Here is a 56,953-nt window from a genome sequence, read left to right as displayed (position 1 = left end):
TCTCCACCGGCATCCCCTTTGCCATCCTCTGGGGTGTCCTGATGTGGCTGATCCTGTGGCAGAGCCAGAACATAGAAACAGGCATGGCCTTTGCGGCAGGATTGATTGCCGGAGCCATTTTCGGCATCTTCATGTCGCTCTATTATCGTTGGTCTTTCAATCGCAACGAACTGACCCGGTGGGACAAGCTTGTTCCCGCTGAAATCAAGCCGGAATCATCACGACAAGATACGCCAGACTTAGACCAAGATGGCGAGCATTAGACTCCCTCCCGGGCTTTAGATAATTCGGCCATCTTTTCAGTATCGTCTGGCATTGTCCATGAGGTCGCGAAGCAGGATCGTGGCTGTGCCAAGCACCAACATGGCCCCTGCCTGATGGATGGAAGCCAGCACGATCGGCACCGACCACAACAGGGTCGCAATGCCCACCACGATTTGCAGCAGCACCAGAGCGCCAAGAATATTGGCGCCCCGTTTGCCTGCACCGGCATAGGGATCCCTCAGCATCCGATACCAGAACAACAGGCAGAGTAAGGCCACCAGATAGGCCATCATCCGGTGGTTGAACTGGATGGTTGTGTGATCCTCGAAGGGTGACAACCAAATCGGGCTGGTGTCATAGATCTGATCGGGAATGAAGCTGCCCTCCATCAGCGGCCAGCTGTTGTAGATGAGCCCAGAGTGGGTACCAGCGACCAGTGCTCCAAGAAAGATCTGGAACAGGATCGCAACTGTCAGCACCGCCATCAGCCAGACATGGCGATCTGCACTGACACATTCCGGGATCCGATCTGCCCGTCGGTAGCCCCGAGCCACCCAGAGCAGCGCCACGAAGATGACCGAAGCCAGAATCAGATGGGTTGCGAGCCGGTACTGGCTGACATCGACACGATCCACCAGCCCGGAGGCGACCATCCACCAACCGACAGCCCCCTGCAACGCCCCAAGCCCGAGCAGCAGAATCAGCCGTGGCTTCAGCTGGTCTGCGATGCGCTTGCTAAGCCAGAAATAGAGCATCGGCAGGAAGAAGACGACGCCGATGAAGCGGCCCAGCTGCCGGTGCCCCCATTCCCACCAGAAAATGGCCTTGAACTCCTCAAGGCTCATGCCCTTGTTGACCCGCTCATACTCAGGAATTTGCTGGTATTTCTGAAATTCCTCCTGCCACTCGGAGAGGGAAAGCGGCGGAATGGCGCCGTGGATCGGCTTCCACTCGGTGATCGACAGGCCTGAATCCGTGAGCCGCGTAATGCCGCCGACGACCACCATCAGAAACACCAGAAAGGCGACCGTATAGAGCCAGAATCGCACCAGATGGCGCGACCGCTCAGCCTTGTCGCTGACCGGCTCGACGTAATAGATAGCCCGTTCCAAAGCGGCTTCGTTCCTCACCATTCTCGTCCCCTGCTCTTTTCTGGCTCGACTGTCCCGGCGCACCTGTCCCGGCGCTCCGGTGCAATCGCATGGCTTTTCATGATGCAGCATCCCTGCTCGCTGGCGTCGGGTCAAGCCGTTGCAGCGGCAAAGCCTGTGATACTCTAGAAGAATAGAGGCGGATAAGGATCACAGAGGGTAGTGTTCATCACTAAGTCGGAACAATCCGATGGCATTTGACCTTTTCAGCGCGGGCCATCTGGGGTATCACCCCATTTTGGGCAATTCCAACCACCGGAGACACAATGAAAGAGCGCACTCGCAAGTTTTTCGGCATGCTCATGCTTGTTGGCTGGGTCGTTTTCTACGCGGCCGTTGGCATGACGATCGGCGCCGCCGTGGTGGCAAATGCCGGTGCTCTGGCCCAGATCCTGTTTTTCCTGATCACCGGGTTGATCTGGATTGTTCCGGCCGGGCTCATCATCCGCTGGATGGAAAAGCCCAAGGCCTAGACCTTCCCTATTCTGCCGCCTGCAGAAGGTCCTGATTCGCGACTTGCGCCATCTCTTCTGCCATCATGTCGGTTATGATCAGGCTATCGGAGAAGCCAAGCATCTGAAGCGCGTCGTGCAGCAGGGTGACGTCATTGGGATCGATTTTGGGCACATGGATGAAAGCCCACGCATCATTGGCAGACGCAAGGCTCCTGATGGCCTTTTCATTGTCGAAATTCGCCCCAAGATCAATCAGAACCAGATCATAAGCCGCCTCAAGCGCGATCAGCAGCAACAGGAATTTCGGTGACTGGAAATCTTCGGTCTCAAGCGAACGGTCGCCTGCGCCGACGACATTGACCAAACCGGTCCAGTCCTCGTCAATCAGATCGCCAAAACCCGCCCTGCCGTCGAGAAAATCAGTAACACCCCAGTCCTTGACGTTCATCTTGCCCCGTGGCGCTTGCCTGTCAGCCTGCAGCTCATCAAGGCACAGATAGGCAACCGAATGCTGGCGCATCAGATGCTCGGCGAGCGGCATGCCATGCGCGCCCCAGTTCGCCCCCTGCGCCATCAACACAATGCGGGCGTGGGAGACATCATCAAGCGCAGCCTCGACACAATCGAACAACCCTGCAACAGGATTGCTTTCCTCCGGATAGGGCACCTCTTCTGTCCGGATCGCGGGTAGCCCCACATTGGCGCTTGGCATGACGGGCAGTACAACCGGCAACGGATAAGCCATGCGAATTTCGCTCGGCATTCTGATCGTCTCTGAGGCAGGCAACTCCCCCTCCTTACCGGCTTTGCGTCGCAAGAAGGCCCCAGCCAATGGAGCAAAGAGGCACAGACCGAGCACCAGAAGCGCTGTCGCCAATGCCCATTGCGCCGGAGCCCGGTCCACAGGCGCGGCAGAGGCGATGGCGCGCCCCAACATCCTTGCTGCTGGCGGGATTAGATCGAGCGACGCAAGGGTCTTCAGTTCCGCCTCCTTGATGCGGAGATTTTCGAGCATCTGTCGTTTGCCCGCTTCCTGAGCCCGGATCATGGCCGAATGTCCAAAGTCCGCTTTGGGAGCGGCATCTTGCAGCAGTTGACCCTGAACGTTGGCACCAGTCTCTTCCCCAGCCGTTTCCAGTTGCGAGGACAGCGCCTCCACCTCGCTTGCAAGCGCCTTGACAGACTGCGAGAAGTCGCTCTTCCGGCTTTCCGCCAGCAACGCCAGATAGGATTTGGCCAACTCGTTGGCGATCTGCCTTGCTTGTTCGGCTTCTGGTGCAACAGTACTGATCGAAATGACCTGACGGTCATCAATCCGCTCTATTTCTGTCCAGTCAGAGAGGCGATCCATTGCCAGGTCAGTTGGTGACGCATTGAGTGTCCTGTGCCTGACCATGGCGACCATGGTTTGCCATATGCTGTCAGCGGCATAGGCCTTGTCATTGGAAAGACCGAGCTTGCTGACGATGGCGCGCAGGCTATCGCCGCTTTGCAACTGGCTCAACACGGCATCCGCCCTTGCTGTCTGGCGGACGGGCGTTTGAGCGCTGTTGCCCTGAACAGTGACCTGAGTGGCAGTGGGAACATATTGTTGCGGCGGCGCCAGAAGCAACAGTCTGGCTTCTGACCGATATTGGTCTGGTGCAGTGGCTCTGAGGCCATAAACGAGCGAGCCTGCGCAAACGGCCAGAACCAGCGCAGCGGCAAGGCGAGAGCCTCTGCCTCGGAGCTGCCAGCTCTTGGCATCCGGTTCCGCCATAGAGACAATAGATTGTCCATTCTGCCCAATGTGAATACGCATCAGCTCACTCCTCGTTACCATCCCATTGGGCCAAATTATGGTAACCAGTCCCTTAACACGGGCGCATTTTCACGTTGCCGAGCTAAAATCCATGCAAAACGCTCTATATTGCAGCTGTTGCGCCTCATGTTTACTAGGCATTAACCACGATGACGGTTATCTGGAGTAGGTTTAGTCAGACGAGTCGGCCATGTTTCGCATATTCATTCTTATAGCACTCGCCCTCGGGATCAGCAGCTGTTCCAGCTACCGTCCGGCGCAGGATGATTTTCACAAATCGCTCGTCGGTCCATATGTGCTGGACTCCGGCGACCGGATCCGCCTGATCGTGTTCAATCAGGAAGAGCTGAACAAGGAATACACCGTCGATCAGTCGGGCTATATTTCGGTGCCGCTGATCGGCAGTGTTGCAGCACGAGGCAAGCAGACGAGCGAGCTGAGCAAGATGATCGCCCAAATGCTGAGCAATGGCTATGTCCGCAATCCCGATGTTTCTGTTGAGATTGCCCAGTATCGCCCCTTCTTCATCATGGGTGAAGTTACCACAGCTGGTCAGTATTCCTATGTCACCGGCATGACGGTGCAGACGGCAGTGGCAATCGCGGGCGGGTTCACCCCACGCGCCCAGCAACAGACTGTCGACATTACCCGTCAGTTGAATGGAAAGATCCTCACCGGTCATGTAAGCCTGACGAGCCCGGTGCGGCCGGGTGATACCATCTACGTTCGGGAACGCCTGTTTTAGCCCGTAAAACGCTGAACAGATTGGACGATCTTGCAATCCGCACTCACCTCAGAGTTGCGAGTGATACTTCCTTAACGATAATGTCCAAAATGTCTTTGCTTCATTCTTCCTGAAGCCATCCATTAAAACTTGGTCAGACTTTGCCTGCTATGTCTGGGTCAGGGATAATAATTACATATGTGGGTAACCAATAATGCAGGCTCTTGATCCGAGAACAGCTTTCTCTTCACGTGCCGTAATGAATGCGAGTGCGCCGTCTGCAGATGAGACACGGCAAGCTCAGATTACGGATCTGGCACGGGAAGTTGCAGCCGAGTTCTCCGAGACAACCTACGCACCGGGGATTGTACGTGGGCTCATCCAGTTTTCCGACTTCATCTTTCTGTCCATTCTGGGCATCATTTCATGGTCCCTGATGGGAGGCGCCGTATTGGCCGGAATGGAAATGCCCATCCTGCTGTCGATTGCCGGTGCCCTTTTGTTCATGCTTTTCACCCAGTCGGTGGATGGCTACTCTGTTCATGACATGAGCAGCCTGTCCCCACAGATCGGCAGGATCATCGGGGCTTGGACCATGGTGATCGTGCTGTTCCTTCTGGTCTGCTACCTCTCGGAGACGCCGATTGTCGATAACAGAAGCTGGCTTGGCCTCTGGTTCGTGCTGGGCATTGTGGTGATCACCATTGTCCGGGCAATCGAATCCTTCCTGATCCACCATTGGCAGGCAGATGGTCGCCTCGAACGACGCGCGGTCATCGTCGGTGGTGGCACACCTGCGGCCGAGATCATCACGACTCTGGAAGCACAAGAAAACAACGACATCCGCATCTGCGGCATTTTTGACGATCGGGATGACGACCGGTCGCCGCCGATTGTTGCCGGCTATCCCAAGCTTGGCAATGTCGATGATCTCGTTGAATTCTCACGCCTCTGCAAGATCGACATGCTGATCGTGACGATCCCGGTTTCGGCTGAAAAGCGCGTTCTTCAGATGTTGCACAAGCTCTGGATCCTGCCGCTCGACATCCACCTCAGCGCCCACATGAACAAGATGCAGTTTCGCCGCAGGACCTATTCCTATGTGGGCAATCTGCCGACGGTTCCGGTGTTCGCAAAGCCGATTGCCAACTGGGGCGGCCTTTTGAAACGGGTCTTCGACATTTTCGTGGCTTCGCTGTCGATCATCCTGTTTTCGCCGATCCTGATCGCCACGGCGATCGCCATCAAGCTCGACAGCGACGGTCCGATCATCTTTCGCCAGAAGCGCCTCGGCTTCAACAATGAAGAAGTCATGGTCTTCAAATTCCGGTCTCTCTATCACAACCAGAGCGACCAGGCCGCCAAGAAGTCCGTTACCAGGAATGACAGCCGCGTCACCCGGGTCGGACGGATCATCCGCAAAACCTCGATTGACGAACTGCCGCAGCTCTTCAACGTACTGTTTGGCACCCTGTCACTGGTCGGCCCGAGGCCTCATGTGGTGGCACAGCAGACCAACAACCGGCTGTTTGAAGAAGTGGCCGACGGTTACATGGCGCGCCACAAGGTCAAACCGGGCATTACCGGCTGGGCCCAGATCCATGGCTGGCGCGGTGAAATCGATGACGATGAAAAGCTGAAACAGCGCGTTCAGCACGATATCTACTATATCGAAAACTGGTCGCTGGCGCTGGACCTCTACATCCTGATCGCAACACCGTTCAAGCTGTTCAATCAGGACGGCGCCTACTAGGAGCCTCACAAGCAGCGAACCTGGGGTCTCGCATGGTAGCCTCCGATGAGCGGCCACCCATTGGCCTTGCCGCAACAATGATGATGTGCCGCCAACAGTTTACCCGACGCAATCAACGGGCAACCTGTTGGCGGCACATTTTATTTCGTGAAAGCTTGAGGATAATTGCAATCTGACGCTCACAAACATTGCAACACGATGACATAGACATTATAAAGCCCTCGTGTCGGAGCGTAGCGCAGTCTGGTAGCGCACTTCGCTGGGGGTGAAGGGGTCGTAGGTTCGAATCCTATCGCTCCGACCATTATCTTCCCCCCGCTTTTCCTTAAATTGCCAAAAGACAGATGTCTGCCTTCCCGCTGCGCAGTCTTGCTTTTCTTTGCGGTTTGGCAGGGCAACTGCGCTCTGGCGACTCCGAAAAGCCACTTCCTGCAGCCTGTCATATTCGTGCAACAGAGCCCTTATATCCATGAGAACAGCATGAAGAGGGATTCGCGTGACGCCACGCAGCCACAGCTGAGCCCTCGCCCAGATTTACACCAGAACGTCGTAGGACCTGACCGTTCATGACGTCTTTGATGGCCCTGTCGGATGGCGGGGCCATTTTTTTGGCAAGCTCCAGCGGGCAATCATTAAGATTTTAACGAAAACGGTAGCAGCTTCTTAAATGGCGACTGATAAAGTCACCTTATGATTTCAGCTTTATCCATCTCGACGGCAGGCATGTTGGCGGCGTCAGACCGCCTTGAGGACATCGCGGTTGGCATAGCCAATCCGGTGCCGGACAATGCTGTGCAGCCCGCAAGTGGCGTGCAAAGAAACATCCGTCCCGAAGATCCGCTGGCACCGGCGGCATCGTTGCCGAACCTTGACCCAAAACGACTGGTAGAGCTCATAGAGACAGAAGCGGCCTTCAAGGCCAGCGCGCTGGCAACCAAGTCCATCGTCAGTGCATCTCAGGAACTAATGGAAGCCCTGCGCTAGGTCTCTGCAAATTCAGAACAAATTCAGAGGAAGGTATAGGATCAGTCCGAGCGGGCCTGATCCAGAATGCGTTTGCATTCCAATAGCTCAAACAGCGTTGACTGCAGACGGCGCACTTCATCTCGGGAAAGCCTTTGCTGCTCAGTGACAGCAGCCTCTCCCGCCTCGGAGCGGCTTCCGATGATTCTGGAAAAGAAGCCCGAACGCTGTTCCTCTTCAAGCGCCCGACTGCGCGCGGCCTCGATGGTTACACTGGCATCGCCGCCGTACAAAAACTCCGGATCTCCGGTTCGTAGATCTGCCGGCAAGGGACCAGCCTCCCCGAAGTCGCGCCTGCGCTGTTCCTCTTCGGTCCGCGGAACGGCGCCAATTGCCTCAACCGGCCCCTGCTGCGGATACTGGGCATGGCGCACCCGCGCTCCGGCGGGCGCTGGTCCAGACGGCGCGGGAGCGGTGAAGGCCTTTGTCGTTGGAATGACATGTGGCGGATAGGGCTGATGAGGCTGTGGCCCCTGCTCCGAACGCTTTGGATGCGTCCGAAAATCTATCATGTTCGATTGTTCAGGAGTGCCTTCGCTGCGCAGTCCGTCGTCCACTTGCGCGACAGGGCTCTGCTCATGCGGATGCGTCATCTGCGGAGCTGTCGTCTGCGGAGCAGTCGGCTGGCGCACCATACCGGGCGTCGGCACAGTATGAACCGGTTGGTGGGCCGGTTCCACCTGAGGTACAGAGCTGACGGAATGCGGCTCTGGCTGTCTCTCAGCTGTGTGGACAGGCGTGTTTGACACCTCAGCCCGAATGACGGGCTGTGCTGGAGCCGGGTTCAGGGCCCGATGCACCGGACCACCTTCTTCAATGACATGCCTGGCTGCCGGATAGGCATCCGAGATCTGTCTGGCATCAGAGGGCGACTGCCCTTCGGCGTCACGGCCCTCGCCTTCAGGATCGGCAGCGTCGATGACCTGCCGGATGCCCTGTTCCTTGAGGATCTTCTGGACACCCTTTATGGTGTAGCCCTGATCGTAGAGTAAATGGCGAATTCCGCGCAAAAGATCGATGTCGTCGGGACGATAGTACCGGCGACCACCACCTCTTTTCATCGGTTTGATCTGTGAGAAACGCGTTTCCCAAAAGCGCAGTACGTGCTGCGGAAGATCGAGGTCTTCCGCAACTTCGCTTATTGTTCTGAATGCATCAGGACTCTTTCGCAAGATACCCACCTGTCAATCATTATCGCCCCCACACAGCCCATAGTACGAAAAGACTCCTCCGCCCGAGGTCATGAGACCACAAGCATCCTCCGAAATCTCCGTGTAGAGACCCAATAATCCGCTATAAAATCCTGCTCCTGATTGGACCGAAACGCCTAGTCAGCTTCTTCCGGCGCCAAAGAGTCATTGATTTTCTTTTTCAGAACATTGGATGGCTTGAACACCATCACCCGCCGGGGAGAAATGGGAACCTCCTGCCCGGTCTTTGGATTTCGACCAATACGCTCGTTCTTGTCTCTGACGAAAAACGTGCCGAAAGAGGAGAGCTTTACCTGCTGCCCTTCAACAAGGCAGTTGCTCATTTCATCCAACACCATCTCGACAAGCTCTGCGGATTCAGTACGCGACAGACCTACCTTCTGATAGACTGCTTCGCACAAATCTGCCCGGGTTACCGTTTTGCCCCCCATGTCGCAAACCTCACTCTGAAAAGGATTTATGTGACTCATCTCGTTGGAGCAGAGTATTTCCGTTATTGACTCACGTCAACTGCAAGACTGCGTATAAAACAAGGCAATTCGTTGATGAAATAGACACATATGCGCATTAAAAAATCAAAAGCCGGTAGAGTTTTCAATAGCGAGTAGAATTGATACAAGTGAGGCAGTTTTGGACTGCCAAAACTGCCTCACAAATAGACTAGTGATCCTGAAAATGGCTAATATTTTGTTGTGTTGTCACTTCTGCTGGCAAAATCCGGCTCTGCAACACAATCAGGCAACAGCCAAACTTCCACAAGCATTACGAACACCCGGGTCTTCTTTGCCGCACAACGATTTTTATCGCCCGAGGCTACCAACGCAGCAGAATCGATCCCCAGGTAAACCCGCCGCCCATGGCTTCGAACAGAACCAGATCGCCCTTCTTGATGCGACCGTCCTTGACTGCCGTATCGAGAGCCAGCGGAATGGAGGCGGCTGAGGTGTTGCCGTGCAGGTTGACCGTCGTCACGACCTTCTCCGGCGCAATGTTCAGCTTCTTTGCGCTGGCATCGATGATGCGCTTGTTGGCCTGATGCGGTACGAACCAGTCCAGATCATTGGCGTCAAGGCCTGTCTCGTTGAAAGCATCGATAATCACATCGGTGATCATCCCAACCGCGTGCTTGAAGACTTCCTTGCCTTCCATGCGCAGATGACCGGTTGTCTGGGTGGTAGACGGACCACCATCAACATACAGCTTCTCCTTGTGCCGGCCGTCCGAACGCAGATGGCTTGTCAGAATGCCACGATCGGAAACCTCGCCGGTTCCTTCCTCGGCGCGCAGCACTACGGCCCCGGCACCATCGCCGAACAGCACGCAGGTGGTGCGGTCTTCAAAATCAAGGATGCGGGAGAAGGTTTCTGCACCGATCACCAGCGCGGTCTTGGCCTTGCCACAGCGCAGATACATGTCGGCAGTCGACAGGGCAAAGACGAAACCGGAGCAGACGGCCTGCAGATCGAAGGCCGCGCCGTGATGAATGCCGAGCATGTTCTGAATGGCAACGGAGGTTGCCGGGAAGGTATTGTCCGGCGTCGCTGTGCCGCAGATAATCAGATCGATTTCCTGCGCGTCGATTCCGGCGCTCTTGATCGCTTCAAGGGCAGCCTTGTAACCCAGTTCAGAGGTAAACTCGCCCTCCGCGGCGAAGTGGCGCTGCTCAATGCCTGTTCTCTGCCGGATCCATTCGTCAGACGTGTCGACGAATTTGGCCAGATCTTCGTTTGTAACAATTTTCTTCGGCAAATAGGATCCGGATCCTACGATAACAGACCTTGTCACGCTCACTTATGCGTTCTCCTCGTCAGACACATTACGGTTCTTATGATATACAGACAGATCCTGTTCGATCTTCTCGGTCAGACCATTCTTGACCATGTCATAGCCAAGACTGATGGCAGAGGCGAACCCTTCCCCGTCAGTTCCACCATGGCTTTTGATGACGATGCCGTTAAGCCCGAGGAATACACCACCGTTGACCTTGCGCGGATCCATCTTGGTGCGCAAATGCTGGAAAGCAGACCGGGCAAACAGATAGCCAAGCTTGGCCATCCAGGTGCGACTCATCGCCGAGTGCAGATATTCGGCCAGCTGTTTTGCCGTGCCTTCCGCCGTCTTCAGAGCGATGTTCCCGGCAAACCCTTCGGTCACCACAACGTCAACCGCTCCGGTGCCCAGATCATTGCCTTCCACAAAGCCCTTGTACTGGAACTGCGGGAATTCGAATTCGCGCAGCATACGGCCAGCTTCCTTGACTTCGTCAAGGCCTTTTACGTCTTCCTCGCCAATGTTGAGAAGACCGATGGTCGGCCGTTCGATACCGAACAGGGCACGGGCCATGGCGCCACCCAACAGGGCAAAATCCACAAGCTGCTGAGCATCGGCACCGATCGTGGCGCCAACGTCGAGCACGATGCTCTCGCCGCGCAGCGTTGGCCAGATAGCGGCAATCGCCGGGCGTTCAATGTCGGCCATGGTGCGCAGGCAGAATTTGGACATCGCCATCAGCGCACCGGTATTGCCAGCGGAGACGCATACGCTGGAAACACCATCGCGGGCGGCCTCGATGGACCGCCACATGCTGGATTTGCCGCGGCCTCTGCGCAGCGCCTGGCTGGGCCGTTCATCCATCTGAATGACAACTTCACAATGATGCAGGGTACTGGCCTGCTTGACGCGCGGATAATCTTCGAGCAGGCTTTCAACGATCTCCTGATCGCCGAAGAGGTGATAGCGCACGTCAGGATGACGAACCAGCGCGATGTCTGCACCTTCAAGGACGACAGCAGGGCCATTGTCCCCACCCATGACATCCAGCGAAATATTAATTACTTCGGACATTCCAGATCACTCTATCCCGCCTGATCGACCAACCGAGCCTCAAGAGAAGCAACAGCCGAAATGATGGGCCATCATGGCCCAAGCATCATCCAAAGGTCGATAACTATATTTGCAGGGACAATATCCAAATTCGGGCAAGAAACAACCGCATTATTTGGAAAACGTCCCCAAGACTCCCGCACTACTGGTCTTTTGGCTTATCTTCCTTGAGAACAGCCAAGGCAGCAAAAGGATTTTCCGACCCGTCAAACGCGGCCTCATCTTCGATGTGGCCTGCGAACCGGGCATTGGGTGCACGTGGATAATCATCCAGACTCAACGCAAAGAATTCCTCTGCATAAAGCCCGACGTCAATTTCCTCGCCCTCGAATTCCTCGGGCGGGTCATCCCCTTCCGGGTCGATGACCATTTCGCTCATCGTGCTGTGGTCGACAGCCCGTTTGGCAAATTCCGACCCTTTCGGCACAAGCGTCACCCTGAAGGGTTCATCAATCTGTTCAAGAACCGGCTCGAGGGTAACCACGCAGGCCTGTTCCACTTCCCCCCGAACAACGCCTTCGATCTGGACACCACGCTTTTTCCACGGGGTGACCTTGGCTTCGACGGAGTAGTCATGGACAGACAGTATGCCGAGGCGGCTTTTCAGCTCTTCGCACCCTTCGGCATCGGCCGAGGCCTTCACCATTTCACCAAGACTTTTCAACCTGGCGACATTGATCGGCAGGGACAGCACAGGTGCGCGCGGGGCGAACTCTGGTTCTGTGGATTTTTTAGACATGAATGTAGTCTACTTCCGGGTGGCAAAGCACCTTGAGGGCGCTCTTGAGTTATGGATCGATCACGGACCTGCCAGCAACATATCAGGGCGCCGCTCATCCATCAAAGGAGAGGCCTTCTCACTGATCTCGCCTTGCAAAGGCCCTTGCGATCGTCTTGCCGAGCCAAGTCAGCCAGCCACTCAGACTGTCTGAAACGGCCCGATTTCGGGAAAATGCAGCCTACCTTTACTGAAATCTTCCACAGACTGCAATTTCAATTTTTCTTCACAGGCCTCTACATAGACCGCCAATCCGGCAGCTTCTGGGCGAGATCCATCTTCCATGGCATATATATTGCGGGCGAGCGCAATTGCCAGTGCATCCGGCCCTTTTTCCCGCGCCGCGTCATAGGCTTCCACATGGCCATAAAAGGACTGGGCCATCTTCTTTATCTTCTTGGGGATGGAAAGGTCTCCAACGCCCTGCTCCCTGAGGGAATCATCCATGTCCTGAAAGAAGCGATTGAAAACCAGTTGTCCCAGCTCGCGCGCGCCTTCGTCCTCGGTTCTGAGCCGGTGAAAAAAGGTGTAGGCGAAGAGGATGATCATTTCAAATCGTCCGGTAACAGAATCTTCCACGCCATAGCTCAAATAGAACTCGGTCTGCCTCGCAGCCGCCACGATTTGTCTGTAGAGGTCATCCGCAATATCTTCCTTGCGGGATTGTTTTTGGAACAGCTTGAAAATCATGAGGCACTTTCCATTTGCAGTTTCGTGGCCATACCCGAGAAGGTTGCCCAATACCAGTCCGAGACGTCTTGCTCAATATCCGACCGGAATTGAGCGCTCTGAGCTATAAATTACTGCCAAGCATTTCACAATGATTGCATTTTTTGTTCAAACGAGATACCGACTAAAGGAAATATGGTTGAAAAGGCAGCGATACTTTCGGGTGGTCTTGGACTTATGCCTGTTCTCTTCCATTCGTGTCTGGCATTTTGCCTGATACTGGAATTGGATGCATGCCCATCGGAGCATGTGGATCATTAAATACGAGGAGTAGCTTACTCTATGCGCAACGTTCGCTCAGGTTTTTACGGCTCAAGCATTCAAAAAGCCAAATGGCTGTTCTCTCCGGTGAGAGCCGCAGGTCTGGCCGCTTGCCTCAGCACGGTTCTGCTTTCAGGCTGCTTCACCGAAACGACGTCGATTCACGGCTTTGTTCCTTCCGACTATACGCTTGACCAGATTACCGAGGGCGCCAGCCGCGAACAGGTGATGCTGACGCTCGGCACGCCGTCAACCACCGCTGATTTTGGCGGCGAGGTGTTCTACTATATCTCGCAGACGCGCAAGCAGCCGGTTGCCTTCATGCGCTCCTATCCTGTAGATCAGACCGTTGTCGCGGTCTATTTTGACGACGAGCAGCGCGTTTCCCGCACCGCGCGCTATGGCCTCAAGGATGGCAAGCTGTTTGACTTCTCCCGTCAGGTTACCCCAACCGGTGGTAAGGACACGCAGTTCCTCAGCCGTCTTGTTGAAGGGATCGGGGCTGGCGTGAACTAATCCGCCAACATGGCAACAGGTTTCGAGGCCGGACATGCAAGTGTCTGGCCTTTTTCATTGGCATTGTCCGGGGAAAGCGGTTCCATTCCGCCAAGATGGCGGGAAAAAAGACGCTGTCAGAAATGCTCGTAGGAACTGCCGTGTGAAAGGGGGATATCCTGCCCTGCGCTGTCGAGCAATCGCACGCCCTCACCTTCCGCCACACGTCCGATACGCGAAAGCGAGACACCGAGACTGTGTGCTTCTGCCATCAGCGCCTCGTGATCTTCCGGCCGGGCGCAGAACAGCAGTTCATAGTCATCGCCGCCGGTCAGAGCAATTTCATGGAGGTCGGTCGATGAGCCGATCATGGCTTTTGCCGGTTGGGACAGCGGAATGGATCCACTGTCCAGCAACAAAGCCTTTCCAGCAGCGCTGGACATTTTCTGCGCGTCGCCGATGAGGCCATCGGAGATATCCATCGAGGCGGTGGCGAACTTGCGGATCAATTGCCGACACGACAGCCTTGGTTGTGGCAGCAGAAACCTGTCCTTTAGAAACGCCCGGTCCAAGGCGGCAACGGACGGATACTGGTCCGGCTCCCTGCGGACAAGCAAGCCAAGGGCGCTGTCGCCAATCGTGCCGGTGACATAAACCACCTCGCCGACAGCGGCATTCATCCGCAGGATGGTATTGCTACGAGGTACCTGACCAAAAGCCGTGATAGAAAGGGTCAGTCGCTCGGGGCTTTTGACCGTATCGCCGCCAATCAGCGGAAAGGCGAAGCTTTCCTGATCAAGCTGCAGGCCCTCGCAGAAGCGTTTGAGCCAGTCTTCATCCCAACTGGTGGGAAGGCCGAGGCCCAGCAGATACCCCAAAGGCTCTGCGCCCTTGGATGCGAGATCGGACAGATTGACCCTTAGTGCCTTGCGGGCAATGAGAGCAGGATCGTCATCGGCAAAGAAATGCACGTCCGCAACCAGCATGTCCTTTGTCAGGACAAGCTGCTGGTCGGCATCACACCGCAGAAAGGCGGCATCATCGCTCAACCCGAACGACATGTCCGGGTGGCAGAGCGGCGCAAAATAGCGCCTGATCAGTTCGCTTTCGCCGAGGCGCTTTGGACTGTTGGCCATCGGCCGCTCCAGATCTTGTCTTACTCTTTGACCTTGACTTCATCGGACCGGGTGCCTCGAGCCAGAGCATCAAGGACACCATTCACCATCCGGGGTTCATCGCCCTGAAAGAAGGCCTTTGCGACATCGATATATTCGGACAGGATCACCGGAGCCGGTACATCCTTGCGGAACATCACTTCATAGAGGCCACAGCGCAGAATGGCGCGCATGGTCTGGTCGATGCGGACCAGAGGCCATCCCTTCTGCAGCGTGTTGTTGATCAACGGATCGAGGGTCCTCTGTTCGCGCACCACGCCGCTGACGATGTCCTTGAAATAGGCAAAGTCTGCAGGAAGATAGAGTTCGTCATCGATCTCCTTGCCAAGCCGGTAAAGCTCGAACTCCTGCAACACCTCGGTCAGCGGTGTTCCGCCGACATCCATCTGATAGAGGGCCTGAACGGCCCCCAATCGGGCTGAGCCACGTTTATTGGCAGGGCGGACAGTCTTTTCCTGTTCACTCATTCTTCGATTCCGAACTTCTCTCGTATTTCAATCATGGCAAGCGCTGCACGGGCAGCAGCACCGCCCTTGTCCTTTTCCTCAACGCGTGCACGCGCCCAAGCCTGTTTGCCGTTTTCAACGGTCTGAATGCCGTTGCCAACCGCGATGCAGCCTTCGACGGCCAGATCCATGATGGCGCGGGCGCTCTCGTTGGAAACGATGTCATAATGGGTCGTTTCACCGCGGATCACGACACCAAGAGCAACATAGCCATCATAGTCGGCGTATCCATCCTCAACGGCGGCCATGGCCATGGACAGGGCTGCAGGAATTTCCAGCACGCCTGGCACCGCCACTCGCTCATACGTCGCTCCGGCTTCTTCGAGCGCTTCAACAGCGCCACGGACCAGTTCATCTGCCAGATCTTCATAGAAGCGGGCTTCGATGATCAGAATGTTTGGATTTTCCTTGGTCATGTTTTCCATCCGAAGGCTTGGGGGACACGGCGCGACTTGGGCCGTAGGGTTGCCTGTCAAACCATGTCCGCTGTCACTTGTCCAGCTATTTGTTGCAAATTCACCGATCAACATCGGATCGGACACGGGAAGCGTCAAGGGCTTATCGCACTTTGACCGACATATTTCCGCTCATGGCAGCTATTCCCGCAATTTGCCGCCAGAGAATAGGCCCCAGCCTACAGCGCAGGCCCCAGAATCATAGGCGATCCGTCCGTGAAACGCGAATAACGGAAGCGGGCGATATCGTGCTTTGGCGTGTCGCCAAGGACCAGATCCCTGACGATCATCGCCGCCCCCGGACCAATCCCGAACCCGTGGCCACTGAAGCCGGTGGCCACGATCAGACCCGGAAGCGAGTCGATCCGGTCGATGAGCGGCACGACATCCGGCAAGGCATCCACCATCCCGGCCCATGACTGGACGATGGTCGGCTTGCCGAGAGAAGGAAACCGCGTGGCAAAGTCCGCGACAGCCTTATTGACATACTTCATGTTGGCAGCCGGTTCGAGCACACGGCAGCGCTCAAATGGTGTTTCCTCATTCGGCGCCCAGGAGCGTTTGGTCGTCCATGCGTCGGGGAAATCCTTCGGTGCAAACGGATTGAGGAAGGTATGATCCCAGCTTTCCTTGAGCAGCGGAATGTATTTGAAGAAACTGCGGAAGGCATCAGGCCCGATAAAGAAGTCATTGCCATCGCACACTGCAATGGTGTAGCCGCCATCATTGCGGCGACGCAGGGCGAAGTCCTCATCGGCGCTGTTCTGATCGGTAAAATTCGGCATCGGGGCCGTTTGCGACGCAGTGAGACAGACAGAGAGTTGCGGAAAGGAGACCCCGTGGTTGCGAGCAAACAGCAAGGACCATGCCCCTGCGGCAACCACCACCTGCTCGCAGTTGATCAGCCCCTTCTCGGTATGCAGGCCAACCACCCTTCCCGCCGCGATTTCCAGCGATCGTGCAGCGCAGTTCTCGATAATGTCGACGCCTGCCTCATGCGCGAGTCTGGCAATGGCTGGCACCGCTTCCCATGGCTCGGCGCGGGCATCATCAAGGGTCGATGTGCCGCCGGCCCACTGGCCGTTTGACAGGCCGCCAAACAGATCTGCGACCTGCTGCCGGGTCAGACGAACAGAATTGACGCCGTATTTCTCGGCGATTGCCATCCAGTCTTCCAGATCAGCCAGATCCTTCTCGGTGGAGGCCAGATAGTTGATCGGCGTGGTAACAAACCCGGTGGCACCGTCAACCTCGGCGTCAGCCTCTTTCCAGAGGCGCAGCGCCTCCATGGCGACGGGCAGCTCGGCCTCGTCACGTTCATGTTGCCGGATCCAGCCCCAGTTGCGGGAGGTCTGTTCACAGGCGATGCGTCCTTTTTCCAGAACACACACCTTCTTGCCCGCGCGTGCCAGATAGAGCGCAGCGAAAATACCGATCACCCCGCCGCCAATGATGGCGACATCGACGGCTTCGGGCAAGGGATCGGAGAAACGGACTGGCGTTGCGATGCTGATTTTCTCGGCCATGTTTCTTTCCTTTATTCGGCCAATATTCGGCCTTTATTTGGCGAGACGGGGCGTTGAAATCGCCCCGCATTTGTACTCAGCAATCTAGTATCAGAATTCTACGATGGCGTATATTCATTGAGGCGTGCGACATAGCGCGCCATCATGTCGACCTCGAGATTGATCTTGTCGCCAACCTGCTTTTCCTTCCATGCGGTATGCGTCAGCGTATGGGGAATGAGGAAGATGGTGAAATCATCGCCGTCAACATCATTGACCGTCAGCGACGTACCATCAAGGGAAACCGAGCCCTTCTGGGGGATAAAGCGAGCCAGCTGTCCCGGTGCCCGCAGCTTGAAGAACACGCTATCAGGATGGTCTGCCCGTTCGACGACTTCGGCGACACCGTCAACATGACCAAGCACCAGATGGCCACCCAACTCGTCGCCCATCTTGAGGGAGCGTTCCAGATTAATGGCTGTTCCAGCCTTCCAACCGGAAGCATTGGTCAGATCAAGGGTTTCCTTGCCGGATTCTACCTCGAAATAGTTGCGCTCAGCATCCAGAGTGCCGGTCGCCACCACGGTGTGGCAAACGCCGTTGCAGGCGATGGATGCGCCCAGAGCGATTGTTTCGGGGTCAAAATGCGTCGCGATCCTGATGCGCTGACCGGCGGGGATGGCCTTCTGTTCGAGCACTTCGCCAACGTCAGTGATGATTCCGGTAAACATGGCTTTTAGCCTCCGTATAGACTTTTCAAACTCGCAGACCGGACAAAGGTCTTGAGTTTATCCTGCCCCAACCGATGGGACGTTTCAAATATGAATCCTGCGCTGGCGAGCGCTGCTTCCGGCTCTCCGGTCAGCGCAACAAGGCCATCAACTCCGATGGGGGTGGTGCCGCGATAGAGGAAAAACTCGTCAATCAGCCCACCTTCGAGCAGAGCCCGGGACAGAGCGGCACCGCATTCGGCAAATATGGTGTTTATACCGCGCGCTGCCAGTGCCTCAAGTGCGGCGAGCAAGTCAACATGGCCAGCAGCCGTCGCCTTGACGCGCAGCACCGTGCATCCCCTCGCCTCCATCGCATTGCACCAATCCTCCGGTGCACTCATCGCGGTCATGACCCATGTTGGCACGGCCGAAGCACTTGTCACCAGTTGCGCATCAAACGGCACACGAGCGCGACCATCCAGCACAACACGAATCGGTGAGGTGTCCTCCAGTCCGGGCAGTCGAACAGTCAGGGTCGGATCATCAATGAGAACCGTGTCGGCTCCAACAAGAATGGCATCAGCCTTCATTCTGAGGCCATAGGTTCTGGCCTTGGCCTCAGGGCCCGTCACGGGATAATTTCCCACGCCCATTTTGCCGATCATGCCATCGGGAGAGAAGGCCATCTTTGCCTGAAGCCAAGGTCTTCCGCGCACCGTGCGGGACAGAAATCCGCTCAGATGACGATGGACACGGGCCTCCAGAAGCCCGGTCTCGACGACAATGCCAGCCTTGCGCAGCATCTCGAACCCGCGCCCGGCAACCCGGCTATCCGGGTCAGCATGGGCGCAGACAACTCGCGCAACACCAGCCTCGATCAGAGCCTCAGCGCAGGGCGGGGACTTGCCATGGTGGGAACATGGTTCAAGGGTGACATAGGCAGTTGCGCCTCTTGCGAGAGGTCCGGCTTCTGCGAGAGCGACCCGCTCGGCATGGGGGCGGCCGCCCTTTTGCGTCCAGCCACGACCGACGATCTCCCAGCTGCCTTCCCTTGAGGCAGTGATGACGCAACCAACCGCTGGGTTCTCCGCAGTTGCCCCGGCACAACGACGCCCTAGGCGCAGCGCCAGGTCCATCATTTGGTCATCGGAGAAAGAGAGCGAGAAGTATTCCATGCAGTGCCGTCTGTTGGTGATACGAGGCACAAAACGCCCCGTCCCGGAATTCAATGCGGCGAGAGTACATCCCTCAAGCCCATCGCGCCAGTCACTTTCAGAGCTGAAATGCCCTAGTCTTCCAGATCCTCGTCAAGCGGACGCTCGTTTGACAGCTGGTGGAGCATGTCGGAAAAGTCTTTGGTTTCCTTGAAGTTCTTGTAAACCGACGCAAAGCGGATATAGGCGATTTCGTCGAGCCCCTTGAGCCCTTCCATCACCAGATTACCGATGTGTTCGGCAGGCACCTCGGCGTCACCGGCGCTTTCAAGCTGCCGCACGATGCCAGACACCATGCGTTCTACCTTGTCGTCTTCAACGGGACGTTTGCGCAGGGAAACCTGAACAGACCGCATCAGCTTGTCACGATCGAACGGGACCTTGCGGCCAGTTCTCTTGATCACCGAAAGCTCACGCAGCTGGATGCGCTCGAAGGTGGTGAAGCGCCCGCCACAACCGCTGCAAACGCGGCGGCGGCGGATCGCCGTATTGTCTTCCGTGGGGCGAGAATCCTTGACCTGGGTATCGTCATAACCGCAATAGGGACATTTCATAACTCGACCTCACAAATAAGAGCCTGACCATATGGCCGCAGCAGTCATTGCACCTTCAAGGTCAACGACTGCCCTGCCCTTGCCTGCCCGATCAAAGGTCCGGGTAGATCGGGAAGCGGTTGGTCAGCGCGATGACCTTTTCTTTCACTGCCGATTCTACGGCACCATTGCCTTCTTCGCCATTTGCAACGAGACCGTCAAGCACTTCGATGATCATTTTACCGATTTGCTTGAATTCTTCGGTGCCGAAGCCGCGGGACGTACCGGCCGGGGTCCCGAGGCGGATACCGGAGGTGATCGTCGGCTTTTCCGGATCGAACGGCACGCCGTTCTTGTTGCAGGTGATGTAGGCACGGCCAAGAGCAGCCTCGGCCACCTTGCCGGTCAGGCCTTTCGGGCGCAGATCGACGAGCAGCAGATGGTTGTCGGTGCCGCCAGCAGCCAGCTCAACGCCACCTGCATAGAGGGTGTCGGCCAGAGCCTGTGCGTTGTCCTTGACGGCCTTTGCATAGACCTTGAAGTCGTCGGTCAACGCTTCACCGAAGGCAACAGCCTTGGCGGCAATGACGTGCATCAGCGGGCCACCCTGCAGACCAGGGAACACAGCCGAGTTGACCTTTTTGGCGATTTCCGGGTCGTTGGTCAGGATGAGACCACCGCGCGGACCACGCAGGGTCTTGTGCGTCGTGGAGGTGACGATGTGGGCATGCGGGAACGGGCTCTCATGCAGGCCTGCAGCGACGAGACCAGCAAAATGCGCCATGTCCACCATGAGATATGCACCAACAGAATCAGCGATTTCGCGGAATTTCTTGAAGTCGAATTCGCGGCTGTAGGCAGATCCACCGGCGATGATCAGTTTGGGCTGATGTTCCTTGGCCAGTTCTTCGATCTGGTCAAAGTCGATACGGCCATCCTGCTTGCGAACCCCATACTGGATGGAGTTGAACCACTTGCCGGACTGGTTCGGCTTGGCGCCATGGGTCAGGTGACCACCGGCATCAAGGCTCATGCCCAGAATGGTGTCGCCCGGCTGGATCAGCGCCATAAAGGCAGCCTGGTTGGCCTGAGACCCGGAGTTCGGCTGAACGTTGGCGAATTCGCAGCCGAACAGCTTGGTCACACGTTCGATCGCGAGGTTTTCGGCCACGTCAACATGCTGGCAGCCACCATAGTAACGACGACCCGAGTAACCTTCTGCATATTTGTTTGTCATAACAGAGCCCTGCGCCTGCAGGACTGCCTTGGACACGATATTCTCAGAAGCGATCAATTCGATCTCGTGCTTTTGACGACCGAGTTCGCTGGCAATGGCAGCGGCTACGGCCGGATCGGAGTTGACGAGATCGCGGGTGAAGAATTCTGGGAAAATCGCTCCCGAATTGGCACCTTCGTTTGCTGACATGGAACATTACCCCTTCGCGTTTGTTGGGCGATCATGGATCAGAACTAGAGGCAATTTGCTATCACAAATGGCCCCTCGAGTCTGCCGTTAATATTTGGCTGATCGCATCAACATTGTGCGCATTTCGGCAACACCATGTTCACCAAATTGCGCCAAACAATTTATCGTGCAGTCGATTTAGCACACTAGAAGCGCAAACCCAAGACGGATTTCTCCACCTCCGGTACTGATGCATAGAAAGAAGGATGGAAGGCCACCGCGCGGCCAGCAGGAGCAGCCGTCAGCTATGGCCCAATTGCTCCAGACGCCGCTTGAGCTTGCGTACGGCAAGCGCCTGCAAATCACGCTGGGAAACGCTGGAAGGTCCGAAAACACTGACTTCCACCCCGGTCGCAGCGTCAACGGCTATCGCCTTGACCTGCTGTCCGACCGAGACAAATTCAATGTAGATCTCGCCTGGCTGCGGCTGCGTCATGCTTGCTCAACCCTGTGTCTGTGCGGTGGTGACCGGGCTCAGGGCAGAAATCCCGTCGCGGTCATAGATATCCTCACGGAAATGGACCATGCCTTCGTTGGTTGCCCATGCGGTAATGTAGGTCATGTAGATGGGCACCTTGCCCTTGACCTGCACGTCTTCCCGCTCGCCAGACTTGATCACTTCGTCAATGGCAAAGCGATCCCAGCCGGGCGTATCTTCGAGCACCCAGACCACGAATTCACGGACGTTCTGCACGCGCACGCAGCCTGAAGAATGGAAACGATAGCTGTTGCCGAACAGGGTCTTTGACGGCGTATCATGCAGATAGACCGCATATTTGTTGTGGAAGTTGATCTTGATCGACCCCATGGAGTTCTTTGCACCGGGTTCCTGACGGAACTGGTAGTTCAGGGCGTCGTTGGTCGTCCAGTCCACTTGCGAGGCATCGAGCTCGATGTTGTTCTTCAGATCGCGGATATGGATCTTGTTATCACGAAGATAGTTCGGATCCTTCTGCATCTTCGGGATCAGGTCCTTGCGAATGATGCTGGCCGGAACGTGCCAATAGGGGTTGAAGTTGATCTCGTGAATGCTGCTTTCCAGAATTGGGGTCTGGCGATCGATCTTGCCGACCACGGCCGTGTGACGGGAATGAACCATGCCATCTTCAACGGTCTCGATCTCGGCGGCAGGAATATTGACCATGACATATCGCTTACCAAGGAAACCGGACAGCGAGCGCACACGCACAAGGTTGGTTTCCAGCTGTCTGAGACGGACTTCCACCGGCACATTCATTGCGGCAAAGGTTTCCTTGCCGATGACCCCATCGGGATGGATGCCATGGCGGGACTGGAAGCGCCGAACGGCCGCATCGACATAGGAATCGAAAACATCGGCGACACCGACATTCTGAATCAAATCACCAGACATGGTCAGGCGTTGGCGCAAAACGGCAACCCCCGGGGACTTGTGACCAAGGCGCATCGCCTTTTCATCAGGAACAATCGGCCAGCCACCACGCTGCACGATGCTGTAATACATCTGCATGGCGTTTTCGATATTGGTGGCCGTTGAAGGCGAAAGGGTCGGCTCGGCGGTCCGAACTGCAGCGACGGTCTGGCCGGGAGTGTCAAAGCGATCCCCCCACTCCACCGGGCTCTGGTTGAGAATTTCGTCGATCGGATTGGCACCCTGCGCAAAGGCCGGCGTTGAAACCGCCGTCGCAAAAGCTGCAACAAGCTGGGATCCTGTCGTCAGGAATGTACGGCGGTTCATCTTCTGACTTGTCACGATCTCACTATACCCCGGTTTTGAATTCTTCATGATCTCTTTCGCCATAAATGCATGTGCGCCGAATCTTCGCGATGAACCCGGCGAGCTGCCAAACTCGATTTTATCAAAAGCCCAAACAGTTTGGATACTCATTAAACGATCAAACAGGAATTTTGTTTCCAGCAACGGTCAGTTTAATGATCCATGGCAAATGTTTGAAGGGCCAAAAGAGCTTAGCCAGACAATTATTACCGCATAACTGAAAAACTCTTTTTCGCAGAAAAATCAATTTGCAGGAGAATGTGGCAAATTCTGGATGAATGCAGCGTGAACCGATCACGTTTATGAAATGCTGTTCGACTATTGCAGAAGAGCAACAAAAAAACCTCGCAAGGATGACCCTTGCGAGGGAAACTGGTGTTGGTCAGACTTGAACATCATCAAGACAGACTGAATTTGTCGCGATCAGCTGTCTTGTTCAGCGTTTCACAAGGATCATCAGTGCAGACCAGGCTCACTGTACATGCACCTTTCAACTACCTCTTTGCGGGCAGAATTTTGGATAACATTCTAAAGACGGTACAGGATCTGATCAGTCCAGAAGCGTTCGAGACGCTGGAGGGACTTGTTGAGGACCATGAAATCTTCGTTGGCAATACCGCCGACCTGTTCGATCGTAGCGATATGGCGTTCGTAAAGCTCACTGACGATCTGGCGCACTTCAACGCCCTTGTCGGACAGGGAAATCCGTACCGAGCGACGATCCACCCGAGACCGTTCATGATTGACGTAGCCCATATCAACCAGCTTCTTCAGGTTGTAGGACACGTTTGAGCCTTGATAATACCCGCGAGAGCGCAATTCACCCGCTGTCACTTCCGAATCGCCAATATTGAACAGAAGCAAGGCCTGTACACTGTTGACGTCGGTTCTTCCGCGGCGCTCAAATTCGTCCTTGATGACATCAAGAAGCCTGCGGTGCAGACGCTCCACGAGTCTGAGTGCGTCCATATAGAGTGGTTTCAACTCTACCTCGCCCTCAGCTTCACTGACTGTTTCCACTGCGCGTTGTGACGTAATCATATGTTTGAGCCTCGTTTTTGATTTTTGACTTGGAGTGACGGTTCGCCCGTCTTTGAACCCAAAATATATGCGGCGAAATAAAATCTACTTAAGCAACAGCCTTAACAAAGGGCTAATCGCGCCAATTGTACCTAAATTGCGTCTAGTTTTGAATTGCTGGTAAATAACTGGTTAGGGGGATCTGTAAACTCGGCTTCTATTGCGTAGAAATACAAGGACACAACTTGAAAAGCGCACAAAATATCAGATAAAGACCGCCGCTCAACAGACACGCACCCGGAAATTGCAAACAAAGTCTTTACAGACTGAGACAAGTTTTATGGGATAAACGGTGCATGATGGCAAAACAGGGCCCAATTTTCCCCATTGTCCAGACAGCTCTCGTTAAAAGCAGCCCGTCGACGTCCGAAATAGCCTGAAAAGTCGGCTATTGCGTTAATCCTTGAATTCGCCGTCAAACATCCTGCGGTCTCGTCGAGCGGTAAACGAGCCAGCCACAACAGGCCGCAAGGATGATAAGGGCAAGCAGATGCACGATGGTTATCACCGAGGCATAGGCGGAGAAGTCATCGATAAGAGCGATGGACAGGGTCTGTGTGATGGCGCTCAGGACCCACATCACCACCCCCCAGAAGGAAAGCTGCCAGACGCCAACAGATGCGATCAGAAAGGAACAAGCGAGCAGCACGCGGGCGGCGGGAGCAATCCACATGCCCCGTTCCAGACCACTCTCACCGAACACGCCCAGAATGTCCGCCCAATAGAACAATCCTGTCAGCATGAGAATAAGACTCCCCAGACGAGCCAGAACGATCAACCAGAACGGTAGATTATCACCCCAGTATTTGGGAGAGGCGTCGGTCAGTCTGAGGGTCATTGCGTTTTCTATTCAGCGTTGGCGCTTCAGGCGCATGAAAGAGAGCAGGTTCGAAGGCAGCGGCCCTTTGCGAGTCGCCTTTGGGCAGTCTATCTTTCTACGGCCGATTGAACAATTCGCGTTGCTGCTCCAGCGGCAGAAAATGTGACAAAACCATTTCTTCGGTCACGGCCTCGAAGGTGGACGGTTGCCATGCTGGCGCACCATCCTTGTCGACGATCGTGGCTCGCACGCCCTCATAGAAGTCGCTGCCATCAAGAATTCGCTCAAGAATGCGATATTCCATCTGCATGCACGCGTTGAAGGACATGGATGCGCCACGACGCATCTGTTCAAAGGCTATGTGGACGGATAGCGGCGAGCGCGACCGCAGCAGATCCAGCGTCTGTCTGGCGAATGGAGCCGGGTTTGCTTCTAGCCGCGCAATGATCTCCTTGACCGAAGCGCCAGAAAAGGCCTCCGCAATGACGACCAGGGTTTCATCATCAAGTCCCTCCCCGGTCGCGACACCGGCATGACGGGCCAGAACTTCTTCGGGCGCTGCGCCGCTGGCGATCTGCTTGATGATCTCCGGGAAGGATTCTGCCCCGATTGCGTGGGTAGCAAGACCGAATTTCAGGCAGTCGGACTGACCAAGACGCGCGCCGGTCATGCCGCAATAGATGCCGACCTTGCCGGGCAAGCGCGGCAGCAGATAGGCTCCGCCCACATCGGGGAAGAAGCCAATGCCGGTTTCCGGCATGGCAAATGTGGTCTTGCTGCCAGCGGCAATATAGCGGCCATGGCAAGAGAGCCCGACCCCGCCGCCCATGACGATGCCGTCGACCAGAGAAATATAGGGCTTCGGATAGGAAGCCATCGAGCAATTCATCTTGTATTCGGTGCTGAAGAACTCGTAAGGCGGGTTGCCCTTGCAGGTGTAGACAAAGCGAATGTCTGCACCGGCGGAAAAGGCACGCTCGCTTGCCGAGGTCAGAATGACTGCCTTGACGTCATCATCCTGTTTCCAGTCTTCGAGTTGCTCCGCCAGCCCCTTGATCATGTCAAGCGTCAGCGCATTGAGCGCCTTGGGCCTGTTCAGTGTTACCAGCCCCACACAGCCACGTTTCTCAAAAAGGATGTCATTCATGGTCTTGCTCTCTTTGCAGCACATCTTGTTGCGCTTCGTTGCGGGCGGAAAAGGACAGCCGAACCGATGCCGGGCGTCCGTAGCCAAGTTCGCAAAAAGCGTTTTGGCACATGGTCTTTCCTTAAACAGTCTTTGAACAGGGTTCAAGACGGCGGACACGACCTGAACCCGTTGGCGAGGAGTTGGCCATCAGTTTCAACAGAGTGGTGATCATTACGAATTGGTCAGTTTTGTTGGCGACGGAATGTGGTTAGCATGGGGCAACTTCCCTACGACGCATTTCGGTCAGCAGCGCCGCGACAGTTCAGGCGCCTGATTGGCTGAACCCTTTTCAAGGACCAATTCTGTCATGACCAACTCTTCCCCCTCCTCCAAGGCTTCCCCTCAAACATCTGTTTATGATGTCAGCGGCATCACCGGAGGGCGGCGCATGCGCCGTAACCGTCGCGCCGATTGGTCCCGGCGCCTGATCCGGGAAAATGTGCTGACTGTGGATGATCTCATCTGGCCGATCTTCGTCATGGACGGCGAAAACACCATTGAGCCAGTCAGTTCGATGCCGGGGGTCAATCGCCTCACGGTTGACAACGCTGTGCGAGCAGCCGAGAAGGCAGCAAAGCTCGGCATTCCGGTCATTGCCCTCTTCCCCTACACCGACCCTGCCCTGCGGGATGACGATGGCAACGAGGCGCTCAACGAGAACAACCTCATCTGTCGTGCTCTGCGCGCCATCAAGAAAGAAGTGCCGGAAGTCGGTCTGATGACTGATGTGGCGCTCGACCCCTACACCAGCCACGGCCATGACGGTTTGATGCGCGACGGCAAGATCATCAACGACCTGACCGTCCACCAACTGACCCGGCAGGCTCTGGTGCAGGCAGAAGCAGGGTCCGACATCATTGGGCCATCGGACATGATGGACGGACGCGTCGGTGCGATCCGCGAAACCCTCGACAACGGCGGATTTCAGGACACGCTGATCATGGCCTACACGGCCAAATATGCCTCGGCCTTCTACGGTCCGTTCCGCGATGCCGTTGGCGCCAATGCCACCCTCAAGGGCGACAAGAAGACCTACCAGATGGACCCCTCCAATACCGATGAAGCCCTGCTTGAGGCAGAGCTCGACATCAAGGAAGGCGCCGACATGCTGATGGTCAAGCCGGGCATGCCCTATCTGGATGTGCTGGCACGGGTCAAGGACACCTTCTCGATGCCGACCTTCGCCTATCAGGTCTCGGGTGAATATGCGATGCTGTGTGCAGCGGGCCAGAATGGCTGGCTCGATCAAGAGCGCGTCATGTGGGAAAGCCTGCTGGCCTTCAAACGCGCTGGCGCCGACGGCATCCTGACCTATTTCGCCCCGACCATCGCCGAGGCTCTCAAGAAGTAACAGGGAGAAGTAATCCGGCCAGCTCCGGGCAACACCTTCAACGATCCGGGCCTACATGAGGTTCGGATCGAGGATCTTGTACATATATGTCGTGGAATCGAGCCGGTCGCTGTCGGTTGCCCGGGCAAAATTGGGAATGCGGCCAGCGATCTTGTAATCGAGCAAGATATAAAGTGGTTCGGCCTGGTCGCCGGATCGCGTATCGAGCGTGATGAGGCTCTTGCCAAGGCGACGGGCTTCCTGTTCCAGCAACTCCATCAGCGTTGTGGCAATGCCCTTCTTGCGATAGTCCGGGTGCACCAGAAGTTTTGCGACTTCACAACGGTGGGCCTGATTGGGGGGCAATTCGGTCTGCAACTGAACAGTGCCGACGATGCGATGATCCGACTTCGCAACAAACAGCGCGGTGCTGCCTGCCTCCACTTTCGGGAACACACTGTTTGCCCAGAATGCCTGGGCGTCCGCGAGCTCGAACGGCTGGATGAAACTGACGCTGGCGCCGTTTTCCACGCAGGCATGCAAGACGCTTGCAAGGTCTTCAAGGGTTTCCGCCAGCTCATCGCCAGCAAGCAATTCATATACGATCTCGGTCACGCAGTGCTCCACTTGTCTTTTCAACGCGCCTGTTTTGTCGCGTCTTTCTTGCGGCGAACCCTAACCCAGAGCAATGGGACAAGACAGTCCATTGTCCGGCCATCAACCAAAAAACGTCCCTCCTTGACTAAAAGCATGAGAAATCCCACAAAATTTCGGTGCTATACTCCTCTCACCGGCAAACCTGCATGTGATGGTTGCCGCAAATTCATTTGAAAGCGTGCGTCTGTTAAGGCATTGTCTGCGCATATTTGCCGCCCACCAAATGCCGCCCCAAAGCATCTTGCAGCCAAACCCAGCGAGCCGATTCATGTCTGATCATTCCTCCCTTCCCAATCGCCCGACCCTTTCAGACATCATGCGCGCGGCCGAAGCCATCAAGGGGGCTGTTCTGCGCACCCCGACGCTGCCAGCCAAGCAGCTGTCGGACGAACTGGGCGCAGACATCTACGTCAAATACGACAACATGCAGGTTACGAACGCCTTCAAGGAACGCGGCGCGCTCAACAAACTCTTGTCCCTGACAGAAGAGGAACGCCAACGTGGAGTGATTGCCATGTCGGCAGGCAATCACGCCCAGGCAGTCGCATTGCATGCAACGCGCCTCGGCATACCTTCCCTCATCGTAATGCCCGAATTCACGCCATTCGTGAAGGTGGCAGCCACCAAGGGATTTGGTGCCGAGGTCATTCTGGAGGGAGAGACGGTCGCCGAGGCCGGGGAAGCCGCGATGCGGCTTGCCACCCAGCGCGGTCTCACATTCGTTCACCCCTACGATGACTATCAGGTCATTGCTGGTCAGGGCACCATTGCCCTTGAAATGCTAGCCGATGTGCCGGACCTTGAAGTGTTGCTCGTGCCGATTGGCGGCGGCGGAATGATCTCGGGCATTGCCATTGCGGCCAAGGCCATCAATCCGGCGATCGAGGTGATCGGTGTGGAGAGCGAGCTTTACCCGACCATGTATAATGAGCTGAAGAAGACCGATCTTTATTGCGGCGGGCAGTCGCTGGCCGAAGGCATCGCCGTCAAGAAGGCAGGCAAGCTGACCGCAGCCATCGCCGCCGAACTGCTGAGTGATGTGCTGCTGGTTACCGAACGGGACATCGAGCGGGCCATCAACGCTTATGCCACCTACCTGAAGACAATGGCCGAAGGGGCCGGAGCGGCTGGTCTTGCCGCAGTCATCGCCACACCGGAAAGGTTCAAGGGCAAGAAGGTCGGTCTCGTCCTCGGCGGCGGCAACATCGACCCGCGTCTGCTTTCGTCCATCATCGTCCGGCAACTTGGCCGCAAGCAGCAGATCGTCGGGCTGCGCATCACCATCCCGGATCGCCCGGGCATTCTTGCTGAACTGGCCAAGATCATCGGCGACCGTGGCGGCAACATCCTGGAGGTGGACCACCATCGAACCTTCCTCAATGTTCCGGTGAAGGGTGCTTCCATCGACATCACGATTGAAACACGAGACGCCGCGCATGCAAACGAAATCATCATGGCAATCGAATCGGCAGGACACAGTGTCGAGAATCTGAACAAACCGGACAAAATTGACTAAAATCTCCGGCTTCATTTTTCCGTTTCAGCCACACATAACTTGTAATTATGTTGTGAATTCAGCATGTTTTTCACAACCAAGAATATTCATTAACCATTTCAGTCATGCCTCCTTGTCATACTTGTCTGACGACCCCCGACCAGACGAGTAAACAATGAGACCGACCCCCTCCCCAACACCCGCTCCGGTGTTGAAAGAAATCGAGCCGATCCTTGCCTTCATGACTGCAGGCTTGCAGCAGAAGGCCCTGAAACCCGTTTCCGTCAAAGCGCAAAAGGACCTGCCTGCGCTTTTTGACAAGCTTAGCACTTCGACCAAACCCCATCCGGCCATAGCAGAGGCGTTCCGCTCCTCCCAAGCCAGCACTGCGACGGCATCGCTTGGCCAATCGCGCTATGTAACCCGCCTGTTTCAAACTGCGGATGCAAGCGCAATCGCCAGCAACAGCGCAGAAAATGGGGCAGCTCTTGGAGAAACGGCTCTTGAACCCTCGCACATCATGGCGATCTATGCCCGCCTGCTGCTGGAAATGGTGCCGACGCTCGCAAAGGTTCACAAAGGCGCGGGTTCTGCCTTTGTCGATGACATGCAATCGGCTATAGCGCTCACCTTTGCCGACATGATGGGCTCGCTGCAATCCTTCAACCTTGCCCGCGGCATGAGTGCCAACGGTGAAGACAATTGCCAATTGGGCAATTTGCGCGGTCTCGCCAATTCCGTCGTTGAAATCAACGAAATCTGCACAGACATGGCGTTATTGTCCCGCAACACCCATATCGCGACAACCAACGTACAGGCCATTTCCGCAGCTGTTTCCGAGCTTGCCGGGTCAATTGGTCAGATCTCGGAGACCTCAGAGCTGACAGCGGATGGTGCCAGGAAGACCTATGAGACGGTCTCCAAAGGCCTCACCACCATGCAGGCGGTCTCTTCCGCCATCACCAATATCGCATCGGCTTCGTCCCAGACAGAGAACAGTCTCAACGAACTCGTTCAGGCATCCGAACAGATCGGATCGTTCCTGACGGTCATCGACAAAATCGCCAACCAGACCAATCTACTGGCACTTAATGCCACCATCGAGGCGGCCCGAGCCGGAGAAGCTGGCAAGGGATTTGCCGTTGTTGCCAGTGAGGTCAAGGCCCTCGCCGGTCAGACCACCAAGGCAACCGAAGACATCACCAACCGCATCAATGCCTTGAGCGAAGGCATGCGGACCATTCAAAAGGCCGTATCCAGTACCCGCCACGCCATCGGCGACGGGGAAACAGCCATAGATGGCGCGAACCATCTGATGGAAGCAATCGGAACGCAGGTTGGTGAGGTCAACCGGAACATGCAGGAGGTCTCCCAGATTATCCAGCAGCAGACCGTCGCTACGCAGGAGATCTCTGAATCCGTTGCCGGTGTGGCTGACCTCAATTCAGAAAACGAGACGATGCTCAACGGCATGTCGGACACGCTGCAGAATAGCAACGATCACTTCTCGCAAAACGCAACCAACTGGTTCCAGGATGGTCAGGCCCTGTCCCTTTGCGAGATGGCGAAGATCGATCATGTCCTCTTCACCAAGCGCGTGGTCAACATCCTGACCGGGCGCGAAAATGCCAGTTCAGCCACTCTGGCTGGTCACCACAACTGCCGCCTCGGTGTCTGGTATGATGGCATCAACGATCCGGACATCCGCAACCATCCGGCGTTCACCGCTCTCAAGGCACCGCACCAGCGGGTCCATGACCTGGCCAAGCAGATGGTCAAGGATTGTGCGGAGGGACGCAAGGATGAGGCCTTCGCCCAACTTCGGTCGCTGGAGGACGCCAGTGAGTCTGTGATCAACTGCATCAACAAGCTGGCGCAGACGCTGGAACAGAAGGAACGACGCAGGGTAGCTGCCTGATTGGGCCCTGTTCGCAAAAGGCGATGCTCCTGACAGGATGACACACAACAAGCGCCCAACCGGCGCTTGTTTCGTTTCGCGGCGGACGCGCGCCCCATCGATGCCCTCACCTGATTGAATTGCCGCATTCTCTGCTCGATTTTTCCCGATCGGTCCGCCCCATCCCCTGACCCGTGATTTTCACAGCGCCTTTCAAGGGCACAACCAGCACTCTTTTTCAAACAATATTGTAACAAAAACTTGAAAAGCGGCTGAAACAACCTCACCTATTTTGTGAAGACTGCGACATCTTCATGTTCATTCTGACCGACTGCCCGCATGAAACCGAAAGGAATATCTGAGCGATGAACAACGCCCACACTGCCTATGACAACAGCGATGAGCGCAGAAATGCCTTTGACCCGGGGCTGCACCCTGCCCTGTTCGATGGCGTCCTCTCGCGGCGGGTGCTGGCTTTTCTCATTGATGCCTTTGCGATCCTCATTCTGATGGTTGTTGCGTCCATGGCCATTGCGGTGATCGGGGTCATCACCTTCGGGCTCGGCTGGCTGCTCTATGCCATCCTGCTGCCGCTGGTGGCGTTGCCATATATTGCGTTGAGCCTTGGTGGCTACAGCGCGGCAACGCCTGGCATGAAGATGATGGGGCTGGAAATGCGCCTGTGGTATGGCGCAAAGCCATATGCGATGCTGGCCATCATGCACAGCCTGCTGTTCTGGTTCGGCAACACCATTCTTACGCCTCTGATCGTCGTCGTGGGCCTTTTCACACGACGCAAGCAGCTGCTGCATGACATGATTCTCGGCACCATGATCATGGACAGCGACGCGCTGAGACAGCTCGAAGGCTACGACAGGTTCTGAGCCGATCTGTTGAACGATGACCTTATTGCCCGCTTGACGCGGGCAATTTTTTATAATGACCTCAGATAAACAATTCCATCGATTTTAATCTGCCACTTTCCCTATGCGTTTTTCGAGTTTGCCTTTGCAAATAGCCTGATAATCTGATTTTCTAAGGCTCTGAAGCACTTGAGTGCTTCCAATTGCATAATCAAATTTGGTCATCTGTTTTTATGGGGGCACCGTCTGACGCCGTGTGTCGGTCGGGTAAGGACTGTCTTTCTTATGTACCTAACTGCCGAAGTTCAAATGTGGCTCACGTTTGCCGTCATTGTTGCTTCTATCATTGCCTATAGTCTTGAGTATTTTGCCATTGAAATTACAGCTTTGGGATCGTTGCTGGTCCTGATGCTCATCTTTGTCGGGCTGCCAGCTGCGAGTGAAGCGACCAATCTGGTTACGCTTGATGATCTTGTCGCCGGATTCTCGAACCCGGCCCTTCTGGCGGTGCTGGCGCTGCTCATCATCGGCCAGGGCCTGTTTCAAACCGATGCCCTCGACAAGCCTGCGCAATTCATCACCAAGCTGGCCAAACGACATCGCTACATCGCCTTTGTCGGGGTGTATCTGTCCGCAGCCTTCATCAGTGCCTTCATCAACAACACACCTGTGGTGGTGATGTTCATCCCGATCATGGCCGTGGTTGCCAGCAACCTGCGCTTCTCGTCGTCCAAGGTGTTGATGCCGCTGTCCTTCATTTCCATCCTCGGCGGCATGACAACCCTCATCGGTTCCTCGACCAACCTTCTGGTCGCGGAGGCGGCGCGCAAGGCGGGGGTGCTGGATCTCAAATTCTTCGACTTCACGGAAATCGGCGTGATGGTGTCGGGCATCGGCGCGATCTATGCCATTCTCATCATGCCGCGTATTCTGCAAGATCGCAAAAGCATGGCCGATCAGTTGAGCCAGAGCACCGGCAAGCAATTCATTGCCCAGATTCCGCTCAGCGAAGGCGATGCGCTGGTTGGCAAGTCGGCAGTCGCAGGCATGTTCCCCGACCTCAAGGACATGACCGTGCGTCTCGTGCAGCGCGGAGAAACGCCCTATCTGCCCCCTTTTGACAATGTGACCCTGCAACCGGGCGATACGGTTGTAGTTGCGGCCACGCGCCACGCCCTGACGGCGGCGCTCAAGGGGGGGCACAAGATGGCCAAGGTTGCCGAAGACCGCCATCTGAGCCAGATTTCGCCGAAAACAGACATAACGCTTGCCGAAGTGATCGTACCACCGGCTTCGCGCCTTTCGGGCCAGACAATCGCCCAGGCGTCCTTCCGTTCCAAGACCAATTGTATTGTTCTTGGCGTTCAGCGGCGTTCGCGGATGCCACGCATGGCGATGAGCGACATCCGGCTCGAACCGGGCGATGTTTTGCTCGTCGGCGGGGCGCGGGACGATGTCGAGGGGCTGCGCCTCAACAAGGACCTGCTGCTGATCGAGCTGTCGAGCACCGACATGCCCCAGCGCCGCTATGCGCCGCGGGCGATCATGATCTTTCTTGCGACAGCCTTCGCCACGGCCTCCGGTCTGCTTCCCATCGCAACGGCAGCTCTTGCCGGCGCCTTCTTCATGATCATTTTCAAATGTCTCAACCTGCGTCAGGCGGTGCGTGCACTCGATAGCCGCATCTATATGCTGGTTGGCTCGTCTCTTGCCAGCGCGGTTGCCTTGCAGAACACTGGCGGCGCCCGGTTTATCGCTGGCGCTGTCGTCGATGCAATGCAGGGGCAGGAAGGCTGGGTGCTGCTATCGGGTCTGTTCCTGCTGATTGCAGTGCTGACCAATATTCTGTCGAACAACGCCACCGCTGTCCTGTTTGCCCCCATCGCGATTTCCATCGCCACACAAACCGGACTGCCCGTAGAGCCCTTCGTCGTCTGCGTCATCCTCGCGGCCAACTGCTCGTTTGCCACCCCGATCGGGTATCAGACCAACCTGCTGGTCATGGGCCCCGGCCACTATCGCTTTGCCGACTTCCTGATGGCTGGCATTCCGCTGATGATCATCGTCTGGCTCAGCTTCACGCTGATCGCGCCGTGGTATTACGGTTTCTAGCCGACGCCCCGCAAGGCCCGGCCTCCCCCGCTCCGGTCGTCTCCAGGCCTCTTCCGGTGCCGTGCTTGCGCATGTCCCATCGGCGGCATTCAACGCTTAACAATCCGGGTGATTTTTCGACCTTCCGGTAATATACTATAGGTGAAACCTTTATAGACCTCAGTCGGTCTTTTCTTGTTTCACCAATCATGATTTGATGTTTATCCATCTGAAAGCATTGAACCATATGACAAGACACGCCCTCGAAAATCCTCAGTTCTATCTCACGTCAGCACAGGATTGCCCGTATCTGGATGATCGGCAAGAGAGGAAGATCTTTACGTATCTTGTTGGCGAAGAAGCGCGGAATCTCAACAATCTGCTGTCGGTCGGCGGCTTCAGGCGTAGCCAGACCATCGCCTATCGGCCAGCCTGTGCGGACTGCAAGGCCTGCAAATCGGTGCGGGTTGTCGTGCCCCAATTCTCCTTCTCGCGGAATCAGCGCAAGATCATCCACCACAATGCCGATCTTGTCCGCACCATCCGGCCTGCCATTGCCTCTTCCGAGCAATATGCCCTGTTCAAACGCTACCTTCGGTCCCGCCACAATGATGGTGGCATGGTGGAGATGACGGAAGCCGACTATATCGCCATGGTCGAGGAGACCCATATCGAAACCATTGTCGTGGAATATCGCAAGCGGGTGGAAGGCGACGGCATCGCCGCAAAGCCGCGCGGCGAGCTGGTTGCCGTGGCGCTCACCGATGTTCTCGATGACGCCACCTCGATGGTCTACAGCTTCTATTCCCCGGAAGAGGAAAAGCGCAGCCTTGGCACCTATCTCATCCTCGATCACATCCGGCAGGCGATCCATGCGGGGCTCAGTTATGTCTATCTGGGCTATTGGGTCGAGAACTCCGCCAAGATGGCCTACAAGATCCGCTTCAAGCCTTTGGAAGTTTTGGGCATGGATGGCTGGACCTGCCTTGATTAATTCTCATTTGTGATGTTTGTCTGCCCTTGAACGCCACAATGCGCCGGATCTCCAGTTGCTCCGGGCGCATCAAAGACAAGTTTGCATCAAGATTGAGGACCGAATGATAAGGCTGATCAGACACATACTCGACATTTGTATCCTGATGGGCCTTGTGGCAGGTGCGGTAATATCGGTTCTGGCGCTGCTGGGCGCATTCATTCCAGTATTCGATGTCATCAATCACTTCCAGATCGTCATCGCGCTCCTTGGCCTTTTTGCCCTCGCCATGAGTTTTGTCTGGCCAAGCAGCGTGGGTGCACTCAAGTCCTACGGCCGTCTCATCGTGATCTTCATTCTGTGCTGTTCAGCGGTTTTGCTGGGGCCGGAGCTTTGGGGCCGGTTCAGCCATCGCAATGCCGATGAGACGCTGGCACTCGATGCCGGCAAACAGCCGCTGAAGCTCCTCAGCTTTAATATCTACATGGGGACATGGGACCGGAAAGCGCTTGCAGGCACCGTCATCAACGCCGACCCGGATGTTGCAGCCCTGCAGGAGTTTGCACCCAACCGTTTCAAGAACCAGCCCGATCTCAAGCGGGTCTACCCCCATCAGGCCAAGTGCCAGTCATGGCGGGTCTGCACGCTGACGATTCTCTCCAAGCACCCCCTGACCGACATCAAGTCCTACCAGTTGGGATCATCGGACCAGAACAATCCCCTGCACGGCAAGCTGCTGGCGGCCACGGTGCATATGCCGGGCGCTGTGCCGTTCCGCCTCTACAATGTGCATCTGGCTTGGCCGTTGCCTTTGGCGGAAAAACTCAAACAGCTCGACAGGCTTCTCGAGATCATCGAAAGCGAACGCAAGGATACGCCAATGCAGGTGGTCTCAGGCGATTTCAACTCGACCGGCTGGGCCTTCCGTGTCGACCAATTTGCCCGTAAGGCCGATCTCATGCGGCGGGATCGCTTCGTGCCGACCTTCCCCTCGCCCAACTCACGCATCAAACGGCTGAGCCTGCCAGCCTTCCTCAGCCTTGATCATATCCTGACCAGCCCGGACATCGACGCCGGGGCCGTTGTGCGCGTGCGTTCGCCCATCGGCGATCATTGGCCGATCAGAACGACGCTCTACCTGCCGCAGAAATAGAAACGCCGGGTTGAACCCCGGCGCCTTGTCAGTTTTCAAACTTGTTGCTTCGCGGGAAGCCATTCGGCGGCAATCGCCCGGCCTGTCCCCGATCGCCACACCATTCAGCCAGATCATCCAGCGAGCGCTGATAGCTGCGGCCGGAGCTGTCTTTCCAGATCAGGCCTTCCTCGGCCTTGAAGACCTTGACGTCCGAAATGCCGCCATCCTTGTAGCGCTGCAGCATGACGCCGCGCCCGCGCGCCATTTCCGGCAACTGCTCGGCATTGAAGATCAGCAGCTTGCGGTTCTCGCCGATAACGGCGATGCGGTCGCCATCGGCGGTCTTGCAGAGCTTGGCCTCCACCGGCATGGTCACGTTGAGCACCTGCTTGCCCTTGCGCGTATTGGCAACAAGGCTTTCTTCCGTGGTGACAAAGCCTCGGCCATCAGTCGCAGCAATCAGCACCTTGCGCTCGGGCACATGCACGAACATCTCGACCACATCAACGCCCGGCTCCATATCGATAATCACGCGGATCGGCTCGCCATGGCCGCGGCCACCGGGCAACTTGTCCGCCTGTATCGTGAAGAACTTTCCGTTGGTGGCCATCAGCAACAGCTTGTCTGTGGTCTCGGCCTGAACGGCGAATTTGAGCTTGTCGCCATCCTTGAAATTAAGGCCGCTGAGGTCGGTGATGTGACCCTTGAGAGCACGGATCCAGCCCTTTTCGGACAGGACCAGCGTCACCGGCTCCCGTTCCACCATGGCCAGATTGATATCCTCGATATCGCGTTCACTTGCCTCTCCAAACTGCGACCGGCGACGGCCCAGTTCGGTGTCGGGTCCAAACAGCTTGTAGATCTCGCGGATCTGCTGGGAAATCCGCTCCCACTGCAAAGCATCCGAGCCGAGCATTTCGATTAGCTCGGCGCGCTCCTTGCTGAGCGCATCATGCTCGGTGCGGATCTCTATTTCCTCAAGCTTGCGCAAGGACCGCAAGCGCATGTTGAGGATCGCCTCAGCCTGAATTTCGGACAGGCTGAAGGTTTTCATCAGTTCCGCCTTGGGCTCATCCTCGTAGCGGATGATGCGGATGACTTCATCGAGATTGAGATAGGCGATCAGATAGCCGTCGAGCACTTCGAGGCGATGCTCGATCTTGCCAAGACGGAAACGCGAGCGGCGCTGCAAGACTTCGCGGCGATGATCCAGCCACTGCCTGAGCACTTCGCGCACGCCGAGTACACGAGGCACGCCGTGCGAGGTCAGCACGTTCATGTTGAGCGAGATGCGGCTTTCCAGATCCGTCAGCTTGAACAGCGCTTCCATCATCAGGTCTGGCTCAACGGTGCGGCTCTTGGGCTCCAGCACAATGCGGATATCTTCAGCCGACTCGTCGCGCACATCCACCAGCAGCGGCAGCTTGCGGTTCTGGATCAGATCGGCGATCCGCTCGATCAGACGTGATTTCTGCACCTGATAGGGGATTTCCGTGACGATGATCTGCCAGGAGCCGCGCCCGAGCTGTTCCAGCTCCCACTTGGCCCGCACGCGGAACCCGCCGCGACCGGTGCGATAGGCCTCAAGGATCTGGGCCTTGTCCTCGACAATCACACCGCCGGTCGGGAAGTCTGGTCCGGGCATCAATTCGAGAATCTTCTCGTCTTCGCAATCCGGGTTCTTGATGAGATAGAGCGATGCTTCGCACAGTTCCGAAACGTTGTGCGGCGGGATCGATGTAGCCATGCCGACGGCAATGCCACTTGACCCGTTGGCCAACAGATTGGGAAAGTTCGCGGGCATGACAACAGGCTCCTTGTCCTCGTTGTCATAGGTCTCGCGAAAATCGACCGCGTCCTCGTCAAGCCCCTCCATCATCAGGCGGGCGACCTCGGTCATGCGCGCTTCGGTGTAACGCATCGCGGCGGCACTGTCGCCATCGATGTTACCGAAGTTGCCCTGCCCGTCGACCATCGGATAACGCGACGCGAAATCCTGCGCCAGACGCACCATGGCGTCATAGACGGCGGTATCACCATGCGGGTGATATTTACCGATCACGTCACCGACCACACGGGCGGACTTCTTGAAGCCGCCAGTTGGATCCATCTTGAGCTGACGCATCGCGTAAAGAATACGACGATGCACCGGCTTCAGGCCGTCGCGCACATCTGGCAGCGCTCGCTGCGTAATCGTGGACAAGGCGTAGGCAAGGTACCGCTCTTCCAGCGCTTCGCGCAGGTTGATGCTTTCAAACTCGCCTGACTGTTCAGTTTCTTTTCCCATGGGCCTTGGTTATAGAAAAAGGGCGATTCGTGCAATTGCATGCGTGTCAAGTGGCGGCCAAATTCCAAAGACAATCTGCCCACAACCGCAGTTTCACCGCCCTTTCAGACCTCTATTGCCGCACAACACCATATTTGGCGAGCTGTTGCAGCACATCCTTGCTCAGAGGAACAGAGCGCCAGTTTTCCTTTTTCGACTTGCGTTTGGCATTCCGCTCATAGGCATATTTCATCAGGGCCTCGCGGGTGCTGAAGCCATAGACCGGCTCTTCCTTGCATTTGGTCTCACCCTTGGCGCCGTAGTCGGCAATATGCTGGGCCGTCAGCGTAACGGTGCGGGCGTATTTTCCATTTGGCACGATGTCGACATCGTACCAATAGTAATTGCGCACGGTCAGCACCTCGTTTCCAGCTGCAACCCGTTCCATTTTTGCACCCTTGTAGCCGATGATGCTATCGACATATTTTGAGCCGAAATAGGCCTCAGGCATGCTGAAGTCACTGTAGAGCCAGCAGTCCCGCAACAGCGGCAGATCATGATAGACCAGTTCACCGGGAAGAGCCCCGCCAACCTTGCCAGTCATTGTGCCAGCGTTTTGACCTGAAGGATTGCTGGCTGGGCGTTGCTGAGCATCCGCCTTTCTTGTTGGTGAAGCCGTATCTTTGCCGCTCGGCCTCGGTGCGTCTGCGGTCTTTGCCTCAGGGCGGACAATGCCGCTCCTGGCTTCCGCCTTCCTCAAATCACGCTCGATGCCGTTGCTCACATTGTTGGAACCATAGGCTTTCTTGTAACTCTCAAGCCTCGTCCGTGCCTTGACGAGATCGGTTGGCACATTCTGGCCACTGAGATATTCCCGCGCCATATCCAGATCGGCCCGTTCCTCACCAAGCACTGACGCTTCCTCGAGCCATTCCATGCCCTGCTCCGGATCGTGGGAATAGCCATTGCGCCCGGTCAGCAAATTGTTGCCAAGAATCCTTGCTGCGTCGGCATTGTCCGATTGAGCCGCCCGCTCCAGCAAGTCACGGGCTTCCTGCCCAAACCCCTTGTAGAGGCCCTTGCAGTCCGGGTTGAGGTAGGTCCAGCGCAACCACAACATCGCGACACTGTCCTCTTCATCAAGTGCCGCGCTCTTGAGGCGCGCATAGTCGGCCTTGTTGCCCACACAGGCATTTTCAGCCCAGCCGGGATACTCGGCTTCCTGCGCCTGAACCGAGAGACCATGAACCGGCGAAAAGAACAGCATGGCCATCAGAGCAAGTCGGATGGTTGAGAAATCGAGACGAAACAAACGCGTCATTGGGCAAAGGGCTCCGATATGGAAAAGAGAATTCAGTATTATTCCTTACTACCATATGCGCGTCCGATTTCAAGCGATCTGCCATCCGCCGCAGCTACTCCTCAAGGGATAGATCCTTGCGGACAGCTTCTATGAAACTGAGCCGGAGCTCAGGCGCCTGCCGACCCAAAGGCCCATAGACGTAGCGCTCAAGAAAATACTCAGTCAAGGTGAAGCCCTGCGCCAACTCGTCATAGGTCATGCGGTTGGACGTGGAGGCCCCGCCAAGGAAGGATGGCAACGGCAGCAGACGGTCATGGTAGGGCTTGCCAGCTTCCCGACAGACGGCCCGGCCGGATTTCGGCGATACATAGACGAGGTCGTGGCTTTGTCCCGTTGCCGCGCATTGCTCAAGGTCCAAGCCGAATCCGAGTTCGGCCAGCATGGCCAACTCGTAGCGCACCATCATTTCGCCCGCGACATCGCCTTCCTCGAAGGCGTCGACGATGACGCTCAGCGCCTGAAAGATATAGGGATGCGGATCACGCTCCGGCAGCAGGCGGGTAAGTTCGGCAATGAACTGCATGCCATAGGTGCCCAAAGGCAGGGCCATCAGCCGGGCAGCACGGGAGGTGAGCAATTCCGTTGTTATCTGCCCGAGGTGATTTTCAAGCCGCGCCCGCCAGGTGACTTCAAGACTGTTGCCCGACTGCAGCACCGGTTGCTGCCGCTTGGAACGACCGCCTTTGACCAGCCCCATGATGCGGCCGTGGTTGCGCGTCATCACCTCCAGCAAAACCGAGGTTTCGCCGTGCCTTTTCGTGCCCAGAACGATTGCTTCGTCAGTCCATTCCATGTGCGAAAGATGCGTCGATTTGCTAAAAAAGGGAAGAGGTCAAAATCACCTTCATGGCAGAATTCCTTTCCGGTATTGCAATGAAGGAAAGACAAAGCGTATGATTGCAAAGTGACAGGATGGAGGAGCTGAGTGTGTCCATCCGGCAACCGCCAGGGCACTCTGTCCTACCCTTGGCATGTCATCCACGACGAGACAGAAGATGTGTCTGTCTGGTGACCCTCATGGCGCGCCATAGAACCCATGAGGCATCGGTGGTTTGTTGGCCAGCGAAGAGGAAGACGCGTCTTCTTGGCAACCTCTGTGGCGCCCCATATTATCCATGGAGCACTGGCTTTCCAAACTCGCGCCCTTTTAGGGGCGCGAGATGGATCGTCTGAGGCTGTTACGATGTGGAAGCATCGCACAAGCCCTTAGGTCATCACGATAGGATTGGTTTTACCAAATGTCCGTATCTGCGGTCAGATCGGGAAATCGATGCCCATTTCGCGGTAGCGTTCCGGATCATCGACCCAGCGTTCCCGCACCTTGACGAACAGGAACAGATGGACGTTGGCTTCCAGAAGCTCGCTCAGCTCCTTGCGGGCGGCCATGGAGATCGCCTTGATGGTGGCGCCCCCCTTGCCAAGAACGATCATTTTCTGGTTGTCGCGCTCGACATAGATGACCTGTTCGATACGAACGGAGCCATCCTTTTTCTGCTCCCACTTCTCGGTTTCCACCGTAGAGGCATAGGGCAGCTCCTGATGCAGGCGCAGGAAGACCTTCTCCCGCGTGATCTCGGAGGCCAGCTGGCGCATCGGCAGGTCGGAAATCATGTCCTCGGGATAGAGCCACGGCCCCTCCGGCATATGCTCGGAGAAATAGTCCAACAGATCGTTGATATGGTCACCATTGAGCGCCGATACCATGAAGGTTTCGTCGAACGTCAGCCGCTCGTTGATCTCCTGGGCCAGAGCCAGCAGCGTGTCGCGTTTGACAAGGTCGATCTTGTTGAGGATCAGCACCTTGGGCAACTTGATGTCCGCAAGGCGATCGAGAATGGTTTCGATCTGCTCATTAAGGCCCTTTCGGGCATCGACGATCATGCCGATGACATCGGCGTCCCTCGCCCCGCCCCAGGCGGCGTTGACCATGGCTGTTTCCAGCCGACGCTTGGGCGCAAAAATGCCCGGCGTATCGACGAAGATGACCTGATTTTCGTCCTTGAGCGCGATGCCCCGGATGAGCGAACGGGTGGTCTGCACCTTGTGGGTGACAATGGAAACCTTGGAGCCGACGATCTGGTTGACCAGGGTCGACTTGCCTGCGTTTGGCGCTCCGATCAGCGCAACATAGCCGCAGCGGGTCTTGTGGTCCGGCTGGAAACCGGCTTCATGAGAGGATGTATCCGACATGCCTGTCCTTTTGGTTTGGCGCACGCTGCCTCCAGCGCACGCCGTGTGAGGTAATCGAAGGGGACCCTACTTGGTGTCCGCACTCCACTGTCCTTCTCTGATCAGCATTGTCCGGGCAGCATCCTGCTCGGCAATGCGTTTTGATGGTCCCGTGCCACGGGCCGGTTCGAGGGTCGGCACTTCGACACTCAGGGTAAACTCTGGTTCGTGGTCCGGACCTGTCCGCTCGATCAACCGGTAGGTTGGCGGCGGAAGCTTGTTGCCCTGCACCCATTCCTGCAGGGTCGTCTTGGCGTCACGCAGCGGACCGGTCCAGTCCAGCATGCGGCGTTCCCAATACTGCTTGATGAGATCTCGCGCCCGATCAAAGCCACCATCCATGTAGATGGCCCCGATGACTGCCTCACAGACATCGCCAAGGATCGCCTCCTTCTTGCGACCTCCGGCCTGCGCTTCTCCCTCGCCGAGACGGATAAAGGGACCCAAACCGATTTCTCTGGCGACATCCGCACATGTTTCGTTGCGAACAAGACCATTGAACCGGCGGGCCAATTCCCCTTCATCTGCCTTGGGAAAGGCTTTCAGCAGCATTTCGGCAATTGTTACGGCCAGAACGCGGTCACCCAGAAACTCATGGCGCTGGTAGGTCTGGTCGACCTGAAGGCGCGGCGAGGCAACGGTGCTGGAGTGGCTCAAAGCCCGTTCCAGATGCGCTTTGTCCTTGAACTGGTAGCCGAGATGCTCTTCAAGTTTGCCAACATCTCTCTTTTTCATTGCAGTCCAACCTTTTCCTTTCATTTCGAGATTTTTGGTTGTCGCCTTTCGGCAGAGCCCGATACAGAGAATGCCACACAGACAGGGTCTGCGCGGCATTTTACCCTAAATGGGGGCTATTTCAGTCTCACCAATCGTAGCAGACGCTTGTGTCGCAATCAGCCTCGCTTGGCAAGGCCTTTTTGCGATTTGGCACCGCCGGATAAGGTGAAATCACTCACTCATGTCCGGCTTCAGGCTGGTGAACCAGCGTTCCCAGCGCGCGGCACTCGGCCAGCTCCAGATTTCCCAAGGCGCCTTGCCGTCGCCGATCGAGAAGAAGATGACCTGTGCCTTGCCGACGAGATTCTCGAACGGCACATAGCCGACGTTGCTCAGCACCCGGCTGTCAGACGAATTGTCGCGGTTGTCGCCCATCATGAAATAGTGCCCGGCAGGCACTTCATAAACCGGCGTGTTGTCGAGATAGTTGTTGTCCGTGAGGTGGAGCGTCGTATAGCTCACCCCGTTCGGCAGTGTTTCGCGGAAGCGTTCGACCCGTTCCTTGCGCCCCTGCTCGTCGGTGTCGATGAAATCTTCGATCCGCTCATGCTTGACGGCCTGACCATTGATGTAGAGCTGGCCTTCGATCATCTGGATCTTGTCGCCGGGCAGACCGATCACGCGCTTGATATAGTCGATGGACGGATCGCGCGGCAGTTTGAACACCACGATATCGCCGCGCTTGGGTTCGCTGGCCAGAATGCGGCCCGAAAAGAGCGGCAGGCCGAACGGCAGCGAATAGCGCGAGTAGCCATAGCTGTATTTGGACACGAACAGATAGTCGCCGATCAGGAGCGTCGACTTCATGGACCCGGAGGGAATCGAGAATGGCTGAAACAGAAGCGTTCGCACCACGAGCGCTAGAACCAGTGCCTGGATAATGACCTTGATGGTTTCGCCAAGGCCGCCCTCGTTTTCTTTCATGCTATCGTCTGACACACTCAATCTCTTTTCAATCATGTCCGGCATGTCTGTTGGGAAAGACAGGGCCACGGAGGCGCAGCAGAACATTTATCTGGGTTTCTTCACATCTGGTAATAGCGGCACAGTTCCGCCGATACAATCAAGAAAATAGCTTGACCGAAAAGTCCGACATTTCTGTGCAAATATGAGGGTTTCCCTCAGCCAAATAGGCCAATTTCGACGTTTCCTTGCAACGAGAATGTGGCGCTATTGTGCTGATGGCCAGTTTTCAGGCACTGCGGAAATGATCACATAGGCCTGAGCAATGGGATATTCATCGGTAATCGTCAGATCAATCTGGGGGACGAACCCTTGCGGGATCATCGACAACATGCGGGCAAGAGCACCGTTGGTGAGCACCATTGTCGGCTTGCCCGATGTCAGGTTGCTGACCCCCATGTCGCGCCAGAAGACCCCATGCGACAGGCCTGTTCCCAGTGCCTTGGAACAGGCTTCCTTGGCGGCGAACCGTTTGGCATAGGATGCAGCCCTCTGGGCCTTGCGCTCGGATCGGGCGATTTCCTTCTCGGTGAAGATGCGGTTGATAAACCGCTCACCAAAACGCTCAAGCGATTTTTCAACCCGCCTGATATCAATCAGGTCATTTCCGGTGCCAATAATCATCCTGTCAAATTTCCCTATTGTTCAAGCGTCATCCCGCCAACGTCGCGCAGAGGGCGGGATAGACGGCCAGACTTGCCAGCCAGACTTGTCAGTCAGACTTGATAGCCAGACTTGATAGCCAGATTGGGCGGCAACCCCGGTCAGTTGACGCGCCATGCCTTGGATACGGTCTTCTTGCTGCGGATCTGCTCGATGATCCGGTTGAGATGGTTGAGGTTCCAGACCGACAGATCGATCGTCATGTCATGAAAGTCGTTGAGCTGATGCTCCATCTTGATGTTCTCAATGTTGCCGTCATTTTCCGCGATGACATTGGCAATGGCCGCCAGACTGCCCGGTTCGTTGAGGATGCTCACTTCGATCCGCGCCGGGAAACGCTCGGTGTTTTCCTCATCAATATCCCAGCGCACGTCGAGCCAGCGCTCCGGCGCATCATCGAACTGGCTGAGAGCTGGCGAATGGATCGGATAGATCGTCACACCCTTGCCCGGCGTATGGATGCCCACGATGCGGTCCCCCGGAACAGCGCCGCCTTCTGGCGCGAAGGTAACGGGGATGTCGGCAGAAAGGCCACGAATCGGAATGGACCGCTGTCCGGGCTGATGGCCATTCTTGCCATTCTTGCGGCTCGATCCAGGGATCCGGAATTTCATCGCCGAGGCATGCGGCAGACCGAACCAGCCTTCGCCGCGTTCGCCCTCGCTCTGGGCGGCGCGCTGGTCCTGATAGTCCGGAAAGACGGCCTCGATCACCATGCGCGATTGCAACTCGCCGCGACCGACAGCGGCCAGCGCCTCGTCAAGAGCCTGAAAGCCAAGACGGGACAGGGCAACCTTGATCTGCTCGGCGGAGTATTCCTGCCCTGCCCGCTTGAAGGCATTCTGCAGGATCTGCTCGCCAAGACCGGCATATTGTTTGCGGACAGCTGCGCGGGTGGCCTTGCGAATGGCAGCCCTGGCCTTGCCGGTGGCGGCGATATTTTCCCAGGCTGGCGGTGGTGTTTGGGCCTTGGAGCAAATGATTTCGACTTCGTCACCGTTGTTGAGCTCGGTCACCAGCGGCATCACTGCGCCGTTGATCTTGCAGCCGATGCAGGTGTCGCCAATATCCGTATGCACTGCATAGGCAAAGTCGATCGGGATGGCGCCGCGTGGTAGCGCGATAACCCGCCCCTTGGGAGTGAAGCAGAAGACCTGATCCTGAAACAGCTCGAGCTTGGTATGTTCGAGGAACTCCTCGGCCGAATTGCCCGAAGACAACAGCTCAACTGTCTGACGCAGCCACGAATAGGCATTGCTGTCCTTGGCCAGACGCCCGAGAGACCGGCCACCCTTGGTTTTGCCCGTCACGTCCTTGTAGAGGGCATGAGCGGCGACACCATATTCGGCAAACTGGTGCATTTCAAAGGTGCGGATCTGCAGTTCCACGCGCTGACGGCCCGGCCCGATCACCGTGGTATGGATCGAGCGATAGTCGTTTGGTTTCGGGGTCGAAACATAGTCCTTGAAGCGTCCCGGCACACACGGCCAGATCGTATGAACGATGCCCAATGTCCGATAGCAGTCGTCGATATTGTCGACCAGCACGCGGAAGGCATAGATGTCCGACAATTGCTCAAAGCCGATATTCTGGCGCTGCATCTTGCGGAAAATCGAATAGGCCCTTTTCTCGCGGCCGCGCACGGTGGCCCTGAGCCCCTTCTCGAGAAATGTCTTTTCCAGTTCGCCTTCAATTTCCGTGATGATTGTCTTGTTGCGCTGGCGCACTTCTTCAAGACGTTCGGAAATCGCTTGATAGGCCTCCGGATTGATATATTTGAACGACAGGCCTTCCAGCTCTTCGCGGATATCCTGCATGCCCATGCGCTCGGCAAGCGGCGCGTAGATGTCAATGGTTTCCTGCGCGATCCTGTGGCGCTTGTGCTCGGGCACGAAATGTAGTGTGCGCATATTGTGCAGGCGGTCAGCCAGCTTGACGATCAGCACACGGACATCATCGGAGATGGCCAGCAGCAGCTTGCGAATATTCTCGGCCTGCGCGGTACGACGGGAGACAAGATCGAGCTTGCTGATCTTGGTGAGGCCCTCCACGAGCTTGCCAATTTCCGGCCCGAACATTGAATCCAGCTCGGCGCGGGTGGCGTCGGTGTCTTCCAGCGTATCATGCAGGAGCCCGACGGCGATGGTGCCGTCATCAAGCCGCAGATCAGTCAGGATGCCAGCCACTTCTAGCGGATGGACAAAATAGGGATCGCCAGACGCCCTCTTCTGCTTGCCATGTTTGCGCATGGAATAGACATAAGCCTTGTTCAACAGGGCTTCGTCAGCATTTGGATTATAGCTTACAACTCTTTCAACGAGCTCGTACTGACGCATCATGGCGAGAAAGAAACCTCGATTATTGAATGCCCGGTTCCCCGGACACTACCTGTTCTCTTGAGAACATTGTACCTGATATCTCTATACATATAAGAAGAAGAGCCGGATTTAACCAGTTGTCGGCGGGCGGGCAATCGGCCAGCCGCGCCATTAGGAAGGCTGCGATTCAACCCTCATGCATAGAGCTGCCAGAATTGCAGAACAAAGGTAAAAATGCCAATAAAAAAGGCGGACGATTGACGTCCACCTTTTGATTTCTTCTGAACGATCGAAAAGATCAGTCGTCGGTACGATCTGGCGGCACAAGGCTTTCCAGACCACGCAACAGTTCTTCTTCGGACATCTGGTCGAACACGACTTCGCTCTTTGGTTCACCAACGACGCTTTCATAGTCGTTCGTGGCGGCTTCGTCTGCCGTAATCAGCTGTACTTCTTCGGTTTCAGGCTCATCAACCTCAACATATTTCTGCAGAGAGTGAATGAGATCTTCCTTCAGGTCGCCCGGAGAAACAGTCTCGTCGGCAATTTCCCTCAGGGCAACAACCGGGTTCTTGTCATTGTCACGATCAACCGTAATTGCAGAGCCACTAGAAATCATACGCGCGCGATGACCGGACAGCAGCACCAGCTCGAAACGATTCTCAACCTTATCAACGCAGTCCTCAACAGTGACGCGTGCCATAGACGATCTCCTACTTGGGGGAATTTCCCCCTAAATAGAGCGATTTTTTTTGTTTGACAAGTGCGAACCTTGGCAAACTGCCGAGTGAAACCGATTTCAATGCATTTTGTAAAATTTTGGATACCATAGACAAGGTAACGTTGTTGTGTTTTCGTTTATAATCTGTTTTTCTTGGTGGTTATTGAATATAAATCCGTATAAAGTCAGAATCGATTTGATTTCACGTGAATGCATTTCATTGTTTTGAATGGTTAAGATATTCAAAAACTTAAATTCTATATCTTAGTTTAATTGCCAAGGCTTTGATTGAGCGTGTTAAATTACAAAACTCATCCTGAAATTGAATCCAACGAAAAACCAGCATAAAGGGTGAATCCGTGTTTGATCCTAGAGAAAAAGTTGCTTTATTCATCGACGGCGCCAATCTGTATGCAACGACCAAGACTCTTGGCTTCGATATTGATTACAAACGGCTATTGAGAGAATTTCGCGGCAAGGGATACCTCCTGCGGACGTATTATTATACCGCTCTGGCCGAAGATCAGGAATATTCTTCCATCAGACCTTTGATCGACTGGCTTGATTACAACGGATACCATGTCGTTACCAAGCCGACCAAGGAATTTACTGATTCTGCAGGGCGTCGGAAGATCAAGGGCAACATGGACATTGAGCTGACCATCGACGCGATGGAGTTGGTGGACCATGTGGATCACTTCGTCATCTTCTCCGGTGATGGCGATTTCCGCAAACTTGTTGAAGCGCTGCAGCGTCGCGGACGCAAGGTGAGCGTGGTTTCCACCATGTCGACCCAGCCGCCGATGATCGCTGACGAGCTGCGCCGACAGGCTGACCATTTCATCGATCTGGCCCATATCGCCGACCGTATCGGTCGCGATGCGAATGAGCGCCCACAGCGCACTCCGGTCCAGAACGACTATGAAGATTCAGAATATGATGACTGATCACCAGATCAGTCAGATATAGATATAAAAACCCCGCTTGATGCGGGGTTTTTTGTTGTCTCTATTCTGCGCAAGTCAGCAGGTCAGCAACTAGTCAAACGCCTAGATACCGGACCGTTCCAGCATGGCAATCCAGTTCTTGTGGGCGATCTTTGCAATCAGCTCTTCGCCAAAGGCGCGCGCGCGCAACCGTTCGATAAGAGCCGGGTTACCTGCGCAGGAACCGATACGCTGTGGAACGGTGGTGCCGTCGAAATCCGATCCCAGACCGACGCCATCTTCCCCGAGCTTCTCGACCAGATAGGCCAGATGATCGACCATGATGTCGAGGTCCATGTCGATCTGCTTCTTGTCACCATCCGGGCGCAGGAAGCCGACGGAATAGTTGAGCCCGACCAGCCCCTTGGTCTCGGCAATTGCAGCCAGCTGCTTGTCTGTCAGATTGCGGCGTGACGGGCAGATGGCATGAACATTGGAATGGGTCGCCAGCAGCGGCTTTTCACTGACAGCATGCACATCCCAGAAGCCCTTTTCGTTGATGTGGGACAGATCGATCAACATGTTCAGCGCACCACAGCGCCGAACCAGTTCCTTGCCCAGGTCGGTAAGGCCGGGGCCAGAATCAGGGCTGCCGGGAAAGTCGAACGGTACGCCGTGGCCGAAGATATTGCTGCGGCTCCAGACAGGACCAATGGACCGCAGACCGGCAGCGTGGAGCACATCAAGGGCGTTGAAGTCGGCGTCGATGGCCTCGGCTCCTTCGATATGCAGCATCAGGGCGATGACATTGTCTGCCATGGCCTGCTTGATGTCGGCGCTTGTGAGGCAGATGCGCACCCGCCCTTCCGATTTCTGAGCAAGGCGCAGCGCACGGGCCATCATCGCATTGGTCATGTCGAGCGCATAGGGCTGCTCGACTTCGTTGACCATGGATTGAAAGTCGGGTTTGCTGTCCAGCTTCTTCATCGGCGGGACGAAGATGGCAAACAGGCCGCCAGCAAAGCCACCTTCAACGGCTTTCGGATAATCGATATTGAGCTTTTCACTGCCTTCAAGGAAGGAAATGGGAGTCCCTTCCCTTTCGGACATTTCAAGCCGGAGCAATGTGTCATTGTGGCCGTCAAAGACGGGTACGATAGCCTTGACCATAGTCATTCTCGTTGTTGTTCTTGTTTGCAATCGGTTGGGGTCTGGCGTCTCACCGAACGACGACCCCGGAGATCTTTACTCGCGACAGCGGCGCCTCAGCCACGCGGCTGGCGGAAGAAGCGCAGCATCCATTTGGCCACCCTATCAGCATCCACGGCATCATGCACATGAGAGAGTGCCACATCGGCATCCTCTTCTGTCATTGACTGCCCGCGCCGCTGCTCAAGAAGTGTCTCGATGAGAGGGGCGGATAACTCGGGATGGAGCTGAATGGAGAGACCGGATTGCCCATAGGCAATCATGCCATTGGGGCAGAAGCTGTTGCCAGCAAGCAGACACCCGCTTTCGGGCAGAACTGTGACCTGATCCTGATGACTTGCCTGTAGGGAAAATTCTTCGCTTTCGGCATCCATCCATTGCGGGCGCTTGTCGGGATCGACCTTGTAGTGATGCACCGCGGCGCCCCACCTGCCAGACGGAGCCTTTTCCACGACACCACCCATGGCCGTCGCCATGATCTGGTGACCAAAGCAGATACCAATGACCGGGCTGTTGGCTTTAATGGCATCACGAATGAAGGCTTCAAGGCGCAACATCCACGGCAGCTTTTCATAGGCGCTGTGCAGCGAGCCGGTCACGATCCAGCCATCGCATTCGCCTTTATCGGCGGGGAACACATCCTTGAACACGTCATAGCTTTGAAAGGTAAGATCAGGGTCCTGCTTCAGGAGCAGCTCCCGAAACATGTCATCAAATGTACCATAGGCCTTCACGAGGTCTTCCGGCAGGGGTCCGGCAACCAGAATACCGATCTTCATTCTATTCAAAGCTCCAACTCTTCAGGCGTCTTGCGGCGGGGCCTCATGGTGAGAGGTCGTGAGCTACCCGCTGACGTGACGCAAAACCGCAATGGCGACAGTGCCAATCACCACCATCCATATAACGGAAACCCTGAGGCCCGCAATCACTGCAATGGCAAATGCAGCCCATTCATTGGGCCCACCCTGCGCAACGGCCGGGGCTACCAGTGTCGTCAACACCGCAGCAGGAACAGCATCGAGCCCGGCTCGTGCCCGAGGATGGATTTCCTTGAACCGCGTCAGGATGACATGCCCGCCAATGCGGGTCAGATAGGTTACGATGGCGCCGCCGATGATGATCCAGAAGGTTGCCGACATCACACATCCCCCTCCAGCTTCAGCGGCTCACTGACATCGCCCGCCCCATTCCCCCGTGCAGCAGGCGCGAAGATGGCCGCCACCAGAATGCCGGCGGCAGCGCCGATGGATACATGCCAGGGCGAGCCGACCGTATAGCTGGCGATCACCGAGGCAACAGCACTGACGGCGACCACAGGATACCAGAAGGGGCGCTTCCTGAAGCCCATCAGCATGGCCATGAAATAGATCGGCAGGATGAAATCAATGCCCCAGGCGTGGGAGTTTTCGAGGAAATTGCCGAAGATTGCGCCAAGGAAGGTCATCGCGACCCAACCGACATAGACCACGAAGACAAGGCCCATATACCACGAGAACTGGATTTCCTCGCCCTGCTCCACTCTTCGTTCCGTTTCGGCATAGGCCGGGTCGACAAGGAAGAAGAAGCCGAAGGCCTGTTTCAGGATCGACCATTGCGACAGATGCTGCCCCATCGAAGCGGAATAGAGAATGTGGCGGAAGTTGACGGCAAAGATCGACAGGACGACAATCCAGGCAGGAATATGCTGGCCAAAAAGATTAAGGCCGACCAGCTGGCTCGCTCCCGCAAAAATCGTCGCGCTCATCAGAACGGCATCGAATACAGACATGCCGCCATCAACAGCCAGTGCTCCAAATAGCGCACCGAAAGGTCCGGCAGTAATCACGACAGGCACGCCGAGCTTCATTCCCTGAAGGAAGAGCAAGCGGGGTGTCATACTGTCATCGGGTAATCTTTTTCCAGTCATATCGCTTCTATAAGGCAAATGCCGCAGTCAGTCCTATCAATAGTTTTCAAGAAGCCATAACGGGAAATGATAAGTTGCAGTGTCTGCCACCAACCCGGATACCATGCAGACGGAACGGCAGCCCCAATGACGTGGGCCGAACATGGCAACCACGACATATTTCACCACAGTTTCAATAGGATAAACTGCTGAGCCCTTCAGTCTTTCGGTTCGACGCTGCGATCCCCATTGCCTCGGTTCACTTGATATCAATGCTCGTGCATACAATGGCCATGGTCGGCCAGGCTTTCGATGACTTTGCATTCTGCAATGCATTCACCCTGACAATGGGACATGCGCTCAAGCTCTGATTCCAGTCGCTGCAAACGGGATATCCGATCGCGAACATCGAATAGATGGCGCGTGAGAATGTCGTCAGCCCCCTTGCATGGGCATTTCTCGTCGTCCTTGAGCGCCAGCAGTGATTTGATATCATCAAGGGAAAAGCCTAGATCGCGGGCGTGTTTTACGAAGGTGAGCCGCTTGAGGTCGTCGTTTTCATAGCGGCGCTGGTTGCCTTCACTGCGGTCAGCGGCTGCAATCAGGCCGATTTGCTCGTAGTAACGGATGGTTGGCACCTTGACGCCGCTGGTCTTTGACAATTCACCGATAGTCAGCATTTTGAGAGTTCCCGAAAACGAGAGCGATTTGCTCCAGAAGCTATAGTCTCTAGAGCTATTATAGGGAGGTTCATCCGGTTGTTTCAAGACTGACGGCACAATAATTGAGCGAAGCGCTCTCCAATCACTTGGAAGCATCATCCTGCAACTGCTGTAGCGGTGATGCCAGCCAGCATGGGCGTCAAATTCACCACATCCGCCATTGCGGATATTGCCGATGCCCTTGTCATGGCGGGTCTGTTCTTGCGCTCGGCCCGGTTGATCCTGCAGCAATCGAGCATCGATTTTCGCCAGAGCCATGCAAAACCTGTTTGAATCGCGCAAAATCGGCCTGTTTTGGAGAAAAAACTGCGCGAAATGATGGATTTATCCTTCATCAGTCTGTAGAAGATCAAGCTAGTGAAAAACAAGATAAGCACTTATAATCGCTGGAAGGATTGGATTGATGCGCAAACTTCGGACCATGGCCACACTGCTTGCTCTGACGTTGCTCCCTTCATATGGTCAGGCAAGCACACTGTCAGATCAGATTGAAGCAGCAGATGCTCTGTTGTCCTCTGGCAAACCGGCAGCCGCGTTCGATCAGTTGGACGGGATCATCGAGGACTTCTGGAACAGGTCGCCAATGTTTGTGCGCAAGGCCGTTTTCGTCAGTGACGTGACCGGCTATGGCAACTTTGTCGAGAAAGAGGCCGTTTTCAAACCCGATGCTGCCCAGATGATCTACATCGAGCCGGTCGCCTTCTCCTATGGCAAGACGGATGATGGCAACAGCGTTGCAAGCTGGAGTGTCGACTATTCGCTCGAAGGCCCCAAAGGCACCACCCTGCTCGACACCGAGAATTTTGTTGATCTGGTCGTTCCGCTCAAGCGCCACAATCGCGAAATCTTCCTCAAGATGACGATCAACCTGCACGGCATGAAACCGGGAAGCTATGTGTCGCACTATGTGCTGAAAGACAAGAATTCCGACAAGACCGCAGAGTTTTCCCTGCCGTTCAAGATCGAGGAATAGCATAACGCAAGAAGGCTTTGTGATCCGTCACAAAGCCTTTTTTGTATCTACCGCGACCATGGCCTCCCAACCGCCGTCGCCTATTGCGAGGCCAGTTGTATGGTTGGTCGCAAGTCTGCCGTCTCCACTTCCTTGGGCAGATTGGCTCGAACGACATCATGGCTCATCTCGCTCATTTCCTGATGGATCAGGGTGAACATGATCCTTGAGCCGACCAAAACCGAGCCAACGGCAAACCCCAGCACCACGCAATAAAGACCAGTCTGCAAAAGCAGCCGTCGCAGGTTGATGGCGAGCAAATAGCTTTGAGCCGAAAGATAGACGCGTCGGGACGCATCAACCAGAGATGCCGCTTTCTCTGGTCCGTGCCGGTCCAGCAGTGCAGCCAGAGCATTATCGAAGGCTCGCTCGACTTTTTCCAGGAGCGTTAGCGCTTCAATCCTCTTGCCATCCCGTACAATCATTTTCACTACCCCATCCGCCTCAAACCCACAGGCCCGACTTAACCAATCAGGTCATACCTGACTTTCTGAATGTAAATATTTGCCAATATTTCTAGCTCAAATATAAACATCTCTTCTCAAGAAGGTTCCGTTCAGGACATATTTGAAAACAGGGTTGTCAAACCGTAAACGTGATTGCTCATATCTTATCGATTAGCTTAAACATGCTTCATATCGAAACCACAGATCGTCACCACGGTTAACATGATCTTTATTCTGCCGATGGGGCCGCAGAAAAATCCTTACCAAGACATCGTACACCGAAATTGTTCATTCCCATGCAAAGAGCAATTGTCTCACCATTTCGTCCGTGTCATGAATGAAAATCTTACCGCCTGAAGAAAGTTCCAAATTCATGTCCTTACAGAATACTCTCCCGTCTGCCCTCCTTTCCGCTCGTCCGCTCACTGCCGCAGATGCAGACACGATGCTGAGGATCTATCAGGAAGGGATCGATACGGGCATGGCAACCTTCACGGATGCGGCGCCGACCTGGGAAGCATGGGACAAGGGTCACCTGCCCGAGTGCCGTATGGTGGCGGTGTTAAACGGCGAAATCGCAGGCTGGGTGGCATTGTCCGCCTATTCTGGCCGGAGCGTCTACCGGGGCGTTGCAGAACTGAGCATCTATATTGCCAACAGCGCCAAGGGCGCAGGTGTCGGCTCGTTTCTGATGCAAAAGCTGATCGAGGAATCGGAAGCAAAGGGGTTCTGGACGCTACAGGCGGGCATCTTTGCCAACAACGCGGCCAGCATCCATCTGCACGAAAAGTTCGGGTTCAAGCTGGTCGGCATTCGCGAGCGCATCGCCCAGATCTCCTACGGCGCCAACAAGGGCCAGTGGCGAGACGTTACCCTTTACGAACGGCGCAGTCTGAAGGTTGGCGCCTGATCGTTTCGATACCAAAACGATTCCTAAAAACCGCCACGCAAACGGATCGTCACAGATGTCGTTGCGGGTGCGCACATGGGGAGCCTTGCGCGTCAGTCGTCCTTGGGCAGGCTCATGACCGCCGCCCCCATGGCCACACTGCAGATGGTGATCAGTAGGCCAAAGAACAGCAGCGCCATCGGTATCCAGGGCTCTTCACTGTTGAAAATAAGGTCCTGAAGTCCTGCGGCATTTGTCAGCAGCAGGCCGCAGAAGATCAGCACAGTCGCGGCAAATCCAATCAGCCAGTTGATCGCCAGCAGCCGCATGAGGGGATTGCTGAAAACACCTTTCACCCCTTTTTCCTGTCGACGCGACGGCGGTACCAGATCCGTTATTGGCATGGGTAATGCGTTCCTTGTTTCGAAGGCCTGAAGCCGAGGCAACTGATCGTTCTACAACCATTCATGCAAAGCCTCGCAACTATAATCAGTTTTCCCTAGCTGTAAATCAGACCATGAGGCAACCGACCATCACAAAATGGAGACTCCATGCCCCGCAGATATGACGATTTGATATATTCACTAGACACATATATCAAATCGTTATATAGACTTTAGATATACGCCTTGATACTGAAATCGTGAGTTTCGAGGGCCGTAGCCAAACCAACGGATTGACCAATGAATGTTCGCAGCATCTGTCTTGCCATCCTATACTGTTCCGACAGAACCGGCTATGACATCCGCAAATTCTCGACGGAGGGCAATTTCAGCTTCTTCATCGACGCGTCATATGGTTCGATCTATCCTGCATTGAACAAGCTGGAAACGGAAGGACTGGTCACCTGCCGCCATGTTGCCGAAGAAGGCAAGCCGGCGCGCAAGGTCTATTCCATCACCGAGAGCGGTCGGAGGGCTCTGTTCGATGAGCTTTTGCAGCCTCATCGGCCAGATATCTACAAGTCCGAATTCCTACTTATATCGTTGTTTGCACGCCTTATCGGACCCGACGCGATAAGAGAGGCAATCGACAGACAGGTTCAACAACTGAATGAAGAGCTTGCACTCATCTCTTCATGTAACGAATCCGAGCTTCAGACTGATCTGGAGCCAAGTGATTGTGGCCGCAACGAGCTGGATCTCCAGGCGGCTGAATGGGCAAAGAGCTACGGGCTCTATTGTGTTCAGGCCAGCATTGACTATCTGAAGATGCATGGTGAAGCTCTGGTTGAAATCGCAAGACAAGGCAACCAGACCAAACCGCAAGCACAGACCGGTCTGAGTGAATAACATAAATTTTGAAGCCGAATTGTCGTGGAGCGCAAGATCTGCCTGCGGCTTTCATTTGATTTGACCTATTGCCCCAATTCCTGTGGGGCGCCGATAGCGAGGGACTACCCCATGGCGTTGCGACTGAAAGGCTCATACGGCCTGGCGCTGCTGTGTACTGCTGGGATCGTTGGATGGATGGCAACCGGAGAAGCCGTCTTCAGCGGTCAGGAAACGGCCGAGGCAACCCCGCCTCCCGCCGTTCGTACTGAAAATCAGGAGAATGCGCTCTTCCGTGTCGCGGTTCAGCATTTTTCTGCCAAGCCGAGACTATCCACCCTGACCATTCGCGGCCGCACAGAAGCCGATACGAAGGTGACGGTACGCGCAGAAACTTCGGCCATCGTCCAGTCGATCGCCGTTGAAAAGGGCCAGTGGGTGCACAAGGGCGATCTCCTGTGCAAACTCGACATCGGCTCGCGGGAGGCAAGTCTGGCCAAGGCCAGAGCTGCCCTTGAACAGGCCGAATTCGACCTTCAGGCCAAGGAGACACTGGCAACCAAGGGATTTGCCTCCAAGACCCAGCTGGCAGCTCTGCGCGCCTCGCGTGATGCGGCGATTGCCGGTGTCAAGGAAGCGGCTCTTGAACTTGACCGCACCAACATACTTGCCCCCGTTGACGGTCTGGTGCAGGGCGATATCGCCGAAATCGGCGATCAGCTAAGTATTGGCGGGGCCTGCGCCGAGCTCGTGAACCCGGACCCGATGCTGGTTGTCGGTCAGGTCTCCGAGCGCGATATTGCCCAGGTTGAAGTGGGCAACAAGGCTGAGGTCAATCTGGTCACCGGCGAGAAGACCGAAGGCCGCGTACGCTTTGTCAGCTCTGTCTCCGATGTGGAAACACGAACCTTCC

At 55.8% G+C, this 56,953-nt stretch carries 55 protein-coding genes, 1 tRNA gene and 1 pseudogene (2 of these 57 cut by a window edge); 19 read left to right on the top strand and 38 right to left on the bottom strand.

What is annotated here, in order from left to right; all coding sequences use genetic code 11:
- Window positions 1-263, top strand: the 3' portion of a protein-coding gene (locus tag DSL70_RS14715; protein WP_119308690.1) for a DUF6404 family protein. The gene continues 154 nt to the left of window position 1, outside the view; the window shows 263 of its 417 coding nt (coding positions 155-417); its start codon lies off the left edge, out of view; its stop codon occupies window positions 261-263.
- A gap of 36 nt (window positions 264-299) precedes the next feature.
- Here DSL70_RS14715 and DSL70_RS14710 read toward each other — a convergent pair whose 3' ends face one another.
- Entirely contained in the window at window positions 300-1,397 is a 1,098-nt protein-coding gene (locus tag DSL70_RS14710; protein ID WP_119308689.1) for a COX15/CtaA family protein, read from the bottom strand.
- Between the two features lie 284 nt (window positions 1,398-1,681).
- On the opposite strand from DSL70_RS14710, the gene DSL70_RS14705 reads away from it, so the two are divergent.
- Entirely contained in the window at window positions 1,682-1,888 is a 207-nt protein-coding gene (locus DSL70_RS14705) for a DUF2842 domain-containing protein (RefSeq protein ID WP_119308688.1), read from the top strand.
- Between the two features lie 7 nt (window positions 1,889-1,895).
- On the opposite strand, the gene DSL70_RS14700 is transcribed toward DSL70_RS14705, so the two are convergent.
- Entirely contained in the window at window positions 1,896-3,671 is a 1,776-nt protein-coding gene (locus DSL70_RS14700; protein ID WP_162916716.1) for a GumC domain-containing protein, read from the bottom strand.
- Window positions 3,672-3,861: 190 nt separating this feature from the next.
- Between DSL70_RS14700 and DSL70_RS14695 the strand changes: the two genes are divergently transcribed.
- The 4 genes from DSL70_RS14695 (at window position 3,862) to DSL70_RS14680 (ending at window position 7,132) form a co-directional block, all read left to right on the top strand.
- Complete coding sequence (locus DSL70_RS14695; protein WP_119308686.1) at window positions 3,862-4,416, top strand: polysaccharide biosynthesis/export family protein; 555 nt, start codon at window positions 3,862-3,864, stop codon at window positions 4,414-4,416.
- Between the two features lie 193 nt (window positions 4,417-4,609).
- On the top strand, window positions 4,610-6,148 hold the full coding sequence (locus tag DSL70_RS14690; RefSeq protein ID WP_119308685.1) for an undecaprenyl-phosphate glucose phosphotransferase: 1,539 nt from the start codon (window positions 4,610-4,612) through the stop codon (window positions 6,146-6,148).
- A gap of 227 nt (window positions 6,149-6,375) precedes the next feature.
- A tRNA-Pro gene (locus DSL70_RS14685) sits at window positions 6,376-6,452 on the top strand.
- Window positions 6,453-6,838: 386 nt separating this feature from the next.
- On the top strand, window positions 6,839-7,132 hold the full coding sequence (locus tag DSL70_RS14680) for a hypothetical protein (protein WP_119308684.1): 294 nt from the start codon (window positions 6,839-6,841) through the stop codon (window positions 7,130-7,132).
- Window positions 7,133-8,088: 956 nt separating this feature from the next.
- Here the strand turns inward: DSL70_RS14680 and DSL70_RS14670 are convergent.
- From DSL70_RS14670 to DSL70_RS14645, 6 genes and pseudogenes are all read right to left on the bottom strand, one after another.
- Window positions 8,089-8,343: pseudogene (locus DSL70_RS14670) on the bottom strand (MerR family transcriptional regulator); the annotation flags it as partial.
- A 155-nt stretch (window positions 8,344-8,498) separates the two neighbouring features.
- Entirely contained in the window at window positions 8,499-8,813 is a 315-nt protein-coding gene (locus DSL70_RS14665) for an integration host factor subunit alpha (RefSeq protein ID WP_119308683.1), read from the bottom strand.
- 382 nt (window positions 8,814-9,195) lie between these two features.
- Window positions 9,196-10,173: a beta-ketoacyl-ACP synthase III gene (locus DSL70_RS14660; protein ID WP_119308682.1), complete on the bottom strand. Its 978-nt coding sequence runs from the start codon at window positions 10,171-10,173 to the stop codon at window positions 9,196-9,198.
- Window positions 10,174-11,226, bottom strand: a complete 1,053-nt coding sequence (plsX, locus tag DSL70_RS14655) for a phosphate acyltransferase PlsX (RefSeq protein ID WP_119308681.1) — start codon at window positions 11,224-11,226, stop codon at window positions 10,174-10,176.
- A 181-nt stretch (window positions 11,227-11,407) separates the two neighbouring features.
- Window positions 11,408-12,004, bottom strand: a complete 597-nt coding sequence (locus DSL70_RS14650; protein WP_119308680.1) for a YceD family protein — start codon at window positions 12,002-12,004, stop codon at window positions 11,408-11,410.
- 180 nt (window positions 12,005-12,184) lie between these two features.
- Complete coding sequence (locus DSL70_RS14645) at window positions 12,185-12,733, bottom strand: ubiquinol-cytochrome C chaperone family protein (protein ID WP_119308679.1); 549 nt, start codon at window positions 12,731-12,733, stop codon at window positions 12,185-12,187.
- 321 nt (window positions 12,734-13,054) lie between these two features.
- Between DSL70_RS14645 and DSL70_RS14640 the strand changes: the two genes are divergently transcribed.
- Window positions 13,055-13,549, top strand: coding sequence for an outer membrane protein assembly factor BamE (locus tag DSL70_RS14640; protein WP_119308678.1), 495 nt, complete (start codon window positions 13,055-13,057; stop codon window positions 13,547-13,549).
- Window positions 13,550-13,665: 116 nt separating this feature from the next.
- Here DSL70_RS14640 and thiL read toward each other — a convergent pair whose 3' ends face one another.
- The 13 genes from thiL to DSL70_RS14575 form a co-directional block, all read right to left on the bottom strand.
- Complete coding sequence (thiL, locus tag DSL70_RS14635) at window positions 13,666-14,664, bottom strand: thiamine-phosphate kinase (RefSeq protein WP_119308677.1); 999 nt, start codon at window positions 14,662-14,664, stop codon at window positions 13,666-13,668.
- A gap of 20 nt (window positions 14,665-14,684) precedes the next feature.
- On the bottom strand, window positions 14,685-15,170 hold the full coding sequence (nusB, locus tag DSL70_RS14630) for a transcription antitermination factor NusB (RefSeq protein ID WP_119308676.1): 486 nt from the start codon (window positions 15,168-15,170) through the stop codon (window positions 14,685-14,687).
- On the bottom strand, window positions 15,167-15,625 hold the full coding sequence (gene ribH, locus DSL70_RS14625) for a 6,7-dimethyl-8-ribityllumazine synthase (protein WP_119308675.1): 459 nt from the start codon (window positions 15,623-15,625) through the stop codon (window positions 15,167-15,169). The genes nusB and ribH overlap by 4 nt, the downstream gene beginning before the upstream one ends.
- Window positions 15,626-15,843: 218 nt before the next feature.
- Window positions 15,844-17,190: an NAD(P)/FAD-dependent oxidoreductase gene (locus DSL70_RS14620; protein WP_119308674.1), complete on the bottom strand. Its 1,347-nt coding sequence runs from the start codon at window positions 17,188-17,190 to the stop codon at window positions 15,844-15,846.
- Window positions 17,191-17,288: 98 nt separating this feature from the next.
- Complete coding sequence (locus DSL70_RS14615; RefSeq protein WP_119308673.1) at window positions 17,289-17,900, bottom strand: riboflavin synthase; 612 nt, start codon at window positions 17,898-17,900, stop codon at window positions 17,289-17,291.
- A gap of 5 nt (window positions 17,901-17,905) precedes the next feature.
- Window positions 17,906-19,057 carry a bifunctional diaminohydroxyphosphoribosylaminopyrimidine deaminase/5-amino-6-(5-phosphoribosylamino)uracil reductase RibD gene (ribD, locus tag DSL70_RS14610; RefSeq protein WP_119308672.1) on the bottom strand — a complete coding sequence of 384 codons (1,152 nt, stop codon included), beginning with the start codon at window positions 19,055-19,057 and terminating at the stop codon, window positions 17,906-17,908.
- Between the two features lie 113 nt (window positions 19,058-19,170).
- On the bottom strand, window positions 19,171-19,650 hold the full coding sequence (gene nrdR, locus DSL70_RS14605; RefSeq protein ID WP_119308671.1) for a transcriptional regulator NrdR: 480 nt from the start codon (window positions 19,648-19,650) through the stop codon (window positions 19,171-19,173).
- A 91-nt stretch (window positions 19,651-19,741) separates the two neighbouring features.
- Window positions 19,742-21,055: a serine hydroxymethyltransferase gene (gene glyA, locus DSL70_RS14600; protein WP_119308670.1), complete on the bottom strand. Its 1,314-nt coding sequence runs from the start codon at window positions 21,053-21,055 to the stop codon at window positions 19,742-19,744.
- Window positions 21,056-21,335: 280 nt separating this feature from the next.
- Complete coding sequence (locus DSL70_RS14595) at window positions 21,336-21,530, bottom strand: DUF6898 family protein (protein WP_119308669.1); 195 nt, start codon at window positions 21,528-21,530, stop codon at window positions 21,336-21,338.
- A 6-nt stretch (window positions 21,531-21,536) separates the two neighbouring features.
- Window positions 21,537-22,859 carry a L,D-transpeptidase family protein gene (locus DSL70_RS14590; RefSeq protein ID WP_245418227.1) on the bottom strand — a complete coding sequence of 441 codons (1,323 nt, stop codon included), beginning with the start codon at window positions 22,857-22,859 and terminating at the stop codon, window positions 21,537-21,539.
- A 519-nt stretch (window positions 22,860-23,378) separates the two neighbouring features.
- Entirely contained in the window at window positions 23,379-23,891 is a 513-nt protein-coding gene (gene ldtR / locus DSL70_RS14585) for a transcriptional regulator LdtR (RefSeq protein ID WP_119308668.1), read from the bottom strand.
- 454 nt (window positions 23,892-24,345) lie between these two features.
- Window positions 24,346-24,768 (bottom strand): DUF6163 family protein, encoded by a 423-nt coding sequence (locus DSL70_RS14580; RefSeq protein WP_119308667.1) that lies wholly within the window; start codon window positions 24,766-24,768, stop codon window positions 24,346-24,348.
- A gap of 97 nt (window positions 24,769-24,865) precedes the next feature.
- Window positions 24,866-25,897: an enoyl-CoA hydratase/isomerase family protein gene (locus tag DSL70_RS14575; protein ID WP_245418226.1), complete on the bottom strand. Its 1,032-nt coding sequence runs from the start codon at window positions 25,895-25,897 to the stop codon at window positions 24,866-24,868.
- 430 nt (window positions 25,898-26,327) lie between these two features.
- On the opposite strand from DSL70_RS14575, the gene hemB reads away from it, so the two are divergent.
- Complete coding sequence (gene hemB, locus DSL70_RS14570; protein WP_245418235.1) at window positions 26,328-27,290, top strand: porphobilinogen synthase; 963 nt, start codon at window positions 26,328-26,330, stop codon at window positions 27,288-27,290.
- Window positions 27,291-27,341: 51 nt separating this feature from the next.
- Here the strand turns inward: hemB and DSL70_RS14565 are convergent, their stop codons facing one another.
- Window positions 27,342-27,884, bottom strand: a complete 543-nt coding sequence (locus DSL70_RS14565) for a GNAT family N-acetyltransferase (protein ID WP_119308828.1) — start codon at window positions 27,882-27,884, stop codon at window positions 27,342-27,344.
- 310 nt (window positions 27,885-28,194) lie between these two features.
- Here DSL70_RS14565 and DSL70_RS14560 point away from each other — a divergent pair, with 310 nt between their 5' ends.
- The 6 genes from DSL70_RS14560 to DSL70_RS14535 all read left to right on the top strand — a co-directional run bounded on the left by DSL70_RS14560 (window position 28,195) and on the right by DSL70_RS14535 (window position 36,398).
- Window positions 28,195-29,442 (top strand): threonine ammonia-lyase, encoded by a 1,248-nt coding sequence (locus DSL70_RS14560; RefSeq protein WP_119308665.1) that lies wholly within the window; start codon window positions 28,195-28,197, stop codon window positions 29,440-29,442.
- Window positions 29,443-29,596: 154 nt separating this feature from the next.
- A complete protein-coding gene (locus DSL70_RS14555; RefSeq protein WP_119308664.1) occupies window positions 29,597-31,339 on the top strand; it encodes a methyl-accepting chemotaxis protein in 1,743 nt (580 codons plus the stop codon).
- Between the two features lie 344 nt (window positions 31,340-31,683).
- Window positions 31,684-32,202, top strand: a complete 519-nt coding sequence (locus DSL70_RS14550) for an RDD family protein (protein WP_119308663.1) — start codon at window positions 31,684-31,686, stop codon at window positions 32,200-32,202.
- A gap of 288 nt (window positions 32,203-32,490) precedes the next feature.
- Complete coding sequence (locus DSL70_RS14545; RefSeq protein ID WP_119308662.1) at window positions 32,491-34,293, top strand: sodium:proton antiporter; 1,803 nt, start codon at window positions 32,491-32,493, stop codon at window positions 34,291-34,293.
- Window positions 34,294-34,519: 226 nt separating this feature from the next.
- Complete coding sequence (locus DSL70_RS14540; protein ID WP_119308661.1) at window positions 34,520-35,266, top strand: arginyltransferase; 747 nt, start codon at window positions 34,520-34,522, stop codon at window positions 35,264-35,266.
- Window positions 35,267-35,369: 103 nt separating this feature from the next.
- Window positions 35,370-36,398: an endonuclease/exonuclease/phosphatase family protein gene (locus DSL70_RS14535; protein WP_119308660.1), complete on the top strand. Its 1,029-nt coding sequence runs from the start codon at window positions 35,370-35,372 to the stop codon at window positions 36,396-36,398.
- 28 nt (window positions 36,399-36,426) lie between these two features.
- Here DSL70_RS14535 and parC read toward each other — a convergent pair whose 3' ends face one another.
- The 9 genes from parC to rpoZ form a co-directional block, all read right to left on the bottom strand.
- A complete protein-coding gene (gene parC, locus DSL70_RS14530; RefSeq protein ID WP_119308659.1) occupies window positions 36,427-38,667 on the bottom strand; it encodes a DNA topoisomerase IV subunit A in 2,241 nt (746 codons plus the stop codon).
- Between the two features lie 112 nt (window positions 38,668-38,779).
- Window positions 38,780-39,967: a tetratricopeptide repeat protein gene (locus DSL70_RS14525; RefSeq protein WP_119308658.1), complete on the bottom strand. Its 1,188-nt coding sequence runs from the start codon at window positions 39,965-39,967 to the stop codon at window positions 38,780-38,782.
- A 94-nt stretch (window positions 39,968-40,061) separates the two neighbouring features.
- Window positions 40,062-40,802: a DNA repair protein RecO gene (gene recO, locus DSL70_RS14520; RefSeq protein WP_119308657.1), complete on the bottom strand. Its 741-nt coding sequence runs from the start codon at window positions 40,800-40,802 to the stop codon at window positions 40,062-40,064.
- A 461-nt stretch (window positions 40,803-41,263) separates the two neighbouring features.
- Complete coding sequence (gene era / locus DSL70_RS14515) at window positions 41,264-42,199, bottom strand: GTPase Era (RefSeq protein WP_119308656.1); 936 nt, start codon at window positions 42,197-42,199, stop codon at window positions 41,264-41,266.
- Window positions 42,200-42,265: 66 nt separating this feature from the next.
- Window positions 42,266-42,973 (bottom strand): ribonuclease III, encoded by a 708-nt coding sequence (gene rnc, locus DSL70_RS14510; protein ID WP_119308655.1) that lies wholly within the window; start codon window positions 42,971-42,973, stop codon window positions 42,266-42,268.
- Between the two features lie 213 nt (window positions 42,974-43,186).
- Window positions 43,187-43,960: a signal peptidase I gene (lepB, locus tag DSL70_RS14505; RefSeq protein ID WP_245418234.1), complete on the bottom strand. Its 774-nt coding sequence runs from the start codon at window positions 43,958-43,960 to the stop codon at window positions 43,187-43,189.
- A 225-nt stretch (window positions 43,961-44,185) separates the two neighbouring features.
- Complete coding sequence (gene acpS, locus DSL70_RS14500; protein WP_119308654.1) at window positions 44,186-44,602, bottom strand: holo-ACP synthase; 417 nt, start codon at window positions 44,600-44,602, stop codon at window positions 44,186-44,188.
- 140 nt (window positions 44,603-44,742) lie between these two features.
- The gene (locus tag DSL70_RS14495) at window positions 44,743-46,980 is read right to left on the bottom strand and encodes a RelA/SpoT family protein (protein WP_119308653.1); all 2,238 of its coding nucleotides are present in this window, start codon (window positions 46,978-46,980) and stop codon (window positions 44,743-44,745) included.
- Between the two features lie 277 nt (window positions 46,981-47,257).
- Window positions 47,258-47,662: a DNA-directed RNA polymerase subunit omega gene (rpoZ, locus tag DSL70_RS14490; protein ID WP_119308652.1), complete on the bottom strand. Its 405-nt coding sequence runs from the start codon at window positions 47,660-47,662 to the stop codon at window positions 47,258-47,260.
- Between the two features lie 377 nt (window positions 47,663-48,039).
- Between rpoZ and DSL70_RS14485 the strand changes: the two genes are divergently transcribed.
- Window positions 48,040-48,627, top strand: coding sequence for a LabA-like NYN domain-containing protein (locus DSL70_RS14485; protein WP_119308651.1), 588 nt, complete (start codon window positions 48,040-48,042; stop codon window positions 48,625-48,627).
- Between the two features lie 102 nt (window positions 48,628-48,729).
- Here DSL70_RS14485 and DSL70_RS14480 read toward each other — a convergent pair whose 3' ends face one another.
- The 5 genes from DSL70_RS14480 to DSL70_RS14460 form a co-directional block, all read right to left on the bottom strand.
- A complete protein-coding gene (locus tag DSL70_RS14480; RefSeq protein ID WP_119308650.1) occupies window positions 48,730-49,782 on the bottom strand; it encodes a dipeptidase in 1,053 nt (350 codons plus the stop codon).
- An 89-nt stretch (window positions 49,783-49,871) separates the two neighbouring features.
- Window positions 49,872-50,594 (bottom strand): glutamine amidotransferase-related protein, encoded by a 723-nt coding sequence (locus DSL70_RS14475; protein WP_119308649.1) that lies wholly within the window; start codon window positions 50,592-50,594, stop codon window positions 49,872-49,874.
- Window positions 50,595-50,657: 63 nt separating this feature from the next.
- Window positions 50,658-50,954 carry an AzlD family protein gene (locus DSL70_RS14470; RefSeq protein WP_119308648.1) on the bottom strand — a complete coding sequence of 99 codons (297 nt, stop codon included), beginning with the start codon at window positions 50,952-50,954 and terminating at the stop codon, window positions 50,658-50,660.
- A complete protein-coding gene (locus tag DSL70_RS14465; RefSeq protein ID WP_245418225.1) occupies window positions 50,954-51,691 on the bottom strand; it encodes an AzlC family ABC transporter permease in 738 nt (245 codons plus the stop codon). The genes DSL70_RS14470 and DSL70_RS14465 overlap by 1 nt, the downstream gene beginning before the upstream one ends.
- A gap of 278 nt (window positions 51,692-51,969) precedes the next feature.
- Window positions 51,970-52,380, bottom strand: a complete 411-nt coding sequence (locus DSL70_RS14460) for a MerR family transcriptional regulator (RefSeq protein WP_119308646.1) — start codon at window positions 52,378-52,380, stop codon at window positions 51,970-51,972.
- 445 nt (window positions 52,381-52,825) lie between these two features.
- Here DSL70_RS14460 and DSL70_RS14455 point away from each other — a divergent pair, with 445 nt between their 5' ends.
- Window positions 52,826-53,395 carry a hypothetical protein gene (locus DSL70_RS14455; RefSeq protein ID WP_119308645.1) on the top strand — a complete coding sequence of 190 codons (570 nt, stop codon included), beginning with the start codon at window positions 52,826-52,828 and terminating at the stop codon, window positions 53,393-53,395.
- A gap of 80 nt (window positions 53,396-53,475) precedes the next feature.
- On the opposite strand, the gene DSL70_RS14450 is transcribed toward DSL70_RS14455, so the two are convergent.
- Window positions 53,476-53,865: a hypothetical protein gene (locus tag DSL70_RS14450; protein WP_162916714.1), complete on the bottom strand. Its 390-nt coding sequence runs from the start codon at window positions 53,863-53,865 to the stop codon at window positions 53,476-53,478.
- Between the two features lie 388 nt (window positions 53,866-54,253).
- On the opposite strand from DSL70_RS14450, the gene DSL70_RS14445 reads away from it, so the two are divergent.
- Window positions 54,254-54,790 (top strand): GNAT family N-acetyltransferase, encoded by a 537-nt coding sequence (locus DSL70_RS14445; RefSeq protein ID WP_119308643.1) that lies wholly within the window; start codon window positions 54,254-54,256, stop codon window positions 54,788-54,790.
- 92 nt (window positions 54,791-54,882) lie between these two features.
- Here DSL70_RS14445 and DSL70_RS14440 read toward each other — a convergent pair whose 3' ends face one another.
- The gene (locus DSL70_RS14440; RefSeq protein WP_162916712.1) at window positions 54,883-55,173 is read right to left on the bottom strand and encodes a hypothetical protein; all 291 of its coding nucleotides are present in this window, start codon (window positions 55,171-55,173) and stop codon (window positions 54,883-54,885) included.
- A gap of 279 nt (window positions 55,174-55,452) precedes the next feature.
- Here DSL70_RS14440 and DSL70_RS14435 point away from each other — a divergent pair, with 279 nt between their 5' ends.
- Both DSL70_RS14435 and DSL70_RS14430 read left to right on the top strand, forming a co-directional pair.
- Window positions 55,453-56,061: a PadR family transcriptional regulator gene (locus tag DSL70_RS14435; protein WP_119308641.1), complete on the top strand. Its 609-nt coding sequence runs from the start codon at window positions 55,453-55,455 to the stop codon at window positions 56,059-56,061.
- Window positions 56,062-56,238: 177 nt separating this feature from the next.
- A protein-coding gene (locus DSL70_RS14430; protein WP_205563270.1) for an efflux RND transporter periplasmic adaptor subunit crosses the window boundary here: on the top strand, window positions 56,239-56,953 show its 5' portion. The gene runs 383 nt beyond the window's last position; the window shows 715 of its 1,098 coding nt (coding positions 1-715); it begins with the start codon at window positions 56,239-56,241; the stop codon falls past the right edge of the window.

The sequence above is a fragment of the Cohaesibacter haloalkalitolerans genome (assembly GCF_003574655.1).
In the GTDB taxonomy this organism is placed as follows: Bacteria; Pseudomonadota; Alphaproteobacteria; order Rhizobiales; family Cohaesibacteraceae; genus Cohaesibacter; species Cohaesibacter haloalkalitolerans.
The sequence above is the reverse complement of the archived record's forward strand: the minus strand, read 5'-3'. Positions and strand labels throughout refer to the sequence as shown.

Excerpts from the sequence above, each read along its gene's own strand:
- DSL70_RS14665 (WP_119308683.1), bottom strand. The coding sequence starts at position 8,813 with ATGGGGGGCAAAACGGTAACCCGGGCAGATTTGTGCGAAGCAGTCTAT.
- DSL70_RS14640 (WP_119308678.1), top strand. The coding sequence starts at position 13,055 with ATGCGCAACGTTCGCTCAGGTTTTTACGGCTCAAGCATTCAAAAAGCC.
- DSL70_RS14540 (WP_119308661.1), top strand. The coding sequence starts at position 34,520 with ATGACAAGACACGCCCTCGAAAATCCTCAGTTCTATCTCACGTCAGCA.
- rnc (WP_119308655.1), bottom strand. The coding sequence starts at position 42,973 with ATGAAAAAGAGAGATGTTGGCAAACTTGAAGAGCATCTCGGCTACCAG.
- DSL70_RS14680 (WP_119308684.1), top strand. The coding sequence starts at position 6,839 with ATGATTTCAGCTTTATCCATCTCGACGGCAGGCATGTTGGCGGCGTCA.
- nusB (WP_119308676.1), bottom strand. The coding sequence starts at position 15,170 with ATGAGTGAACAGGAAAAGACTGTCCGCCCTGCCAATAAACGTGGCTCA.
- DSL70_RS14480 (WP_119308650.1), bottom strand. The coding sequence starts at position 49,782 with ATGACTATGGTCAAGGCTATCGTACCCGTCTTTGACGGCCACAATGAC.
- DSL70_RS14620 (WP_119308674.1), bottom strand. The coding sequence starts at position 17,190 with ATGGCCGAGAAAATCAGCATCGCAACGCCAGTCCGTTTCTCCGATCCC.
- DSL70_RS14455 (WP_119308645.1), top strand. The coding sequence starts at position 52,826 with ATGCGCAAACTTCGGACCATGGCCACACTGCTTGCTCTGACGTTGCTC.
- DSL70_RS14525 (WP_119308658.1), bottom strand. The coding sequence starts at position 39,967 with ATGACGCGTTTGTTTCGTCTCGATTTCTCAACCATCCGACTTGCTCTG.
- DSL70_RS14535 (WP_119308660.1), top strand. The coding sequence starts at position 35,370 with ATGATAAGGCTGATCAGACACATACTCGACATTTGTATCCTGATGGGC.
- DSL70_RS14470 (WP_119308648.1), bottom strand. The coding sequence starts at position 50,954 with ATGTCGGCAACCTTCTGGATCATCATCGGCGGCGCCATCGTAACCTAT.
- DSL70_RS14650 (WP_119308680.1), bottom strand. The coding sequence starts at position 12,004 with ATGTCTAAAAAATCCACAGAACCAGAGTTCGCCCCGCGCGCACCTGTG.
- DSL70_RS14460 (WP_119308646.1), bottom strand. The coding sequence starts at position 52,380 with ATGCTGACTATCGGTGAATTGTCAAAGACCAGCGGCGTCAAGGTGCCA.
- recO (WP_119308657.1), bottom strand. The coding sequence starts at position 40,802 with ATGGAATGGACTGACGAAGCAATCGTTCTGGGCACGAAAAGGCACGGC.
- hemB (WP_245418235.1), top strand. The coding sequence starts at position 26,328 with ATGCGCCGTAACCGTCGCGCCGATTGGTCCCGGCGCCTGATCCGGGAA.
- DSL70_RS14560 (WP_119308665.1), top strand. The coding sequence starts at position 28,195 with ATGTCTGATCATTCCTCCCTTCCCAATCGCCCGACCCTTTCAGACATC.
- DSL70_RS14555 (WP_119308664.1), top strand. The coding sequence starts at position 29,597 with ATGAGACCGACCCCCTCCCCAACACCCGCTCCGGTGTTGAAAGAAATC.
- DSL70_RS14690 (WP_119308685.1), top strand. The coding sequence starts at position 4,610 with ATGCAGGCTCTTGATCCGAGAACAGCTTTCTCTTCACGTGCCGTAATG.
- DSL70_RS14475 (WP_119308649.1), bottom strand. The coding sequence starts at position 50,594 with ATGAAGATCGGTATTCTGGTTGCCGGACCCCTGCCGGAAGACCTCGTG.
- era (WP_119308656.1), bottom strand. The coding sequence starts at position 42,199 with ATGTCGGATACATCCTCTCATGAAGCCGGTTTCCAGCCGGACCACAAG.
- ribH (WP_119308675.1), bottom strand. The coding sequence starts at position 15,625 with ATGACCAAGGAAAATCCAAACATTCTGATCATCGAAGCCCGCTTCTAT.
- ldtR (WP_119308668.1), bottom strand. The coding sequence starts at position 23,891 with ATGATTACGTCACAACGCGCAGTGGAAACAGTCAGTGAAGCTGAGGGC.
- DSL70_RS14445 (WP_119308643.1), top strand. The coding sequence starts at position 54,254 with ATGTCCTTACAGAATACTCTCCCGTCTGCCCTCCTTTCCGCTCGTCCG.
- DSL70_RS14550 (WP_119308663.1), top strand. The coding sequence starts at position 31,684 with ATGAACAACGCCCACACTGCCTATGACAACAGCGATGAGCGCAGAAAT.
- nrdR (WP_119308671.1), bottom strand. The coding sequence starts at position 19,650 with ATGAAATGTCCCTATTGCGGTTATGACGATACCCAGGTCAAGGATTCT.
- DSL70_RS14495 (WP_119308653.1), bottom strand. The coding sequence starts at position 46,980 with ATGATGCGTCAGTACGAGCTCGTTGAAAGAGTTGTAAGCTATAATCCA.
- plsX (WP_119308681.1), bottom strand. The coding sequence starts at position 11,226 with ATGTCCGAAGTAATTAATATTTCGCTGGATGTCATGGGTGGGGACAAT.
- ribD (WP_119308672.1), bottom strand. The coding sequence starts at position 19,057 with ATGGAATACTTCTCGCTCTCTTTCTCCGATGACCAAATGATGGACCTG.
- rpoZ (WP_119308652.1), bottom strand. The coding sequence starts at position 47,662 with ATGGCACGCGTCACTGTTGAGGACTGCGTTGATAAGGTTGAGAATCGT.
- parC (WP_119308659.1), bottom strand. The coding sequence starts at position 38,667 with ATGGGAAAAGAAACTGAACAGTCAGGCGAGTTTGAAAGCATCAACCTG.
- DSL70_RS14465 (WP_245418225.1), bottom strand. The coding sequence starts at position 51,691 with ATGACACCCCGCTTGCTCTTCCTTCAGGGAATGAAGCTCGGCGTGCCT.
- DSL70_RS14440 (WP_162916712.1), bottom strand. The coding sequence starts at position 55,173 with ATGCCAATAACGGATCTGGTACCGCCGTCGCGTCGACAGGAAAAAGGG.
- DSL70_RS14700 (WP_162916716.1), bottom strand. The coding sequence starts at position 3,671 with ATGCGTATTCACATTGGGCAGAATGGACAATCTATTGTCTCTATGGCG.
- DSL70_RS14580 (WP_119308667.1), bottom strand. The coding sequence starts at position 24,768 with ATGACCCTCAGACTGACCGACGCCTCTCCCAAATACTGGGGTGATAAT.
- DSL70_RS14545 (WP_119308662.1), top strand. The coding sequence starts at position 32,491 with ATGTGGCTCACGTTTGCCGTCATTGTTGCTTCTATCATTGCCTATAGT.
- glyA (WP_119308670.1), bottom strand. The coding sequence starts at position 21,055 with ATGTCAGCAAACGAAGGTGCCAATTCGGGAGCGATTTTCCCAGAATTC.
- DSL70_RS14590 (WP_245418227.1), bottom strand. The coding sequence starts at position 22,859 with ATGAAGAATTCAAAACCGGGGTATAGTGAGATCGTGACAAGTCAGAAG.
- DSL70_RS14645 (WP_119308679.1), bottom strand. The coding sequence starts at position 12,733 with ATGATTTTCAAGCTGTTCCAAAAACAATCCCGCAAGGAAGATATTGCG.
- DSL70_RS14705 (WP_119308688.1), top strand. The coding sequence starts at position 1,682 with ATGAAAGAGCGCACTCGCAAGTTTTTCGGCATGCTCATGCTTGTTGGC.
- acpS (WP_119308654.1), bottom strand. The coding sequence starts at position 44,602 with ATGATTATTGGCACCGGAAATGACCTGATTGATATCAGGCGGGTTGAA.
- DSL70_RS14695 (WP_119308686.1), top strand. The coding sequence starts at position 3,862 with ATGTTTCGCATATTCATTCTTATAGCACTCGCCCTCGGGATCAGCAGC.
- DSL70_RS14710 (WP_119308689.1), bottom strand. The coding sequence starts at position 1,397 with ATGGTGAGGAACGAAGCCGCTTTGGAACGGGCTATCTATTACGTCGAG.
- DSL70_RS14595 (WP_119308669.1), bottom strand. The coding sequence starts at position 21,530 with ATGACGCAGCCGCAGCCAGGCGAGATCTACATTGAATTTGTCTCGGTC.
- DSL70_RS14615 (WP_119308673.1), bottom strand. The coding sequence starts at position 17,900 with ATGTTTACCGGAATCATCACTGACGTTGGCGAAGTGCTCGAACAGAAG.
- thiL (WP_119308677.1), bottom strand. The coding sequence starts at position 14,664 with ATGGCCAACAGTCCAAAGCGCCTCGGCGAAAGCGAACTGATCAGGCGC.
- DSL70_RS14575 (WP_245418226.1), bottom strand. The coding sequence starts at position 25,897 with ATGAATGACATCCTTTTTGAGAAACGTGGCTGTGTGGGGCTGGTAACA.
- DSL70_RS14435 (WP_119308641.1), top strand. The coding sequence starts at position 55,453 with ATGAATGTTCGCAGCATCTGTCTTGCCATCCTATACTGTTCCGACAGA.